The organism is Winogradskya humida (genome assembly GCF_016862215.1).
GTDB lineage: Bacteria > Actinomycetota > Actinomycetes > Mycobacteriales > Micromonosporaceae > Actinoplanes > Actinoplanes humidus.
The window spans coordinates 1-56,108 of sequence record NZ_BOMN01000113.1 but is presented as its reverse complement, the minus strand read 5'-3'; the positions used below and the strand labels follow the sequence as shown (position 1 = coordinate 56,108).

At 66.7% G+C, this 56,108-nt stretch carries 57 protein-coding genes and 1 pseudogene (1 of these 58 running past the window's edge); 20 read left to right on the top strand and 38 right to left on the bottom strand.

From position 1 onward, the window contains the following. The 5 genes and pseudogenes from Ahu01nite_RS52080 to Ahu01nite_RS39230 form a co-directional block, all read right to left on the bottom strand. A pseudogene (locus Ahu01nite_RS52080) lies at positions 1 to 207 on the bottom strand (GP88 family protein); its annotated part reaches 3 nt to the left of the window's first position; the annotation flags it as partial. Between the two features lie 86 nt (positions 208 to 293). Then, the gene (locus tag Ahu01nite_RS39245; protein ID WP_203841822.1) at positions 294 to 839 is read right to left on the bottom strand and encodes a hypothetical protein; all 546 of its coding nucleotides are present in this window, start codon (positions 837 to 839) and stop codon (positions 294 to 296) included. A gap of 244 nt (positions 840 to 1,083) precedes the next feature. Next, positions 1,084 to 1,458: a hypothetical protein gene (locus tag Ahu01nite_RS39240; RefSeq protein WP_203841821.1), complete on the bottom strand. Its 375-nt coding sequence runs from the start codon at positions 1,456 to 1,458 to the stop codon at positions 1,084 to 1,086. 793 nt (positions 1,459 to 2,251) lie between these two features. After that, positions 2,252 to 2,728, bottom strand: coding sequence for a hypothetical protein (locus tag Ahu01nite_RS39235; RefSeq protein WP_203841820.1), 477 nt, complete (start codon positions 2,726 to 2,728; stop codon positions 2,252 to 2,254). Positions 2,729 to 2,847: 119 nt separating this feature from the next. Beyond that, positions 2,848 to 3,762, bottom strand: coding sequence for a DNA-processing protein DprA (locus Ahu01nite_RS39230; protein ID WP_203841819.1), 915 nt, complete (start codon positions 3,760 to 3,762; stop codon positions 2,848 to 2,850). Between the two features lie 686 nt (positions 3,763 to 4,448). On the opposite strand from Ahu01nite_RS39230, the gene Ahu01nite_RS39225 reads away from it, so the two are divergent. Further along, positions 4,449 to 5,693, top strand: coding sequence for an IS110 family transposase (locus tag Ahu01nite_RS39225; RefSeq protein WP_203841818.1), 1,245 nt, complete (start codon positions 4,449 to 4,451; stop codon positions 5,691 to 5,693). Positions 5,694 to 6,130: 437 nt separating this feature from the next. On the opposite strand, the gene Ahu01nite_RS39220 is transcribed toward Ahu01nite_RS39225, so the two are convergent. Continuing rightward, the gene (locus Ahu01nite_RS39220; protein ID WP_203841817.1) at positions 6,131 to 6,526 is read right to left on the bottom strand and encodes a hypothetical protein; all 396 of its coding nucleotides are present in this window, start codon (positions 6,524 to 6,526) and stop codon (positions 6,131 to 6,133) included. Between the two features lie 747 nt (positions 6,527 to 7,273). Between Ahu01nite_RS39220 and Ahu01nite_RS39215 the strand changes: the two genes are divergently transcribed. Further along, positions 7,274 to 8,614: a tetratricopeptide repeat protein gene (locus Ahu01nite_RS39215; protein ID WP_203841816.1), complete on the top strand. Its 1,341-nt coding sequence runs from the start codon at positions 7,274 to 7,276 to the stop codon at positions 8,612 to 8,614. 99 nt (positions 8,615 to 8,713) lie between these two features. Here the strand turns inward: Ahu01nite_RS39215 and Ahu01nite_RS39210 are convergent, their stop codons facing one another. The 7 genes from Ahu01nite_RS39210 to Ahu01nite_RS39180 form a co-directional block, all read right to left on the bottom strand. Further along, positions 8,714 to 9,832 (bottom strand): pentapeptide repeat-containing protein, encoded by a 1,119-nt coding sequence (locus tag Ahu01nite_RS39210; RefSeq protein ID WP_203841815.1) that lies wholly within the window; start codon positions 9,830 to 9,832, stop codon positions 8,714 to 8,716. Between the two features lie 1,377 nt (positions 9,833 to 11,209). Next, entirely contained in the window at positions 11,210 to 12,079 is an 870-nt protein-coding gene (locus Ahu01nite_RS39205) for a DUF3037 domain-containing protein (RefSeq protein WP_203841814.1), read from the bottom strand. 15 nt (positions 12,080 to 12,094) lie between these two features. Continuing rightward, complete coding sequence (locus Ahu01nite_RS39200; RefSeq protein WP_203841813.1) at positions 12,095 to 12,601, bottom strand: hypothetical protein; 507 nt, start codon at positions 12,599 to 12,601, stop codon at positions 12,095 to 12,097. A 717-nt stretch (positions 12,602 to 13,318) separates the two neighbouring features. Continuing rightward, positions 13,319 to 14,134 (bottom strand): hypothetical protein, encoded by an 816-nt coding sequence (locus Ahu01nite_RS39195; RefSeq protein ID WP_203841812.1) that lies wholly within the window; start codon positions 14,132 to 14,134, stop codon positions 13,319 to 13,321. 17 nt (positions 14,135 to 14,151) lie between these two features. Beyond that, complete coding sequence (locus Ahu01nite_RS39190; protein WP_203841811.1) at positions 14,152 to 14,664, bottom strand: hypothetical protein; 513 nt, start codon at positions 14,662 to 14,664, stop codon at positions 14,152 to 14,154. Between the two features lie 7 nt (positions 14,665 to 14,671). Then, the gene (locus tag Ahu01nite_RS39185; RefSeq protein WP_203841810.1) at positions 14,672 to 15,628 is read right to left on the bottom strand and encodes a hypothetical protein; all 957 of its coding nucleotides are present in this window, start codon (positions 15,626 to 15,628) and stop codon (positions 14,672 to 14,674) included. Further along, the gene (locus Ahu01nite_RS39180) at positions 15,625 to 16,002 is read right to left on the bottom strand and encodes a hypothetical protein (RefSeq protein ID WP_203841809.1); all 378 of its coding nucleotides are present in this window, start codon (positions 16,000 to 16,002) and stop codon (positions 15,625 to 15,627) included. The genes Ahu01nite_RS39185 and Ahu01nite_RS39180 overlap by 4 nt, the downstream gene beginning before the upstream one ends. A 407-nt stretch (positions 16,003 to 16,409) precedes the next feature. Between Ahu01nite_RS39180 and Ahu01nite_RS39175 the strand changes: the two genes are divergently transcribed. Both Ahu01nite_RS39175 and Ahu01nite_RS39170 read left to right on the top strand, forming a co-directional pair. Then, on the top strand, positions 16,410 to 16,739 hold the full coding sequence (locus tag Ahu01nite_RS39175) for a PadR family transcriptional regulator (RefSeq protein ID WP_203841808.1): 330 nt from the start codon (positions 16,410 to 16,412) through the stop codon (positions 16,737 to 16,739). After that, complete coding sequence (locus Ahu01nite_RS39170; RefSeq protein ID WP_203841807.1) at positions 16,736 to 17,470, top strand: hypothetical protein; 735 nt, start codon at positions 16,736 to 16,738, stop codon at positions 17,468 to 17,470. The genes Ahu01nite_RS39175 and Ahu01nite_RS39170 overlap by 4 nt, the downstream gene beginning before the upstream one ends. Before the next feature lie 260 nt (positions 17,471 to 17,730). Here the strand turns inward: Ahu01nite_RS39170 and Ahu01nite_RS39165 are convergent, their stop codons facing one another. From Ahu01nite_RS39165 to Ahu01nite_RS39060, 23 genes are all read right to left on the bottom strand, one after another. Next, positions 17,731 to 18,765 carry an NAD-dependent epimerase/dehydratase family protein gene (locus Ahu01nite_RS39165; RefSeq protein ID WP_239159493.1) on the bottom strand — a complete coding sequence of 345 codons (1,035 nt, stop codon included), beginning with the start codon at positions 18,763 to 18,765 and terminating at the stop codon, positions 17,731 to 17,733. Further along, entirely contained in the window at positions 18,762 to 19,688 is a 927-nt protein-coding gene (locus Ahu01nite_RS39160) for an endonuclease/exonuclease/phosphatase family protein (RefSeq protein ID WP_203841806.1), read from the bottom strand. The genes Ahu01nite_RS39165 and Ahu01nite_RS39160 overlap by 4 nt, the downstream gene beginning before the upstream one ends. Further along, positions 19,685 to 19,867, bottom strand: coding sequence for a hypothetical protein (locus tag Ahu01nite_RS39155; RefSeq protein ID WP_203841805.1), 183 nt, complete (start codon positions 19,865 to 19,867; stop codon positions 19,685 to 19,687). The genes Ahu01nite_RS39160 and Ahu01nite_RS39155 overlap by 4 nt, the downstream gene beginning before the upstream one ends. Then, positions 19,864 to 21,876 (bottom strand): hypothetical protein, encoded by a 2,013-nt coding sequence (locus Ahu01nite_RS39150; protein ID WP_203841804.1) that lies wholly within the window; start codon positions 21,874 to 21,876, stop codon positions 19,864 to 19,866. Before Ahu01nite_RS39150 ends, Ahu01nite_RS39155 begins: the two co-directional genes overlap by 4 nt. Continuing rightward, positions 21,876 to 22,124 (bottom strand): helix-turn-helix domain-containing protein, encoded by a 249-nt coding sequence (locus Ahu01nite_RS52075; RefSeq protein ID WP_438874857.1) that lies wholly within the window; start codon positions 22,122 to 22,124, stop codon positions 21,876 to 21,878. The genes Ahu01nite_RS39150 and Ahu01nite_RS52075 overlap by 1 nt, the downstream gene beginning before the upstream one ends. A gap of 233 nt (positions 22,125 to 22,357) precedes the next feature. Further along, complete coding sequence (locus Ahu01nite_RS39145; RefSeq protein WP_203841803.1) at positions 22,358 to 23,104, bottom strand: hypothetical protein; 747 nt, start codon at positions 23,102 to 23,104, stop codon at positions 22,358 to 22,360. A 259-nt stretch (positions 23,105 to 23,363) separates the two neighbouring features. Then, complete coding sequence (locus Ahu01nite_RS39140) at positions 23,364 to 24,257, bottom strand: S1 family peptidase (RefSeq protein ID WP_203841802.1); 894 nt, start codon at positions 24,255 to 24,257, stop codon at positions 23,364 to 23,366. Positions 24,258 to 24,397: 140 nt separating this feature from the next. Further along, positions 24,398 to 26,161, bottom strand: a complete 1,764-nt coding sequence (locus tag Ahu01nite_RS39135; RefSeq protein WP_203841801.1) for a hypothetical protein — start codon at positions 26,159 to 26,161, stop codon at positions 24,398 to 24,400. Beyond that, complete coding sequence (locus Ahu01nite_RS39130; RefSeq protein WP_203841800.1) at positions 26,158 to 26,979, bottom strand: SAM-dependent methyltransferase; 822 nt, start codon at positions 26,977 to 26,979, stop codon at positions 26,158 to 26,160. Before Ahu01nite_RS39130 ends, Ahu01nite_RS39135 begins: the two co-directional genes overlap by 4 nt. 67 nt (positions 26,980 to 27,046) lie before the next feature. Then, on the bottom strand, positions 27,047 to 27,862 hold the full coding sequence (locus Ahu01nite_RS39125; RefSeq protein ID WP_203841799.1) for a hypothetical protein: 816 nt from the start codon (positions 27,860 to 27,862) through the stop codon (positions 27,047 to 27,049). Then, positions 27,859 to 28,095 carry a hypothetical protein gene (locus Ahu01nite_RS39120; protein WP_203841798.1) on the bottom strand — a complete coding sequence of 79 codons (237 nt, stop codon included), beginning with the start codon at positions 28,093 to 28,095 and terminating at the stop codon, positions 27,859 to 27,861. Before Ahu01nite_RS39120 ends, Ahu01nite_RS39125 begins: the two co-directional genes overlap by 4 nt. 173 nt (positions 28,096 to 28,268) lie before the next feature. Then, the gene (locus tag Ahu01nite_RS39115) at positions 28,269 to 28,535 is read right to left on the bottom strand and encodes a hypothetical protein (RefSeq protein ID WP_203841797.1); all 267 of its coding nucleotides are present in this window, start codon (positions 28,533 to 28,535) and stop codon (positions 28,269 to 28,271) included. A gap of 130 nt (positions 28,536 to 28,665) precedes the next feature. After that, positions 28,666 to 29,361 (bottom strand): hypothetical protein, encoded by a 696-nt coding sequence (locus Ahu01nite_RS39110; protein ID WP_203841796.1) that lies wholly within the window; start codon positions 29,359 to 29,361, stop codon positions 28,666 to 28,668. Positions 29,362 to 29,441: 80 nt separating this feature from the next. After that, positions 29,442 to 30,254, bottom strand: coding sequence for a hypothetical protein (locus tag Ahu01nite_RS39105; protein ID WP_203841795.1), 813 nt, complete (start codon positions 30,252 to 30,254; stop codon positions 29,442 to 29,444). A 23-nt stretch (positions 30,255 to 30,277) separates the two neighbouring features. Next, on the bottom strand, positions 30,278 to 31,084 hold the full coding sequence (locus tag Ahu01nite_RS39100) for a hypothetical protein (protein ID WP_203841794.1): 807 nt from the start codon (positions 31,082 to 31,084) through the stop codon (positions 30,278 to 30,280). Beyond that, a complete protein-coding gene (locus Ahu01nite_RS39095; RefSeq protein ID WP_203841793.1) occupies positions 31,081 to 31,707 on the bottom strand; it encodes a hypothetical protein in 627 nt (208 codons plus the stop codon). The genes Ahu01nite_RS39100 and Ahu01nite_RS39095 overlap by 4 nt, the downstream gene beginning before the upstream one ends. Then, positions 31,704 to 33,299 (bottom strand): ATP-binding cassette domain-containing protein, encoded by a 1,596-nt coding sequence (locus Ahu01nite_RS39090; RefSeq protein ID WP_203841792.1) that lies wholly within the window; start codon positions 33,297 to 33,299, stop codon positions 31,704 to 31,706. The genes Ahu01nite_RS39095 and Ahu01nite_RS39090 overlap by 4 nt, the downstream gene beginning before the upstream one ends. Beyond that, entirely contained in the window at positions 33,296 to 34,321 is a 1,026-nt protein-coding gene (locus tag Ahu01nite_RS39085; protein ID WP_203841791.1) for a branched-chain amino acid ABC transporter permease, read from the bottom strand. Before Ahu01nite_RS39085 ends, Ahu01nite_RS39090 begins: the two co-directional genes overlap by 4 nt. After that, the gene (locus tag Ahu01nite_RS39080; protein ID WP_203841790.1) at positions 34,318 to 35,184 is read right to left on the bottom strand and encodes a branched-chain amino acid ABC transporter permease; all 867 of its coding nucleotides are present in this window, start codon (positions 35,182 to 35,184) and stop codon (positions 34,318 to 34,320) included. The genes Ahu01nite_RS39085 and Ahu01nite_RS39080 overlap by 4 nt, the downstream gene beginning before the upstream one ends. A gap of 40 nt (positions 35,185 to 35,224) precedes the next feature. Then, positions 35,225 to 36,040 carry a class I SAM-dependent methyltransferase gene (locus tag Ahu01nite_RS39075; RefSeq protein ID WP_203841789.1) on the bottom strand — a complete coding sequence of 272 codons (816 nt, stop codon included), beginning with the start codon at positions 36,038 to 36,040 and terminating at the stop codon, positions 35,225 to 35,227. A gap of 11 nt (positions 36,041 to 36,051) precedes the next feature. Then, positions 36,052 to 37,317: an ABC transporter substrate-binding protein gene (locus tag Ahu01nite_RS39070; RefSeq protein WP_239159492.1), complete on the bottom strand. Its 1,266-nt coding sequence runs from the start codon at positions 37,315 to 37,317 to the stop codon at positions 36,052 to 36,054. Positions 37,318 to 37,421: 104 nt separating this feature from the next. Beyond that, positions 37,422 to 37,796 carry a roadblock/LC7 domain-containing protein gene (locus tag Ahu01nite_RS39065; RefSeq protein ID WP_203841788.1) on the bottom strand — a complete coding sequence of 125 codons (375 nt, stop codon included), beginning with the start codon at positions 37,794 to 37,796 and terminating at the stop codon, positions 37,422 to 37,424. 71 nt (positions 37,797 to 37,867) lie between these two features. Further along, positions 37,868 to 40,231 (bottom strand): nitrate- and nitrite sensing domain-containing protein, encoded by a 2,364-nt coding sequence (locus Ahu01nite_RS39060; RefSeq protein WP_203841787.1) that lies wholly within the window; start codon positions 40,229 to 40,231, stop codon positions 37,868 to 37,870. 1,060 nt (positions 40,232 to 41,291) lie between these two features. Between Ahu01nite_RS39060 and Ahu01nite_RS39055 the strand changes: the two genes are divergently transcribed. The 11 genes from Ahu01nite_RS39055 to Ahu01nite_RS39005 all read left to right on the top strand — a co-directional run bounded on the left by Ahu01nite_RS39055 (position 41,292) and on the right by Ahu01nite_RS39005 (position 50,377). Then, positions 41,292 to 42,179: a helix-turn-helix domain-containing protein gene (locus tag Ahu01nite_RS39055; protein ID WP_203841786.1), complete on the top strand. Its 888-nt coding sequence runs from the start codon at positions 41,292 to 41,294 to the stop codon at positions 42,177 to 42,179. 3 nt (positions 42,180 to 42,182) lie between these two features. Next, positions 42,183 to 42,440 carry a DUF397 domain-containing protein gene (locus Ahu01nite_RS39050; protein WP_203841785.1) on the top strand — a complete coding sequence of 86 codons (258 nt, stop codon included), beginning with the start codon at positions 42,183 to 42,185 and terminating at the stop codon, positions 42,438 to 42,440. Between the two features lie 401 nt (positions 42,441 to 42,841). After that, entirely contained in the window at positions 42,842 to 43,849 is a 1,008-nt protein-coding gene (locus Ahu01nite_RS39045; protein ID WP_203841784.1) for a radical SAM protein, read from the top strand. Further along, positions 43,836 to 44,618, top strand: coding sequence for a hypothetical protein (locus Ahu01nite_RS39040; RefSeq protein WP_203841783.1), 783 nt, complete (start codon positions 43,836 to 43,838; stop codon positions 44,616 to 44,618). The genes Ahu01nite_RS39045 and Ahu01nite_RS39040 overlap by 14 nt, the downstream gene beginning before the upstream one ends. Before the next feature lie 15 nt (positions 44,619 to 44,633). After that, positions 44,634 to 45,518, top strand: coding sequence for a hypothetical protein (locus Ahu01nite_RS39035; RefSeq protein ID WP_203841782.1), 885 nt, complete (start codon positions 44,634 to 44,636; stop codon positions 45,516 to 45,518). Continuing rightward, positions 45,515 to 46,126, top strand: coding sequence for an AAA family ATPase (locus Ahu01nite_RS39030; protein ID WP_203841781.1), 612 nt, complete (start codon positions 45,515 to 45,517; stop codon positions 46,124 to 46,126). Before Ahu01nite_RS39035 ends, Ahu01nite_RS39030 begins: the two co-directional genes overlap by 4 nt. 11 nt (positions 46,127 to 46,137) lie before the next feature. Then, the gene (locus Ahu01nite_RS39025; RefSeq protein WP_203841780.1) at positions 46,138 to 46,590 is read left to right on the top strand and encodes an NUDIX domain-containing protein; all 453 of its coding nucleotides are present in this window, start codon (positions 46,138 to 46,140) and stop codon (positions 46,588 to 46,590) included. Positions 46,591 to 46,719: 129 nt separating this feature from the next. Further along, a complete protein-coding gene (locus Ahu01nite_RS39020; RefSeq protein ID WP_203841779.1) occupies positions 46,720 to 47,349 on the top strand; it encodes a flavoprotein in 630 nt (209 codons plus the stop codon). A 266-nt stretch (positions 47,350 to 47,615) separates the two neighbouring features. After that, positions 47,616 to 48,362: a hypothetical protein gene (locus tag Ahu01nite_RS39015; protein ID WP_203841778.1), complete on the top strand. Its 747-nt coding sequence runs from the start codon at positions 47,616 to 47,618 to the stop codon at positions 48,360 to 48,362. A 78-nt stretch (positions 48,363 to 48,440) separates the two neighbouring features. Next, positions 48,441 to 49,472, top strand: coding sequence for an asparaginase (locus Ahu01nite_RS39010; RefSeq protein WP_275411813.1), 1,032 nt, complete (start codon positions 48,441 to 48,443; stop codon positions 49,470 to 49,472). Further along, entirely contained in the window at positions 49,469 to 50,377 is a 909-nt protein-coding gene (locus Ahu01nite_RS39005) for a PfkB family carbohydrate kinase (RefSeq protein WP_203841777.1), read from the top strand. Before Ahu01nite_RS39010 ends, Ahu01nite_RS39005 begins: the two co-directional genes overlap by 4 nt. Positions 50,378 to 50,488: 111 nt before the next feature. Here the strand turns inward: Ahu01nite_RS39005 and Ahu01nite_RS39000 are convergent, their stop codons facing one another. Further along, positions 50,489 to 51,022 (bottom strand): NUDIX domain-containing protein, encoded by a 534-nt coding sequence (locus Ahu01nite_RS39000; protein ID WP_203841776.1) that lies wholly within the window; start codon positions 51,020 to 51,022, stop codon positions 50,489 to 50,491. After that, positions 51,016 to 52,383 carry an NsdA family TPR-like regulatory protein gene (locus Ahu01nite_RS38995; protein ID WP_203841775.1) on the bottom strand — a complete coding sequence of 456 codons (1,368 nt, stop codon included), beginning with the start codon at positions 52,381 to 52,383 and terminating at the stop codon, positions 51,016 to 51,018. The genes Ahu01nite_RS39000 and Ahu01nite_RS38995 overlap by 7 nt, the downstream gene beginning before the upstream one ends. A gap of 230 nt (positions 52,384 to 52,613) precedes the next feature. Here Ahu01nite_RS38995 and Ahu01nite_RS38990 point away from each other — a divergent pair, with 230 nt between their 5' ends. The 5 genes from Ahu01nite_RS38990 (at position 52,614) to Ahu01nite_RS38970 (ending at position 56,064) form a co-directional block, all read left to right on the top strand. Next, on the top strand, positions 52,614 to 53,174 hold the full coding sequence (locus Ahu01nite_RS38990; protein WP_203841774.1) for an HD domain-containing protein: 561 nt from the start codon (positions 52,614 to 52,616) through the stop codon (positions 53,172 to 53,174). Between the two features lie 125 nt (positions 53,175 to 53,299). Next, positions 53,300 to 53,962, top strand: a complete 663-nt coding sequence (locus tag Ahu01nite_RS38985; RefSeq protein ID WP_203841773.1) for an HAD family hydrolase — start codon at positions 53,300 to 53,302, stop codon at positions 53,960 to 53,962. 221 nt (positions 53,963 to 54,183) lie between these two features. Next, positions 54,184 to 55,014: an alpha/beta hydrolase gene (locus Ahu01nite_RS38980; RefSeq protein ID WP_203841772.1), complete on the top strand. Its 831-nt coding sequence runs from the start codon at positions 54,184 to 54,186 to the stop codon at positions 55,012 to 55,014. Positions 55,015 to 55,060: 46 nt separating this feature from the next. Beyond that, entirely contained in the window at positions 55,061 to 55,603 is a 543-nt protein-coding gene (locus tag Ahu01nite_RS38975; protein WP_203841771.1) for a flavoprotein, read from the top strand. After that, the gene (locus Ahu01nite_RS38970; RefSeq protein ID WP_203841770.1) at positions 55,600 to 56,064 is read left to right on the top strand and encodes a GNAT family N-acetyltransferase; all 465 of its coding nucleotides are present in this window, start codon (positions 55,600 to 55,602) and stop codon (positions 56,062 to 56,064) included. Before Ahu01nite_RS38975 ends, Ahu01nite_RS38970 begins: the two co-directional genes overlap by 4 nt. Positions 56,065 to 56,108: the final 44 nt, after the last annotated feature.

The window sequence follows — 56,108 nt, the reverse complement described above, 5'->3', positions numbered from 1 at the left end:
GTAGCAGACCTGATGGCAGACCCCCGCCGACGGACAGGTGTTGTAGGTCCGCCCGTCGGGGAGTCGCCCGGCCCAGGCAGGCAAGGTCCACGTCCACACGCCGATTCTTTTGAGCCGGCGGTTGCTCTGGGTCAGGAGCCGGGTGGTCCGAGGCGGTCGCCCGCTGGTAGGCGGGGGAACTGGTGTGTAGCTCGGCCACAGTGTCAGCTGATCAGGTTCTGCGGCGCGGTGCGTGGACGGTGCCTGCGGTGGTGGCTCTCGAGCGTGGGGGACACCTGGGCGCCGTGCAGGGCTCATGGGTTCCGCAGCCAACGGCCGGTGCGCACGTCGATGCGCAGCACACTGTCCGCGTCGCGGTCTCCCCATGCACCCCAGGCGATGCGAGACAGGTAGGGCTCGACGGCGCTGGCAACGATCGCGAAGACCGGATCCTGGCGGTGCAGGACAGTCCCGTCGGCCAGGGTTACCGGTCCCAGCATCCAGCCGGCACTCGGCTCGTCACCGCTTTCCACCTCGTAGGTAATGGCGCCGGCGACCAGGAAGCGAATGACGAGCCCGGTTTCGGCAATTGTCTGCGAGGCGCGAAACGACGACATGATGACGGCACGCACGTCGCTGTCGGTCAACCCGAGGGCGGCATTGGCCTGCGCGGCGATCGTGCGGGCGGCCATGAGGTCATGGCCCCAATACCACGGGGTCGCGTGTGTTCCGTTCCCGCGCATCGGGGTGTGGTCGGGCTCGTCCTCGGTGATGATCGAGGGGACGTATCCATACTCGGTTCGCATGGTCTCATCGACGTAGAAGGCATACCGTTTATCCGTCGGTGGAGTCGTATCCATCAGAAGACCGTCACTTTCTGACCATTCACAGATGGTCGAGACGCAATAAGGGCAGGGGTAACGAATCGACCCAAGCCTGATGGGAGCGGGGCCGGCAGATTCCATAAGAGACAAACGCAGCCGCATGCACTCAGCACCCCGTTGGCGGGTTGACCGCGGCCTTGCCTATGGAGGGGCTATGCCGCAGCGCCGCGCAATGACGTGATCCGGCGTTCGATGGGCCGGCGCCCGGGCCGGAGACGACTCAGCGATCGGGCTCGGCTGCTTCGTCGAACGTGACCGCCTCTACGCAGGACATGCGGCCACCAAAGGTGCTGGCGCAGTAGGGGTATCCGCCGGGTGCACCACACAACTGGCAATCCGTCAGATTCGGTGGGTCGTCGTCACGGTCGTCCGCTTCGATGGCGCCATTGGCGCAGCCCGCCGGGCACCGGCCATCGTTGTTGCTGGCGGTTTCGGCGATGACGGTGTACAAAGACCGGCACCAATCGCCTGCGTCATTGGTGTGGCTGTTGATGCGATACCGGCTGGGTTCATTCTCATGGCGCACGTCGGCGCCGAACTGAGCGATGGCATCTGGGATAGAGGAATCCGCGATGGCGGCGTTGAGGTGCGCCACTTCGTCGTCGGTCAGTGCGCGCCCGGTCCAACCCTCGAGCTGGTTGCGAGTGACGATGACCGACGCCGCACCACCGGCGGCAACATGCGGCCGGTGTTATGCGACAAATCAATGGAATCGGTCGGGGTGGCATCGTCGGCGCTCATGGCACCTCCAGGGACGGTGGTGGCCCGGCGGTGTGCCGTCCGGGCGGGGACGGCACGACCAGGCCCGGCCGAACAGAGGCGGTGTCCAGCCCGCCCGGTGCGCCGCAGTGGTCACTTCGTTCTGCCACTGCTCGGTGGATACCAGCTATCCCAAGTGGAGGCGATACGGGGCGTTCACCGGGACGTGGCTTGACGACGCCACGAGCGGCCGGGACCGTGCCCCGTCCCCAGACCGAACGGCACCCGCACCACGGGCTTCCCGCGTAGTGCGCTTGACGGCACGTCACACGCTGAGGTTGTGGCACCTGAGACGCCCGCTCATCGTGCCCGACAGGTTTCGCTACGTGTTGCTGAGGCCGTACACCGTGCGCTGCGCTCTGAAGCCGGCTGCCGGCCGGTGGCACGCACGTGTACGCGACCAGTTCCGGGCGGAACTCGTTATGCGTGCCACCCCAATCGCTGGCACCGGCGAGTACGCGGCAACAGCAAGACCCGCCCGTAATGTGCCGCGTCTTAGTGGCGGAAGACGACCAGCAGTGGCGGCAATCGACCCAGGACTGAAAACGCAGGGCGGCTCGAGGCGGGTACCCAAGGCGGTGTCCTCGACGGCGATATCGGTGCTGGGTGCCGATGGCCGCGTACCGCCTTTACCCGACTTGTCGGGCGGCGGACAGAAAACTGCGGTACAACGTGTGCGCGGTAGCGACCACGGCGGCCATGACCGCCTGCGGCGTGTGCGGCGCGAGCGGGAACCACTCCGGCGGCACCCTGTCCGAGGCGACTGTCACGGTGTCCATAATCGTGACCAGCACCAGAAAACCACCGTCGCGGGCGGCGACGATCTGTGCCGGGTCGATGCCGGCTGCGTGGGTGGTCGGCTCGATCCGAATGCCGGTGATCGGCCAGGTAGTGCGGAGTAAGCCCACCCCGTCGCTGCACGTGACCAGGGTCTGGACGTCCGTGCCAAAATCGCGGCTGAGTGGGTCCAACCCGGTAAGCAGATCCTGGAAGATCGGGATGTTCTCGCCAGTGGTCGCCTTGCGGGCCAGGCGGGTGATGTCGTCACAGACGACGATCGGTTTGGACGGTGATGCGGCGCTGCACGCCGAGAAGAAGCCGCGCAAAAAGCGACGAGTTGACCCCACCATTGCTCCTCACAAAAGAAGCCAGCGCCCGCGGCGAGCGGGCGCTGGCACAAGACGGCGGCAGAAGAAGTGACACCTCGACGGACAGGCCTGCGATGTCAGCGGCGGACGCGTGGCGCAGACGTGCGCGCTGATACCGGCTTCACGTGGGACTCGGCGATCACGGCGAGCACATCCTCAGCCCGCGTTACCAGCGAGGCTGTCCTGTTCACGATCAGCTGATGACATCCGGCAGACACACCGGAGGTCACCGGCCCGGGCACCGCGGCTACGACCCGGCCGGCCCGCTGAGCAGCGTCGGCGATTGCCATGGCGCTGCTGGAGGTAAACGCTTCTACGATCACCGTGGCGGTGCTCATCGTGGCCAGCAATCGTGAGCACACCTGCAGCCGGGGCTGCGTGAGTCCGAGGCCGGGAGGGAAGGCACTCACGACCGTGCCCCGCTGGATGGCGTGAGTGATCATGGCGTCCACCACGGTGCCGAAGTGATGGTCGGGGCCGGCCGCGGTGACCAGAACCGGTGCCGCCAGTTCGTGTGCCAGAGCGCCGCTGAAGGCATGGGCGTTGATGCCACGGTTGGCCCCCGTGATCAGGGTCCATCCTGCAGCGGCGAGGCCGCGTCCCAGATCAGCTGCCACATGAGCGCCGTAGTCGGTCGATTGGAAGGACCCGGTCACGGTGATGGCGGGCTGGAGCTGGGCAGCAACGTCGGGGTTCCCGCGTACCCACAGGCACGGCAGGTCGTCACAGCCGGTGCCGGAAGGCCACCCCCGGTCACCAGGGATCAGCATCGTCATGCCGGCTTCGGCCGCGCGTTCCCACAGCGAACTACCGAGAGCATGTTGCTGCTCGACGATGTCGTCGACCTCAGGGGCCAGGGGCCCGAGCCGGGGATATACCCAGCTGTTCACCGGAACGCCGTGCTCGATGGCGGTGGCCGCCCATCCGGCCGGCAAAGCACCACCGACGTAGTAAGACAGAGCCGCGCGCACGTAGCGTTTGTCGTCGATCAAGGCAGGACCTCCCACGATGGGGCTCAGTCCCGGCGGCGCGCCGCGATGCGGGTGCCGCCGGGAGGGGACGGCACGATACGACCCGGGCGGGCGCAGCCGGGGTCAAGCCACCCGGCGCCCCGCGCGCAGTGTCTTCGAGCGGCACCCACGCCACCCCGGTGGCTTATCTGGACAGGATTCAGGTGCGGGGTGGTCGCCGGAGGGGCTTGACGACGGCCCTGTCCGGCCGGGACCGTGCCCTGTCCCCACTCCGGACGGCCCCGTCGCGCGTCCGACTGGCCACGACCGCACAGCGACTGCTTGGCCGCCAACAAGAAGGCCGGAGTGATGCTGCTGCTATCGCACACGGGTTTGGACGGCGTACTCGTCATATTCTGAGAGCCGCTGGAGGTGACCGAGATCGAGTAATGAAAGCCCCGGCCGGCCGAGGATGGCGTCTACGCGGGGAATGACATACGGTATTGTCCGAATTATTGTTCCCCGCCTCCGCGGGGGTTATCCCAGCGTGACAACGCATCCACTCGATGGACAGGCCGGCTTGCGGCCACTTGCGAGATGGACATGCGCGTCCCCGCGGCTCGGCGAAGATCCGGGCGGTGCTCGTGCGCCCGATCTCGGGCAGAGTGCCATGGGCCGTGAGGTCGCGGCGCGCTGGATGGCAACCCACCAGCGGAGGAGACAGCAGCGTGCAGCGCCCACCACGGTTCTACTGCGGTATCGACTGGGCCGACCAGGTCAACGACGTGGCGGTCATCGACCGTGACGGCGAGGTCCTCGCCCGCACGAGGATCAGCGCCATTCCGGACGGTGTCCGTGAACTGTTCACGCTGCTGGACGGGTTGCGGGCCAGCCATACGCACGGGCTGCGGCAGGTGCCGGTGGCGATCGAAACGAACCAAGGCCTGCTGGTGCACGCGCTGCGCGCCAAAGGCCAGCCGGTGTACCAGATCCCGCCCAGCGAGGTAGCGCGGCAGCGGCAGCGCACGTCGCGGGCCGCGAAGAAATCCGACCGCAGCGACGCCGCACTGCTCGCTATCATGCTCCGCGACCGGTGGGGCCTGCTGCGGCAACTGCCCGGGGTGAGCCCGGACGCGGCAGCGATCACGGTGCTGACCCACGCGCAGTACCGGGCCCAGCTGCTGCGCGAGCAACTTCAGGCCCAACTGCGGGCGCTGCTGGTACAGGTCCACCCGGTCGCGGCGCACGGGTGGGACGGCCGCGACCACGGGCTACGCCGCCCCGAGGCCCGCGCGGTCCTGGCCGCGGGCCCGACCGCGGCCGCTGCGCAGACGGTCACCGCCTACCGGTGGGAGAAAGTCCTCACCGGGGTTCGGTTGCGGCTGCTCGAGCAGGAGGCGTACCGGCTGCGGGACCTGTTCACCGCACCGGTCCTGCGTCTACCGCCGGCGATCGAGCAGGCGACCGCGGTCGAGGTTCGCGCCCTGCTCGCGGCATTCGACCATGCCTGCGACCGCGCCGACGAACTCACCGCCGTCGTCACCGACGCCTTCGACGCCCATCCGCAGGCGAAGATCTACCTGTCGTTCCCGGGCTGCGGGGCGCTGACCGGGGCGCGGCTGCTCGCCGAGCTCGGTGACGACCCGGCCCGGTTCGCCACCGCGAAAGGGCTGCGCGCCTATGCGGGGCTGGCGCCGCTGACCTGGGCGAGCGGCACCGTGCGGCAGGTCACCCACCGCCGGATCTGCAACCGCCGGTTGAAGCTGGTCTGCCACCGGTGGGCGTTCAGCGCGCTGACCCGCTCGCCGGGCGCCCGCGCACTCTACGACCGGCGCCGTGGTCGCGGAGACACTTACGCGGGGGCGTTGAGGCATGTTGGTGGGCGGCTGCTGTCGGGCTTGCACCGCTGCCTGGTCACCGGCACGTTGTACGACGAGCAGGTCATGTTCGCGCGACCTCATGCGGCGGGTTGAGGCGCGGCTGCCCGGAAGGTGCCCGGCGATGCCTGCAGCAATCCCGAGCCTGGTGAGCTCTGACGTGGGAACGGCACCCGGGCACCTCCCCGACATCCGCACCATCCGACCAGCCGCCGGGCATGACCTCAGCCGTGCCGTACCTCGCGGGTTCTCAGCCTCGGCGAACGCGCTGTTGGTGTTCGTCGCCGATGTTGTGGAGGCCGGAATGTCGTGCACGGGAGCCTTTGCTACCGGCGATCGGATGTCTACTACGGTTCCCCGTTCCTCAGCTCCATGAGGGTGTCCCGGACGGCGCCTTGTTGGCCGGCGCCCCTGCCGCGTCCGCTGGCATGAACTGCGGTCTGCGAGCCGGTGACGAGGGGCGGCAGGACGGGTCGAGCGCCGGAGCTCACGATCGCGACACCCACCTAGTGGTAGTGACCTGGTATCGCCCGCTAGGCGGACGCCGTACCGGCCGCGCCCGGTGTCAGTTTCATGCCCACGTTAGCGAGCGAGCCGATCGCGGTGCCCCACCAGGCAGGGATCCCGTCCACGTACAGGCACGGGGCATGTGCGGACATGTCGTCGCGCATCCGTGCCACCTCGACTCCTGGGATGAGGATCGGCACCGTCGTGCTATCAGAGATCGGCACGTCCCAGCCGAAGCGGCCGTCGCGGTCGGTTGCGGGTGTGCGTACGGGCTCGCCATCGACTCCGGCTACCCGATGGCGGATCGGCACCTGTTCCAGCTCGGCCGCGCGTTCGCGTACAGCGGTGAGGAACGCGGCCAGCGCGGTGGCGGCGAGCTTCTCGCGAGCACCCTCGACGGGCTGGGTTCCAGGGTTGATCATGAGGGTCACCGTAGGCCTCTCGATGATGTCTGTGCAGGCCAGACGCGCCGGTCGAGGATGCCGGCCGGGTGCCGGCGGTGGCTTTTCAGCATGCGGGGGTGTGCGGTTGGTGCTCCGGACGGGCATCCTGCGCAGTGAGTGATCGCCACAGGTTTGGCGGTGCAGGCACGGCCCGCACTGCGGGCTCAGACGGGCCGCCGGTACCGAGGTCGTCAACGGTCTTCTTCGACTGGGTGCTGGGCTTCTCATGCGATGGCGGTGGTGGGGGGATTCTGCGGTCGAGTTCCGGGCCGGTGATCGACGGAGCCTGTGCAGGTGCGGTATTCGTTGATCTTGTGGCAGTGAGGGATTCGGTTGTGTGTGTGTGGTGTTGTCCGCTGCGGTGGGGTGGGGTCGTGATGGTGTGGAGGCGGCCAGCTGGCTTGCCGGCGTGGCGAGTCTGCTCGTGGCGGTGGTGACGTTGCTGGTCACGGTGCCGTCTGGTGGGTCCGGTTCGGCGGTGGGGAGGGTGTTGAGGTTCCGGGGCCGGGCCAGTGGGGACGGGCAGGTGTTCCAGGCGGGCGGCAACATCACGAATGCCGGGAACCGGCCGCCGAAGCGATGAGCTGGCCGGGCCGGCAGAGGTTCGGAGCCCGGGCCAGCGGCCGCAGCACGGTAGTCTAGGCCGGTCGTGACGTCACGATTAACATGGCGTCGGCTGGGCCGGTGGGAGGGTTTGAAGGCCGGCTGTGGAACGTGGCTGGTGCGGTGGCCACGTTCACCGCTCGTGACTTGGAGTTGGCCACAGTCACCACGGCAGTGAGCGACAACACGGGTGTGCCGGTGGTGCTGCACGGGGTGCCGGGGGTGGGTAAGACTCAGCTGGCGCTGGCCTGGGTGTATGGGTATGCGGAATCGGCGCAGGTGGTGTGGCAGATCCGGGCGGCGAATCGGCTGGAGGTCGTGGCTGATCTGGCACAGCTGGCCGATCGTCTCGGGATGGCCGTTGGCGGAGATCTGGAGCAGGCGGCGCGGGCTGCGATGCAGGAGCTCAACGGTCGTGACGACTGGCTGTTGCTGTTCGACGATGCCACCCCGGACAGCGTGGCGGGGTTGGTGCCCGTGCGTGGCGGCCGGGTATTGATGACCTCGCGAAACCCGAACTGGGCTCTGACCGGAGTGCCGTCGGAAGTGGGACTGTTCGCCCCGCACGTTGCCGCGGTGTTCCTCGACCCCAGCGCCGGTGAGGCTGCTGGGCTGCTGGCCAGCGAGCTGGGGTATCTGCCGCTTGCTTTGGAGCAGGCCCGCGCGTACTGCGCGGCACCGGCCGGGAGGCTGGTCGTGTACCTGGCAGATTTTCGGCGTCAGCGGCTGCTGGGACAGGGCATCGACCATACCTTGCATGCTCCGGTCACGGTTACCCTCGCGCTGGCGTTGGACGAGGTGCGAAGGCGAGAGCCGGGTGCGGCGCAGTTGATGATGGTGCTGGCCCAGTTCGCGCCCGCCGCCATCCCCTGGGATCTGGTGGCAGTCGGTGCGATGGTGCAGCCGGTGCCGCTGGACGACGCTGCCATCGACGGCGTCTACGCCGACCAGCTGATCGGGGTGTTACGTGAGCTGGCCCTGGTCACCGCCGACAGGTCGGGTCTGCTGCGCGTGCATCAGCTCGTCGCCGAAGTGCTGCGGGAGCACCCCCTGCCGGTACCCGACAACTACAGCTTGTGGCAGAGCCCGCTGCGCGTGATCGGCGCCGGCCCGCCGCCTCGGTCGTGGATCCAGGAAGGAGCGGAACTCCTGGCTGAAGCACTCCCCGCCGACGTAAAGAATCCGGTGCACTGGGACCGGTGGGCGCTGCTACTTCCCCATGCCGAAACGGTGATCGAGCGCGGTGCCTCGCCCAGCACGACCATCGGCACCCTGCAATACCTGTGCGGGGCCTACCTACTGCGTCGCGGCGAATATTCGTCTGCGCGTCGGTGCAGTACCCGCTCGGTCGAGGGGCGGGGTCGCCTTCTAGGCGAGGAGCACCCGGACACCCTGACCTCGATGAGCAACCTCGCGGCCATCGAGCGAAGAATGGACGATTCAGGCGGCCAGGAAAGTCGTTAGTCGCGCTACCGCAATAGCGCCGGGTGAGCCGGTGCAGATGCACTATCCGGGGCGTACGGTATTGTGGATCTAGCCTGGGGCGGGCTAGCGCCTTTGTCATCAATGCGGAGAGGGCGTCGGCTGTTCTACTCCTTTTGGCAGCTTTGTCGTCTTGTCCATTGAGGCGTCGACTATTTGGATTGATGTGAGGCCGACCACCCTGCTTAGGTCGGCGCCGGTCAGGTCCGCGTAGGTCAGGTCTGCTCCGTCCAGGTCCGCGCCATCTAGGTGTGCGACGTCCAGGCGCATGCCTTGCAGGTTCGCGCCGTCCAGGTGTGCGCCGCTCAGGTCCGCGTCGTGCAGGTCTGCGCCGCTCAGGTCCGCGTCGTGCAGGTTCGCACTGGCCAGGTTCGCGCCGTCCAGGTTCGCGCTGGCCAGGTCCGCGCCGTCCAGGTTCGCGCCGGTCAGGTTCGCGTAGCGCAGGTTCGCACCGGTTAGAGGGGTGCCGGTCAGGTCCGCGTAGCGCAGGTCCGCGCCGGTCAGGTTCGCGCCGTCCAGGTCCGCGTAGCGCAGGTCCGCGCCGTCCAGGTGCACGCTGTCCAGGTCCGTGCCGTCCAGGTTCGCGCCGTCCAGGTTCGCGCCGGTCAGGTTCGCGTAGCGCAGGTCCGCGCCGGTCAGGTCCGCGCCGATCAAATCCGCGCCCCGCAGCTCCGCAGTGTCGAGGCCGAGTAGTGTGCCGGAGAAATCTAGCGTCTGGTTGCCCGGATTGGGTCGGTGGCTGAGAACAGTCACCGCGGCGCGGACGTCGGCTGACGATGGGCGCACTCTTTTCGGCATCTGGTCGGGCCGAGGGGCGTGGGTGCGGACGAAGGCGCACAGCACCTGGACCACTGCTGGTTGGTCCGGCGGGGAGTCGATCATCAGCCGCTGCAGGGCGTAGATACCGCCCAAGCGGATGGAGAGCTTGTCCTGCTTCTTCTCATCTTCTTGGCCGAGTTGATCGATCGCGGCGGTGAACCGATCCGCGACCTGCCCTTGCAAGGCAAGATTCTGCTGTTGAAGGCCGAGCTCCTGTTGTTGACGGTTGGCGCCGTTGGTGTAAAACAGGCCCGCTGCGACCAGCAACACCGACAGGATGCCGCCGATCGTGGTCGCGGTCGTACGCCAATCGGGTCTGTTCGTCCGCTCGGTTGATTTCAGTCTGCTGGCGCGGGTTCGGTGGCGTATGCGGGGCTGCATGGCGGCACTGGGGCGCCGGCGTGGCCGGCTGGGAGGCGCCGGTTCGGGAGTGGTGACCTGTCCTGAGACCCAGCCTCGCTGGGCAGCCGCCCAACGCGTACGGAGACTTACCATTTCTTTATTGCACACGCCCAGTACAACTGCTCGTCACCCAGAAGTGACGCAGTTAGTTGTGTACGGAGCGAATCTGAGGGGCATGGACCTGCGGGGCGTAACACTGAGTGAAGGGCGGTTGAGTGGCAGTGACGTGACCGCCGCGATTCTTGATTGCACTTGCCGCGACCTCGGACGACGCGTGAGTGTTGTGTCAGGTCGATTCCGCAAAGTGAGCCGGTGCAGGGTCGGAATTCGATGTGTGCGCCCGACGCCCGCAGATGTCGACCGCCTTGGCGAGCCCGCCGCGCAGGCACCGCGTTCTGCGACGGCGTTGTAGCTGCAGGCAGGAACTCGATCCGCAGCTTGGCTATTTAGCGACGGTCGATGTCGGCGCCCTTCACTTGGGGAACGCCAAGCTGAGTTGGCACGGCTTGTGGTCGTGTGCTGGGAGGTAGTTGATGTGTCCAGAGCAAATTCTCTTGCTAGGCGCATGTGATGGCCGCTTCGGTTTCTGGCTGTCGGGGCAGCAGGTCGCTCGCCTCCCGTCGTGGCAGTCATTCTGGCGGGCTCAGGTGGCCCCACCCGGGCGGGGCTAACTTTGGCAGTCGTCGCAACACTCCAGCTGAGCAGCTTCGACGCTGAGCTTGGCGATGCGGCCAGAGCACACGCGCCGACCGGCCAATGCCAGTTCGCTAGAGGTGCGGAGCGCGGCAGATCCGGATGCCAGCCGCTACAACTGAGAAGCCACGAACTTCACTCGACCCGGAGTTTCAGAATCGGGAAGTGAGTGCCACTCGGCTTCCTCCTGAACCCGAACCGCAAGCCACAGACACTGAACGCAGCGACGAAGTTCTCGGACCGGTAGTAGCCTCCCGCTTTCATCACGGTGGCCAGCGGCGGTCGCCGACCGCACGGAAAGCGGCGATCCGCATCTCGGGCAACGATGTGAGGGATGCGGCTGCCGGACGTAACCGCCGGACCCATCGCCTATGAGCAGAACTCTAGCCCGCGACTTCGACAGCTGCGCTGACCTTGGGGCAAGGCCGCACCCTGCCGCGTAGCCGAACCGATCTTCCCGTGCGCAACATCGCGGACGATCCGCGGCAGAAGAGGACGTCGGAGAATTGGCGAGGGCTTTACCAGACCAAGAGGGGCGCCCCGACCGCGAAATACGAAGGATTTGCTGCGTTACCGATTGTCGATTCTCGGATCTTAGACGCTTCCTTCAGCGTTGAAGACATACTGGAAGACGCCTACGACGACATTGATTACGCGGACACGCTAATTCCTAAGCAGTTCTGCAGCTCTTTGGCCAACTTTAGCGGCGTCATCAAAGTCTCGGACCTTGATCTGAAGTTCATCGAATACCTGCGATGCTTCCTCAAAGACTTCGACCTGAGTCGGATTGGTCGGCTTGGCGATCACTGCCTCCACCTCCACGCCCGCCTCGATGGTGCTCACTTTGCCATCCGGTGAAATGACCCGAGACTCTTCAGCATTCCGTAAGCGTCCGATTGCATAGGCCCAAGCCTTGATCTGAGTTGAAAGATCCTCAACGGTCGCCCGCTGGAAGGACCATCCTTGCGTCAACTGGACAATCTTCCCGTTGCCGATTGCGAAATCTACTCGAGATGTAACGTGCCGCCCAACATGGACTTCGGCGCGAGACTTCCAGTATGGTGCTTCAATTCGCGCAGCCTCATATGACTCGCGAATTCTGGCTAAAATTGCATACTTGGTAATTGAATCTTTCCGAGATGCTAATTCGGGATCGATTACAAAATTTCCAAAAATCATATCTAGTGCTTGCTCAGAGCCGCTCGCCATTATAGGCAATGGTGCACTAAGTTGAACAATGTTTCGATGATCATGGAATAAGGATTGCAGCCAAGATTCTTCTATGTTTGGAGATTCTCCGCCATCAAGAAGGGCGCGACATTTGTCGATTTCCAGGCCAACCCGCGCCAGGAAGCCGTGTACTACTTCAAGGTCAGAGGCGCTGGCCAAACGCCGGACGCGACCCTCATTGCTGACTTGGCGCATAGCCCAGTCCCCGGTTGCCGGATCACCAACGACGGCTCCAACGTTGATGAACTCGCCGGTGCGCGGATCGGGCACACAACGAACAAGCGAGTACACATAACGTGACATCTCGTCCTCCAGCCGTCATGATGCCCGAAGACGCTCGGCGACCGCCGGCGCCCGATGTTCAAGAAACCATCCGAGGGCCTCGAGGTCATCGTTGCTGACTGGCCACGAAGACGGAATGGTCCGCATGATGGCCGCTAACTGGCTTCGAGTCACCGCCTCCAGCTTCGTCGCTACAAGGGTGACCTGGTCCGAGTCTAGACCGCCACGCGAATCTGGCAATTCATTGGCCAGGTCGGCGGCTGCCTCCAGGTCGGCCAGGCTCCAGCGGCCCTGATCGGTCGGAGGGAAGTACAGCCCGTGGTCATGACTGTAGATCGTATGGTCGTGATCGAGGTCGTAGAGCCACTGTGGGTCCGCGCCGAAGCACCAGTCATAGAGAGCATAGATGCCAGCCTGCCGTCGGCGATTGTCGTCTCTCGTTCGAGACGAAAGACTGGGTCGGCCCCGTTCGTCCGCATTGCGCAGGGCCTGGCTTGCGTGGGCAAGCCCTGGGCTGAGATGCACTCCTGGCTTGATCTCCATATCAAGCCCCTCCGGGATTCGGATCAAGCTCGTTATGCAGACGGGCGCTTCAATCAGGCGTCCAACCTCTGCCACCACTCGTTCGACCGCGATAGACGCGCCCTGTCCTGGCGGGCAAGTATCCAGACATTTGACGAAATATTGTTTACCATCGTCAGCGAGTGCGCGAAAGGGGCTACTCCAGCCCGCGGTCGCAGCTGACGGGGCAACCACTTCTAGGTCGATGAACGCGTCCGAACGGCCTTGGACCAGGCCAGTCCAGTCCGACCGGGCAACCAAGAATACCCTCCTTCCGCGCTGCTATATCACTTAAGGTGACGAAGGATACCGCATCTCAGTAGTCCCGGTTCAAGGTGGCGTGATTACTACACGAAAGAGATCATGATTCTGACGATGCGCGCATCTGCATCACATTGGAATAACAATGCTGCCCAGCCGGGCTGCGGATTAGGCGCGCTCTTCTCGGCAGATCAGTGAATACGATCATGAGGTTTCGGCGAGGAATCGGGTGATCCGCTGGGCAGGGTGTCCCAACCGGGGATCTTGCGCGGACGTTTGTTGAGGTCGGCGGCCGCCGCGGGTAGGTCCTCGACGGTGTGCACGCCCGTCGTCAACCTGCTTGGCATTATTTTGGACAGCACAGGGGGGATGGCCGCACAGGAAGCGCACTTGATCCGGATCTTCGCGACCATGGCGAAGATCGAATCATCCGTCACTTTAGTTGAGAGGGCCCCCGGAGGGGTGGGGGTCGTCTGTGGCCTTGCTGAGGTCGCACAGTGAGGCGACTTCGGTTTTGGCCAGGTCGGCGGTTTTGGGGATTGCTGCAAATGCGGTGATGAAGCTGTTGTCGAAGCGGTCGTCGTCGGTGTCGCAGCCTGAGTCTTGGGGTTCGGCGCCGATGCCGCCGCCGAGCAGGGTGCCGGCGGTGTCGCGCAGGACGTAGGAGGAGCCGCGGGAGACGAGGTCGGTGCAGTTGGCCGATGTGGTGCGGTAGGTGATGGTGCCGATGCCTTGCGAGTCGCTGCTCGTCTTGTCGGGAACCAGCGTGGCGGTGATGGGCGCGAGGCCGTTGTTGCCGTCGCCGACGGGGAGCCATTGGGAGACCGCGAAGTTGATGGTGGCGTCCGAGGTGGTGGTGCCGTTGATGGCCAGGGTGGTGCCGACCGGGATTTTAGCTTTGGGGAGCAGGATCGGTACTTCGATGATCTGGTACCGGTGGAAGGTGTCCTGCACGGTGCTGGTGCCGTCCGCGCCGAGGGCGTCGAAGGTGACGCGGGTGTGGTAGGCGACTTTGTCGGTGGTGTTTTCGAGGATCGCGCCGATGGTGACGGTGCTGAAGTTGGTGGCGTGCAGTGTGGTGTGGCCTTGTTCCGCGAGGCGTATGCCGGTGGTGTCACCTGCTGCTACCGGATCCGATGGTGGGGTGAGCAGGCGGCAGGACGCTGGCGAGGGGGTGTCGTCCCTGGTGCAGGCTCCGACGGTGCCCGTTATGGTGAGGGCCGCGATGGCGACCAGCCAGATCCTGCCTCGCACCTGGGGAGTCCTCTCGGTCAGTGGTCGTTACCGTAGTACTTGTTGGACAGTGCGGCGATCTTCGCGAACTGGTCTTGGACGAGCTCGGTGGCTGCTTGGGCGACGGCTGCGGTGAACTGGCGTTCGTCCAGTGCCCGGACCGTACCGGGTGCGATGTCGACCTGCCACTGTCGCATTCCGACGGCTTTGACGGCGATGCGTCCGTCGGGGGAGTAGCCGCGGGCGATGATTTCGTCGCGTTCGGTGCGCCAGTCGATGTCGCGGGCGCTGATCGGGGTGTCTTCGCCGGTGATCTGCTGGCCGGTGTGGTCGCTGAAGGTGCGCCAGTATTCGCGCGTCCGGGCGACCCAGAGCAGGCTGGCCAGGTGGGTGAGGCGCCGTTCGAGGTCGGATTCGGTGCACAGCTCGTAGAAGCCCTGCGGGAAGTGCAGGGTCAGCCGGTCCCGGTCGGTCAGGTCGGCGGTGATCGACCCGTCCGGGGTGGATGCCCGTACGCGCATGGCCTGGATCCGGTCGGCGAGTTCACCCATCAGCGGTTCACCCTTCCGCGGTGCCGAGCCCGGTGGGCCCGTTGCCGGTGACGGTTGCCGCGGTGGCATCCGCCAGCGCCGGCCGCCGGGGAGTGAAGGCCTCTGCGTTGCCCTGGAGGTAGCCGTGGGAGCTGGTCATCGCGTCGGCGATCACGCGTTCTTTGGTGGTGATGTCGGAGGCGAGTTCTTCGAGGCCTTTGCGGATCTGTTCGACGATGTCGTGGGCGTTCTTGCCGTCGAACTTCACCGGTTTTGGATCGTCGCCAGTGAAGGACGCCCCGGACGAGGCTGCCTCCCCGACGATGGTCAGGCCCAGGGCGAGCGAGGCGCCGGCTGACGGCCCTGCGGCGGCGATCGCGAAGATCGACCCGACGACGGTCAGCAGGCACGATGTTTCTTTGGGGTTGCAGTCGAGCAGCACGTCGAGGGAGTCCTGCGCGGCGTGTGCCAGCTCGTCGACGCTTTTGCGGGCCTCGCGCCACAGGGCACGCTCGGCTTCCATGGCCCCTTTGAGGGTGAGTACCAGGGAGAACTGGTTGGCGGTCACCCCGGTGAACCGGTCCATGAAGTTGGTCCGGAAGTTGGCGGCGGCGGGCCCTCGCCAGTCCTCGATCAGGGTGCCGACCCGGGCGAAGCCGCCCAGGGACGGGTTGACGGACACCGCGTCGGTGTTGACCTTGTCCTGGCCGGTGCCCTCGTTCAACGTGCTGGCCGCGCTGGCCAGCACCGTGATCGCGGGGGAGAAGACGTCCGGGTCCGGCATGTCCAGGAACGGGGTGAACATTTCCGCGACGCCCGCGAAGCGTCCCACGGTTCCGTCGACGGCGAGCTGTACCTCATGATCACTGCCCCCGCCGTACCATTTGCCGTCGTCTTTCTTGTTGAAGCCGCGCTGTTTGAGGTCCATCTCGATGGCGGACGTCTCGATCTTCGCGGCGTGCTCGGCCAGCTGTTCGTAGCTCACTGCGGTGTCCCGTCCTGCGGGTGCGCGGCTTCCACGGCGGGTTGCAGCTCCTGAAACTTTTTCGCCGCGACGTCGTCGGTCTGGGCGTACTCGTCGGCGGCCAGCACCATGGCGTCGCCGGTCAGTTCCAGATTCTCCGCCGTGGTCCGGAGGATCTCGAAGACCGCGTCGCGGAAGTCATCGAACGCGGGTTTCGCGGGGCCGTAGGGGCCGCCGAGCTTGCCGTCGCGATAGAAATTGTGGCCGACACTGTCGGTGAGCAGGAGATTGCCGGCGGCGAGCCGGAACTGCTGTGCGACGGGTTTGAGCTGGTACTGGCCTGCTTCCCACAGGTCGACCAGGTCAGCGCCCAGTTCGTCGCCACTATGCGGCATTGTCGTCCCCCCGAACATCGGCATATCGAGACCGATCAGCCGCCCACGATAGCTCAGCTACGCACATGCCATGGTCCCGCGACCGTGTTGATCTGCCCAAACGCGCGCCCACGGTGGTCGCAAGCACCTGCCAGTCCCAGGGCCCGTCAACTGACGGGTTCGTTCTGAAGTCTGGCGTCTGCTGATCGTCGGGGTAGAGCGACGAGAGCCTGCAGTGAACGACTGCAGACATAGGTCAACGGCGGTCGGTCGGCCGATCACCGCATTCCCCGACCCCGGGGCGGGACCAGGCGCCAGGCTTGCCGGGACGCGGTGATCGGCGTGGTCTTGACGGTGCTGAAGCGGGACCCGCGTCCGTCTCCGACCCTTATTGATACTAGGTCTATTAGATCTAGTATCTTCTGGCCATGGTTGACCGACCAGAACGCATCACACAGCCACTCCTCGATGTCATCCGAGCCTTGCTGGCGGATCAGGACCTCGAGCTGCACGGCTACGCGATCGTCAAAGAGACACGACGTACAGGCCCCACCGTCTACAAGATCTTGGAGCGGCTCTCCGCGATGGGATGGCTGGAAGCGCGTTGGGAGGACCGTGCCGACGAGCCGAACCGCCCACGGCGCCGGTTCTACCGTCTCACCACCGACGGGCGCGTGGAAGCGGCCGCTCTGCTGGCGCAGCGCCGTCCCGTGCGGCCCTCGGCGTCACCGCGCCCGGCGTTGGGACACGGGCAGTGACCGAGTTGTTCGTAGCTATTGCCGGCTTTGTCACGGCTGTGGCCGTCAACGAATTCAGCGACCTCAGCCCGTGGCTGGCGGAACGTGTCATTCGTGGCGCGGCCCGGTTGTGGGCCTATCACGATCCGGAACTTGCCGAGGTGTACCGCGAGGAGTGGGCAGCCCTTGTACACGAGCGGCCGGGCAAAGTGACCAAACTGCTGTCCGCGATGCCGTTCCTGGTCGTCGCTGTCATCAACTTCCCGCGGCTGACACTGCGCACACTGCGCAGCAAACCCCGATCCCAGCAGCAAGTTCCCCGTAAGACGACACTGTCGGCTGTCGAGCGGCAGCGCGAGGAACTGGTACGCCGCTACCTCGACCAATGCCGACCTTTCGTGAGGCACTTACCGTTCACCGCCTGCGCAATCCTTCTCAGTAGAACGCAGGGGCTTGGCCCCGAGGAACTTCAAGACGCCGGCGCCCTTATCGGTTGGTTGGCCATCCTCGTGTCTTTCAGCAGCCTCAGCAGACTCACCCGCGAATTGCGACGAGACCTTCTGGGTCGTCCCGGACCGCCGACCTCACGGGCCGTGCCCATGCTGACGCGAATCATCGTCGAACGGCTTCTCGCGCTGCTCGCGCGGATACGCCAACGTCTGGGCAGGTTCTTTCGAGCATTCCAGCTTCGAGTCGCCCTGGCACTGCAGTCCCGCCTCGGCGGCGCAGTGCTAAGCGATATGTGGCTCTGACCTTTACAGCAATGCCCCACCCAATAGGTGACGGGCGCCGCGTGGCCGGCATGGGCCGTCTGACGGAACAGTATTGAGCGCCTGCCTGGCCTGACCGGGCGGGCGCTGCCCTACGGTGAGTAGCCTGAAATTTGGTGCTGCAGCTGCAGCTGCAGCTCGAGTCGTCGCCGGCGCCGGGCACCCGGGAGTAGTGCCGCGTCGTCGCCCCGCTGGTGTCCTCTCGTACGCCGCCGCTTCGTGTTCGTTGACGAGATCGGTGGTCAGTGCGGCGAGTCCGGCGCTGACTGATCCTGGTCGGTCGTGGGTGGTGGACCGTAGGTGCGCAGCAGGTCTGCAGGAAGCTTCTGTAGCCATTGCGCATGCCGGGTCATCCCGGTTTGCAAATCGATGCGCGGCTGAAAGCCGAGCAGTACACGGGCGAGACTGAGATCCGCGGCGGTGGCCGGAACATCACCTGCCTGCGCGGCACCGGCCGTTAACGGCACCGGATTCCCAGTCACCGTCCGGGCCATGGCGATGATATCGCTTACGGAGATGCTGGAGCCGCCGCCGACGTTGATCACCGTCGCGGGGACCTCGATGTCGGCCGCCGCGATGGTGGCGGCCACGACATCACCGACATAGGTGAAGTCTCGCCGTTGTGTGCCGTCACCGAAGATCACGAACGGTTCGCCTGCCAGCGCTGCTGCCAAAATCCTGCTGATTGCCATGTCCGGGCGCTGCCTCGGCCCGTACACCGTGAAGTACCGCAACGCGGTCACCGACAGCCGGCTTGCGGGTCGCTTCGCGTAGGCCAGGCAGAGCTGCTCTCCCGCGAGTTTGGTAATCCCGTACGGAGAGATCGGCTGGGCCGGGTCGTTCTCCCCGGATGGTGCCTCGGCCGGCCCGTACACGCTCGATGCGGAGGCGTAGACGACTTTGCTCACCCCTTCCTGAACGCAGGCGTCCAGCAGCCGTTGCGTGGCCATGACGTTGGCCGTGACGTACCGTTCGAACTCCGCCCACGAGGCCCGCACTGCGGGGATTGCTGACAGGTGGAACACGCACGCGGCGTCTCGCACCAGAAGATTCAGGGATACGAAGCTCAGGTCGCCACTGAACAGCGAGAACCGTGGGTGTCCCGTGACGTCGCGGAGATTCAGGCGGGCGATTGCATCTGTCTCCGGGGTCCGGCGGTCGATACCCACGACCTCCAACCCGTTGTCGAGAAGACCCTGAACCAGGTGAGAGCCGATGAAGCCGGCCGCGCCCGTAACCACCACCATCGTCGGTCGGTGTGGGAAGCTGCTGGTCATGACTGGGGGTTTCTTTTCCCTGTGACGGGCAGTGCAGAGACATGCTCGTGAAAGTCGAGGACCGCGGGGAGATGATCGGAGGCTCTGCGCGTCGTGGCGTTATCGACGGTGGCGAGTTCTCGGACGGAGTCGCGCAGATTCACGGTGAGATGGAACCGGTCCTTGCGCAGGCCTTGGGCCCAGTCCCCGGGCCAGTGCCCGGTCGTCGCCTGTGGTGTGGCCTGTAGGAACTCTGCAGCGTCGCACAGACCTGCTTGCTGGAGTTGTTCGGCAGCGTCTCGGGCCGGCCTGACGCGCAGGACCCCGTTGGTGTACTCCGAGTCGGTTTCGTAGACGAAGTTGTCGTTCCGGGAGTTGGTGTGGGTCCAGTCGGGGTCAAGGTAGTCGCCGTGGAGATCACGCGCTGCGGAAGTGTCGTTGAAGTCTCCGCCGAGCACTACCGCGTCGATACCGGAAGCTCGGGTCAGGCACATCGCGGCGCTCAACGCGTCGTCGACGCGCTGGTGTTTCGCGGCGGGGTGCGCGTGGTAGCTGGCGAACCCGACGCTGATGCCGTCGATCTCGACGGTCAAGCACGCGAGCCGCCTCTGAAACCCTCGCAGACCGGGCTGGCGGAAACCAGTCGGACGCACAGTGGGATTCCAGAGCACCCCGACAGCGAACTTCCCGTCGCCTGCGGCGAAGGCAGGTATCCCGTGGAAGCGGCAGTGCAAGCCGGTGTCGGCGGCGAGCGCGTCGAGGGTGAGGGCATGGTCCCCGGCGATCTCCTGCACCAGGAGAATTTCCGGCTTGATCTCATTGATCGCCTCGATGACGTCGCCACGCCGGTCGGCGGCTGCCTCTTTGGCTGATCCAAACTCAAACAGGTTGTAAGTAGCCAACAGCATGCTGGGCGTATTCCTCTCGGGACAGCAGGGGGTCATGAAGGGTCCGGCCCGGCCGGGGCCGCATCGGTGGCGGTAGGACGGTCACGCTGCACGGCCGTGGGCCGCTCGGCAGCCATCTCCACGGGCGGCACCATGGGTGTCGACGGGTGACCGGCGTCCAGTCGGGCCAGCGTCGGATCGGCTTGATGGTGCATGCGGGCATAGCGGTCGATCACTTTTCGTGTGGTGTGGGATTGGTTTGCGAGGCGGTTCCGCGTGAGTGGCGAGCTCGGCGTGGCACTGCTGTCTGAGACGGCTGGTGGGCCGAGGGTTGACGGCGAGTCCGTTCGCGATGGTCGGGCAGAGTTACCGCCACTGGCTCGGGTGGCGGGCTATAAGGGCGGTCGGTTGGATCGGGTTGATGCTTGTTCGGGCTGCGGCCGGGCGGTCGGCCCTGCGGGAAGGGAACAGTGTTGGGGTGCGGGTGTGAGTTGGGCGGCGGTCGCCGTCGAGCGCTGGTTGTCCGGTCGTGGTGTGCGGGCGGATCGTTGAGGGGGTCGGCGCCCCAGTAGTAGCGGTGGGTGGGCTTCTCAGGCCAGCCGTCGGTGTATTGCTGGTGGGTGATCTCGCCGATGAGCGGGGGCCGGTCGTGGCCGGTGGTAACGGTGGCGATCAGGTCGTCGGCGGTGAAGTAGTCCCAGGGGCCGTTCTCGGTATAGAGGGCGAGGTCGTGTCCGATGTGGTCGGTGAGCATGCGGAATACCGCGGCGGTAGCGGTGATGTCATCGTGGGCGGGGTGCTCGCCGATGTGGATGGCCGGGGTCGCGCCGGTGACGGCGCCGAGGTCCAGCACGAGCCGACAGGCAACGCACACCAGATCGATGTCGTTGACGAAGAGGACCGCGGGGTCGTGCGGTGGCTGTGGTGTCGCCCCGGGGTAGCTGGTGGTGGGGCGCTGGTCGGGGTCGTGCTGCAGGTAGGCGTCGAGGGTGATCATGGTGGAGCCGTCGTCGGCGGGTGCGGTGCGGCCGATGAAGTCGGTGGGCGTGACCTGGTATTTACGCATGGCGGGTGAGGTGTCGCCGAGTACACGCAGTTCGTGGCCGGCGTGGTCGCTGAACAGTTGCCAGACCGCGCGGCTTACCGCCGGGTCCTGCCAGGCGGGCTGGCCGGTGTCGGTGAACGGTGCCAGGTGCGGCGTGTCATGGCTCTGGGTGGTTCCGGGTGGTGCAGTGGTGCCGAGGTGCAGGGCGAGCCGGCAGGTGTCACAGATCAGGAAGAGTGCCGTGCCCTGGGTGTTGTTGGCTGCAGTGAGGCGCCGGTGGTGAATGGTTTCCTGGTTGTCGAGTCCGTAGAACAGTTCGATCACCGGGACCCAGGGTGCGGCGACTCCCGTGCCCCCGGCGTTGGTCGTGGCCGGGGTGGGGCTGGTGTGCCGGTCGGGGTGCTCGCCGTGCAGGTGGGCGGAGACCCGGTGCCGGTCGTATGTGCGGGTCGCGCGCCGCCGGGTGCAGTAAGTTTGGTGGTGGTCGCGGATGCGGTCGATGACGGTGAGGGCGTAGCCGGCGAACACGTCGCGGCCCAGGGATCCACAGGGGTGCAGCGTCGCAGCGTGGGTGTCGAGGATCCGGGCGGCGAGGTCGTTGTGGCCGCAGGCGGTGGCGGCGGCGACCGCGATGATGACGGCCGTGAACGTCGTCGCCGCCGTGGAGGGGTAGATCTGCAGGGGTGTGCTCACGGTGCGGTGAAGTTCGGTGATCGCGAGGTCGCAGTGTCCGCGTTCGTGCAGGGCAAGGTATACCTCGAGATGGTTGGCCAGGTCGTCGCTGTCGGCGAGAGCAAACCTGCGGTTGCGCAGGCGGTTCGTGACGGCCCAGCCCAGGGTTAGCGGACTGTCGGGGGTCAGCGGCAGGATCCGGGCCTGGACGGCGGCGTCCGCGAGGGTCGCACGCCGGGTTTGTGGATGGTCGTCGCCGTGAAGCCGGCGGGCTGCTGTTACGGCGTACTGCGCCCATCCGGTTAAGGCCGGATGGTGGTCCTTGGCGTCGGTGATCCAGGACAGGACCGTATCGATGGTGTGCTCGTCGGCCGGGGTGGTGCCGGGGTCGCGTCCGGCCAGGCCGGGCGGTAGTACCGCCCGCTCGACGTCGCTGTTCGGTGAGGTGGCGGCCACCTCCGGGGTTGTCGGCTGTGTGTCGGTGGGCGACAGCCCGGATGGCCGGGGGTGCGGGGGTTTCGGTTCCATCAGCGTTGCTGATTCGGCAGGGGCGGCGTGGACGCGGTCGTCGGGTACGCTCCGCCGCGCCGGCGTCGCGTGATGCTGTTTTTCTCCATGGCACGGTGGATCGAGCCGTAGGAGCAGCCGAAGACCACAGCTATCTGCCGGATGGGCTGCCTCTCGCCGTTGTAGAGGTGGCGAATCTTTCTGATTCCTTGCGGTGTTCGCCACGCGGGGATGTGGGACGCAGGGGTGGTGCGTGCGGTAGATGGCATTTGCGGTGACTCCACGTGTTGTCGGGGCGTGATTTGGTGGGCGTTGGCCGGGTGCGTTCGCCGCCGTGGGCCGGCTATCAGGGACTGCGAGGGGTTTGGTGATGTGCCAGGACGGTCGCGGAGGGCTCGATAGCCGGACGCGTAGTGCCGAGGCAACTGCATCTGTGGGTGTTGGTTTACGACTGCGTTGGGCGTTCAGGCGTAGCGTCGCGCCTATGTCTGTGCTGGACAGGTCAGGTGCGGATGACACTGGCCCGGCGGGTCTCGACGCTGTTGCTGCGGGCTCCGTTTGATTGCTGGGCGATACTCGCCGGTCCGGGTGCTGCCGCCTCGACGTGGCCGGAGGTGGTGAGAATCCGCAGTAGTCCTTGGATGACCGGCTCGTTGGAGTTGGTGACGTCCACGTCGCCGCGAAAGATTTCGACGGGGCGTTCAAGGGGTGAGAAGACTTGTTCGTCGAGGGTGGCCCAGTGCAGCAGGAGGTGCAGGTTCTGGCGGATTGTCAGGCCGTCGTCGAAGGTGGCGATGATGACCCAGCGGCTGCGGCAGTTCTCGGCGCCGATGCTGAGTAGTGTGCGTTGCTTGGCCCTGACGTTCTTGCGGATGGATCGCATGATCGTGAGGACTTTCGCGGGCACGATCTTCAGGTCCGTCACCGCGGTGGTGGGTGCGTCGGCGTCGAGCAGGGGGTACTCGTCGTGTCGGCTGTTCGGGTCGCGTAGCAGCCCCATGACGCTGTTGTACGGCAGTTCTCCGTGGGGGATGCGCGTACCGTCGATGGTCACGTTGCTGCTGTGCGCGCGCCACCTGCTCCGGCGATAGCCGCGGTAGACGATGTCGAGGCGCACGGTGCCGTTGTCGCAGGTGAGCAGGCACCGGCGTGGGCCGAGCAGCCTGGCGGTGACCTGGTGTCCGCTGTCTCGTTCGAGCTGGATGGCGATGGCGCGAAGTGGCCCGGGAAGCGAGCCGGTCTCGGTCATGGGTGCAGATCTCCTGAACTAATTATGTGCGGCTGGCGGTCCCGGGCCTTGGCGAGCAGGGCGCGGCTGGTCCGGGGCCTGTCAGCTGACGGGTGGGGCGGCGTGGGCTGCTCGCCAGGCCCGGCTGGTACCTGCCGACCGGGGTGGGGGCAGCCGGTGGAAGGCGCGATGGCTGCCCAAATCGCTGTTTGGGGTGCCCGTTGGCGGTGTCAGGTGCGGTGTGCTGGTGCGAGGGCATCAGCACACCGCTTCCGAGGGGCTAGCTGGCGAGAGACCAGAACCGTGCGGCCCTGTCAGGATCGACATGCCGGGGGTGCTGCGGGGTGCGTGTGCCGGTCAGGGCCTGTCCGATCCAGTCTGAGTAGTAGACGAAGTCCGTGTAGACGGCCGCGCCGGTGCAGGTGGTTTCGTCGGTGACCCGGCTGGCACCGCCGAGGACCACCCATGTGCTGCCGCGGCGGGCGAGGGCTGGGCCTCCGGAGTCACCGGAGCAGACCTGGGCGCCGTCTGCGGCCGGGGCGATGCAGAGCTCGCCGGCGGTGATGCCGGCCGCCGCACACGCGCTGGGGGTGGTCAGCCGGGTGTCGAGTTGCTGCAACACCGCCGGTGGTTCGGTGGCGCCTACGGTGGTTTTGCCCCAGCCGAGCAGCCGGACCCGCTGACGGTTGCGGACCCAGTCGGCGAGCGGGATCGCCCGGACGTGCAGGGTTGCGGGGATCGTCACGTTGACCACGGCGACGTCGGCGAACGGGTCGCTGCCGGTGCCCCAGTCCCAGGCCGGGTGAACCTGCACGCTGGTGGCCTGCAGGGTGGTGAGCTGGTCCAGGTGGGTGGAGCCTGCCTGAACCTGCACGGTGGAGGCCGGCATAGCGGCGCCGGTGGTGAAGTCACTGACGCAGTGCGCGGCGGTGGCCACACCGATCCGGCCGCGGTCGGTGACGAAGGTGCCGGTGCAACGGGCGATCCCACGCCCGGCGTAGGAGGTCAACAACCGTGCCGCGAACGGATAGTTTTCGGTGGCGTCGCCCCCGCCGATGATCATGATTTCGGGGTCGTCGCCGGCCGCCATAGCAGGCTGAGGGCTGACGACTGCGGCGGTGGTCAGGGCCAGGGTGGTGGATGCCATCACGGCTAGCCAGGTACGTACGGTCACGTGCGTCCTTACGGGTGGAAGGGGTGGGTTGCGGGCACACCGGTGGCGTGCCCGGATGCCCCGATGCCGTCGGCATCGGGTTGTCGGTGTGGCGAAGGGGCAGGGCTGCCGCCACGCCGCTCGCCGCGGCGGGGAGCGTCTTACGGTGGCGGTCCGCGGTGTGTGCCGGGGTCGGGCGGCGGTTCGAGCGGGTCGCTGCCGTGGTAGTAACGGCGGGTCGGGGCAGTCGGCCAGCCGTCGATGTATTGCTGGTGGGTGATGTCGCCCAGCAGTGGGGGATTGTCGTGGCCGGTCTCGATGGCGGTGTGCCACTCACCGGATTGGATGTAGTGGTCCCAGCCGCTGGCGTCGGTGAAGATCAGCAGGTCGTGGCCGGCGTGGTCGGTGAGCATTCGGAACACCGCGGTCGTCGCGGCCGGTAGCTGTTCGGCGTGGTGTGCGCCGATGGTGATGGCGGCGCCGGGGTGTCCGCTGGTGTGGCCGAGGACCAGCTCGAGGCGGCAGCCGAGGCAGACGAGGCTGACGTCCGAGTCGGCAGGGTCCGATGGTGGTGCTGGGGTGGCGCCGTCGAAACGTGCGACGGTTGGCTGGCTGGGCCAGCCGGTGAGGTAGGCGTCGATCGCGATACCGGGGTCAGGGTCGATGCCCGATGGGCCGATCAGGTCGGTGGGGGTTGCCACATATTTGCGCCAGGCAGGTGAGGCTTGGGTGATGACGCGCAGTTCGTGGCCGCAGTGGTCGCTGAGCAGCCGCCATACCGCGCGGGTGACGTCGTCGTGTTGCCAGGCGGGCCGGCCGGCGGCGAGGACCGTGGCCGCCAGCCGGTCGGGCTGGTGGGCGCGGACGACGGTGGCGCCCAGACGTAGCCCTAACCGGCAGGTGTCGCAGAGCAGCCATACGTTGCTGCTGGACGGTGTGGCGTGCAGGTCACGGTGTTGGCGCTGGTTGTCGGCGTGGGCGCCGAGCCGGAACAGGACCCCGTCCAGGGAGAAACGTGGCGCTGCGCCTACCGGGACGGACTTTCGCGGATCCGCCGGGGAAACCATGTCGGGTGGGGCGGGGCTGAGATGCCGGTTGGGGGGTTCGCCGTGTATCAGGGCGGAGAACCGGTGCCGGTCGTGAGGTGCGCTGCCTCGGTGCGTGCAGACCTGCTGGTGGTGCTCGCGGATCAGATCGGTGAGTTGCAGTGTGAGGCCGGCGAACAAGGCCCGGCCTGCGGTGCCCGGTTCGTCGAGGTGTGCTGCGTGGGTGTCGAGCAGGGTTGCGGCGAGGTCGTCACGACCGCAGGCGCTCGCCAGTGCGACGGCCACGACCACTGTTGTCAGCAGCGCCACCCGGCGCTCACCGGCTTGTTCGGCGGGTAGGGGTGTGTATCGCAGTCCGCCGTTGGCGATGTGGCAGAACCCGCGGGTGTGCAGGGCGAGGTAAGCGTTGAGGTGGTACATCGTGGTGTCGCGGGAGGCCGGGGTGCGGCCGGTGTCGCCGATGCGGTGAGCGAGGGTGTACGCCGTCGGGCTGAACGCGTCGGTGTGCGGCAGGATCGCCGCGCGGACGCCGGCGTCGGCGAGCACGGCCCGTTCACGCTGCGGATGCCCGGCAGGGTGCAGGCGGCAGCTTGCGGCCAGGGCGTACTGCGCCCACCTGTTCAGGGCGGGGCCGGTGTGGTGAGTGTCGGTGATCCATTGCAGGACGGTCTCGATGATCCGCTCGTCGTCGGGTGTGGTCGACGGGTCCCGTTCTGCCAGCTCCGCGGGGAGGCCGACACGGTCGTCATCGGCGACGGCGGGCAGGCCGTGGCACTCCGCGGCCGTGACGGGCCCGGGGCCGTCCGTGTCGTGTCGGCCGGTCGCCGCTGCAGGGCGCGGGCTGTTGGTGCCGGCTGTTGGTTCGTGCGGGGCGCTCACGAGTGGTGCTCTCGAGTCGCGGGGACGGGCTTTCGCCCGATCGCGCCGTAGACCGGTGCCTGATCGGGTGGCGGTGGTTTGTCGTCGGCGCCGGGTCGCCATGCGGTGATGGGGACGATCCCGGGTGTGACGAGGTCGAGGCCGGTGAAGAATTCGCTGAACTCGCCACGGTCACGGAAAACGAAGTCGTGTGTGGACAGCCAGAGGCGGGTCGCTTCGTCAAGGAAGTCGCCGGTGGCGTGGGAGACGACCAGGTAACTACCTGGCGCCACCTGGCTGAGCAGTTCCTGGACCACGGCGTAGGCCTGCTCGCCGTCGGGGATGAAGTGCAGCACCGCGACGAGCATCACCGCCACCGGTTGTGTCATGTCCAGCGTGTCACGCAGCGCCTGATGATCCAGGATCTGTTGTGGGTTGTTCAGGTCCGCATCGATGTATGCGGTGCGGCCTTGCGGGTCGCTGGTGAGCAGGGCGCGGGCATGGGTCAGGACCAGAGGGTCGTTGTCGACGTAGACGATGCGGCTGTCCGGTGCGATCCGCTGGGCGACCTCATGGGTGTTGTCGGCGGTGGGCAGCCCGGTGCCGATATCGATGAACTGCCGGATACCCGCCTCGAGGGCCAGGTACTGCACCGCGCGCTGCAGGAAAAGACGGTTTCCCAGGGCGGCGGTGCGGACAGGCGGGTATTTACGCTCGATCTCGTCGGCGGATTCCCGGTCGGGCGCGAAGTTGTCCTTGCCGCCCAGCCAGTAGTTGTAGCGGCGGGCGGGGTGGGGTCTAGTCGTGTCGATGCCATAGTCAGGCGCATTGTCGGTCATGAGAGTCTCGCGGTGCGATACAACGGAATATCAGCGACGGGTGCGGTCGGGGGCGCCGGTGGTGGTGTCATGCTGGGCTCGTCGCGGTGAGCAGCAGGTCCCACAACTCGTCTCGCCGGTCAGCCCACGGCAGCACCGGGCCGGTGGCCGCCGCGAGGTTCCGCAGACCGGGATGCGAGTCCGGTGGCCGTAGGCGCAGGCAGATGGGGGTGTGCGCGTCGACGAGCGCGTCGATGGCGTGCAGGGCGTCGTCGGCGAACGCGTACCGGGCCGGGCTGTCGGGCGGGTCCAGGTGGCCGGCGTGGTCGGCGATTACGGTGTGGGCTTCGTCGTCGCGGCCGCACGCGGACAGCATGGCGGCGAGGGGCACGATCATTTCAGCACCCAATGCCGGGTGTGACGATCCCAGTTCGCTGCTCGCCCAGGCTGTCAGGGCGCGGGTGGCGGCCCGGATGGCTTCCCCGCATTGCTGGTGTCCGTGCAGGGTCCGCGCCGTTTTCATGCCTGTCAAAGCGGTGTGTACCGCGGCTGCCGGGAAGAGTTCGCCGATCTGCCGGTTGTTGTCGTCTGCGCGGGTTGCGTCAGTGCCACCACCGATGTCGTTGCTCGCGGTGGAGGACAGCACGGTACGTCGGGTCTGGCCGGGTGGCCGCACGATGTGCCGTACGCGGATGGCGTAGCGGGCCCAGGATGGGCTGGCACCTATTTCGCTGAGCAGCAGGGCGGCCTCGTACAAGGCTTCGTCTGCGGGGGCGTGCTCCGGGTCGATGTGCTGCAGGTGGTGGTGCAGCAGGGCGGCGGCGTCGTTGGGTTGCCCGGCGGCGAGCAGTTGCCGGGCGTGGACCACGGTCATCGGGAAGTCGTCGCGCTCGCGAGGGTTCATCGGTGCCCCCCTCGCCGTCGCTGCCGTTCGGCCGGGTTCTGGTGCCGCAACGCCGCCATGGTGGCCCTGCTGCTGATGGCGTGCCGGATCGTCAGGCGATGCGCGGGGGAGCGGCGGGCGGGCTCGGGAAGCGGTTCGTGGCGGCGGTACCAGTTGGTGAACCGGGCGCCGACCAGTTTCGGGTCGGCATCGGTCAGGTCGGTGACGGCCTGGTCGCGTAGGCCCGCCATCATGATGCCCAGGTCACGGCGGTGCCCGCAGTAGACGGCGCGAAGGTGTTGTTGCGCTGTCTGGCAGGGCCACGGTGTGCCGCAGGCCCGGCAGTCCCACGTGGGGCGTGCGGGGGCATGCCCGCTCCACCCGACGCCGGGTGTGCGGTGTGGGGGCGTGGATCGGCAGGCGCGGGTCACGGCAGGTCACCGTGGCTGATGTACGGGCGGCAGACGCAGACGTGTTGGTGGTCCTCGGGTGCGTCGACGATGAGACCGGCCCCGACAGGTGTATCCGATGCTGTGCTGCTGCGCCGCTGGGGCAGGGTCTCGGCGTCCGCGAGCAGCGCGTCGCGTTCGCCGGTCCGGTCGCAGGCGGCGAGCATGCCGGCGTACAGGCGCAGCGCCGTCGCGCCTGCGGGGCCGAAGGCGGTGAGATGCCCGTCGTTGTGGACAAGGTTCATGACCGGTACTCCTTTCGAGCGTCAGCTGCACGCGACGGTGGAAGTGCGCGAGGGAGGGCGGTAGGACAGGGTTCGCGTGGGGTGTCCCTCGGCGGTAGCCGGCGCAGGCCGCACCGACTGTTGGCGGGTGTCATGGCCGGTCCTGTCTGCCGGGGGCAGGCGACGGGAAGACGATCGGCGTGACGGACTGGGCGCCCCACTGTGGATGGGTGCACACGGCGTGGTGCGTCATCAGCACGTCGCGGATCTCGGCGGTGACGTTGGCCTCGTCGACGGCACGGTCCATGCTTCCCGGCGGTGCCAGCAGTGATTCGTGACGGTGCAACATGGTGGACGCGGCGAGGGTGTCGCCGCAGCCGGCAAGCAGTACCGCGTACTGCAGCAGTGCTCCGCGGCCGTAAACGGTACGGTCATCGCCGGCCAGGCCGGTCGCGTAGGCCAGGCAGTCGGCGAGCTCTGCCAGTGCCTTGCCGCAACGCCCGTCGGCGTGCAGCAGGCTGGAGCGTTCCCGCTGCCAGATCAGCGCATCGGAGCGCTCCCCGCGGGTGTGATGTGCCTCGATGAGGTGCCCGCACGCGGTGATCGCCTCGCTGCGCAGACCCTGGCGTCCGGCGATCGCCACCAGCGCCGCGGCGGCGTGCAGTGTCACCGGATCCGTGGCGCTCCGTGCGATGCAGCTGTTGCGTTCGGCGAACCGGGCGTACGCGAGCTGCTCGTGCGGGACGTCCGCCATGCCTTCGGCGTACAGCACGGCAGCCTGGATGACCCGCCGATCGACGCAGGCCGTAGCGAGGTCGAACGGGGCGAGGGCTGTTCGCAAGGTCATGGCCGCGACCTGGGGAAAGCCCTGGGCATGGATTTCCTCGGCTCGCTGCAAGGCCACCTCAAGAGCCTCGTTGTGGGTGTTCACCGGCGGTCGCCGCCGCCCGAGGACCGGTGGTGACCGGCGTGCAGGTCGGGGCCCGTCACCCGCATCGCCTCATGCACAGCGTTCATCCAGTCGACGAAGGGCAACACCGTGTGGTCCTCGCGCTGACAGGCTCCGGCGCATGGCCTGGGGTGGGCTTCGGTGATCCTGTGAATCGTGTCGGCGATCAGTGCTTCGCCGACGTCAGGGTCGGTGCCGTTCGCGGGTGCCAGCAGGTCACGGTGCTGGCGCAGCAGTGCGCGCGCGGCGGTGGTGTCACCGCATCCGGCCAGGATCGCCGCGTGCCAACTCAGCACCGCACGCATGGCCGCGTCACGCTCGGGCTGCGGCAAGCCGCCGGCGAGGTTCGTGCAGGCGACGATTTCGTCCAGGGCATGCTCACATTGGCCGTCGGAGAACAACATGACAGCTCGTTTGGTGCGCCAGACAAGAGCATCGCTGTGGTCGCGGCGTCGAGTGTGTACCTCGATGAGACGTTGGCAGACGGTGGCGGCATCGCCGAACAGTTTTTGCTGTTCGGCGACGCCGGCGAGCATGTGCATGGCCACTCGGGTGAGCTCGCTGTCGGGCCCCAGGGTGCGGTGGCTGCTGCGTTCGGCGAACAGGGCGTAGCTCAGCTGGCTGTCGGGGTCGTCGACAGCGGACGCGGCGTACAGAGCGGCGGCTCGGATGACCGCAGGATCCCCCGTTAATGTGGCGGGATCGTAGGGAGCTAATACAGCACGCAACATGGTGGCGGCCTCGGGCAGACGGTGGTCGCGGTACAGCTGCAGGGCCTCGTGCAGCACCACGGTCAGAGAACTTTGGGAGGCGTTCATCGGAGATCACCGGTAAGAAGCAGCCGCCACCAGCGATCGCGGCGCTCGTGCCATGGGCGGGCAGCTGCACCGGTAGTCGCGGGTGCGCCGAGCTCGGCAAGCGACGGCGGTAGCTGCCCGCGCGCGCAGATGTCGTCATGCGTCGTGCAGGCCCGGGTGAGGACGCGGATGCCGTAGACGGCGAACTCGCCGCGTTCAGCGGTGCCCGGTTCGGCCAGGAGTAGTTCCTCGGCGAGCAGGCGGGCCTCGGCGTCGTCATCGCGGCGGCAGGCACACAGCATGGCGACCAGCCACACCAGCAGAGTCGCCCCACCATTCGCCTCTTCGGCGCTGTGGAACTGGCTACGCCAGAGATTCAGCGCTCGGGTGGCGGTGCGGATGGCTTCGCCGCAGCGGCCCAGGGCGTGCAAGGTTTGCGCGTCGCTCAGCACTTGCATCGGCGGGTTCGTGTCCGAGACGGCAGCGTGGTCGGGCGAACGGCGCCGGCCCGGCTCGGGTGCCAGGTCGCCTGAATGGCCCATGCTGCAGGGTTCGCCGTGGCGTGGTGACAGCGGCCGTGGTCGTGGCCGTGGCATGTTGCGGCCGGCGCGGATGCTGTAGTGCAGCCATCGCAGGTCCCCGGTCAAGGCGCAGTGCAGCGTGGCGGCTTCCAGCAGAACCCGATCGTCGGGCGCCAGCTGCGGATCCAATTTGCTCAGATGCAGATCCAGCAGGGCGACAGCGCCGTCGCGGTCTCCGTTGGCTGATAGTTGGCGGGCCACCGGGATCGATTCGGCCAGGGCCTGCTGCTCGTCGGGGGTCATCGGCGGGCTCGGCTGCGGGCGGGCGCCTGGTAGGCGCAGATCTGCTGATGTTCGCCCGCGTCGGCGACCGGTGGGAGGACCGCGAGCATGTCTGGCTGCCCAGCGAGCTGGGGTGGGTTGATCTGCGCGGTTCCGGGGCGGGGGTGACAGGCGTCGAGCATCAGCCGGTACAGCTGCAGAACCGTGGCCACCGTCGGCGCGTCGTCGTCAGTTGTCTCGGTGGCGGTCTGCCAGGCGATGGTGATGAGGTCGAGGGCTTCGATACAGCGGCCTTGGCGGTGCAGACAGGTGGCGTGGGCCAAGCGGGCTTGCAGGGCCGGGCCTGCCTGGCCCACGGTGTGGTGCCGGGTGATGAGCTGACCCCAGAGCTCGGCGGCCTGCTGATGGTGGCCGGCGTCGTCCAGCACGATGGCGCGGGTACGCGTCGCGGACAGCGCTGCGGCTGCGGTCGGGGTGCAGGCATGCTGAGCGAGTTGGCACGCCCGCCGTGAGATCAGGTCCCTGACGTCGTGTGGATAGTCGCGGTCGGCTGCCGCCTCGGCGGCGATGCTCACCAGATCGGAGATGTGTATGCCACCGGCCGGGGTGCGTGGCTGCGCGAGGGTGCGCGAGGTGCCGTTCACGAGGGGCTGCCTGTGGTGGTGACGCCGAGCAAGTCGTTGAGGCGGGTCCGTGTGGCAGGTTCGTGGAGGGTGCGGGCGGTGGTGGTGAACGCGATTCGGCCGTGGTCAAGGACGCTGACCTGGTCAGCGACGGCCAGGGCGAGGTGCTGGTTCTGTTCGGCGAGCAGGATCGCAACGCTCTGATCGGCGATGCGGGTGATCGCGTGGGTGAGCTGGTCGACGACAGCGGTGGCGAGTCCTTCGGTGGGTTCGTCGAGCAGCAGCAGCCGGGGGCTGGTGAGCAGTGCGCGGGCGAGGGCGGCCATCTGCTGTTCGCCGCCGGACAGCTGTGCCGGGTAACGGCCGAGTTTGTCGCGCAGGGCGGGCAGCAGATCCAGCGCGTCGTCGGTTGTCCACCGGACATCACCGGGAGGCCGCCCGTGGCGGCGGGCGTGGCGGGCGGCCAACGCCAAGTGCTCGCGGATGGTCAGACTCGCGAACAGGTGCCGGCCTTGTGGAACCAGAGCGACACCGTGCCGGGCGGTCCGGGTGGGGTTCCCGGGTGGCAGGTCGATGCCGTCGAGCCGGATCTGTGTGCCGGGCAGTGCCGGGTGGGTGGCGGCGATGGTGTTGATCAGGGTGGATTTTCCGGCGCCGTTACGGCCCAAGATCGTGTGGATCGCCCCGCTGGTGACCGTCAGGTCGATGTCGTGGAGAACCGGGGCACCGTGGTAGCCGGCGCGTAGCCTCTCGACCTGCAGCACCACCGGCGGCTGCGGTGCCGGCTCCGACGAGGTGCGGAGTTCGGGGTTGCTCGGCCACGACGGGGATGCCAGGACGTCAAGGTCCACGGCGTGGGAGGTGGGCCGCTGTTGCGGGGTGGGGATGAGGTAGACGTCGTTGACCTGGGGGTTGGTGCGAATGTTGTGCGGTGTGCCGGTGGCGATGTGGCGTCCGGCGGCCAGGACCGTGATGGTGTCGGCGAGCGCGAAGACCAGGGGCAGGTGGTGGTCGACGACGATGACGGCGATGTCGTCCGGCAGTGCGCGGATCAGCTGGGCCAGGTTGCGGATCTCGTGTGGGTCGAGGCCGGCGGAGGGTTCGTCGAGCAGTAGCAGCCGGGGTTCGGCGGCGAGGACCATGGCGATCTCGAGGAGCCGTCGCTGGCCGTAGGACAGCTGCTCGGTCGGCTTCGTGGCGTGCGCTTCGAGCCCGACGTTGTTCAGGGCGGTGGTGACCTGGGCGCGGCGGGTGTCGCGGGCCCGGCGACGCCCGCCGCTGGGCGGGGTGGCGGGAAGGTGCACGGCGAGGGCGACGTTGTCGGCGACCGTGAGAGTGTCGACGACACCGGGGTGCTGGAAAGTCCGGCCGATACCCCGGTTGGCACGGGACGCTGGCGTCAGGCCGGCGATCGGCTGCTGATCGAACACGACGCGTCCGGTCGCGAGCGGGGCGGTCCCGGCGATGGCGTTGAGGACGGTGGATTTCCCGGCCCCGTTGGGGCCGATGATCGCCCTGCGTTCGCCGGCGGCGATGTGCAGGGTGAGCGGGTGCAGGGCGGTCACGGCGCCGTACCGGCAGCAGATCTCGTCGAGGTGCAGCAGCGTGTTCATGCGGTCGGCTCCGATCGGCGCGCCCAGTGGCGGTGCAGCCGTAGGACGGTGGGGCGCAGGTAGGGCACGGTGAGGCAGAGCAGTCCGAGGTACAGCGGTCCGGTGCCGTTGCTGCCGGTGGCGTCGCGCAGGGCGATGATGGCGATGGCGGCGGTCAGGGCTCCGGTCATGGTGGGGGTGCCGGTGAGGCAGGTGCCCAGGGCGGCGGCGGCGAATCCGGCGGCGGCGGTGCCGAAGCCGAGGTCGGCGGGCCCGGCGTGCTGGTTGACGACGATAAGCAGTGCACCGCCGGCCCCGGCTATCGCGGCGGCGGCGGTGTAGCCGAGGCCGAGCCCGATCGTGGGGTGGTGGCCGAGGGCTGCCATGCGGGGTTCGTGGCCGGCGTGCCCGCGCAGGACCAGGACCAGCCGGGAGCGCATCAGCCAGCCGATGCCCGCACCGCAGGCGGCGAGGACGGCGAGGGCGTACCAGTACTGGTAGGCGGCCTCGGTCAGCGGGTGGCCGGGCCAGAGGGTGACGGGTGGGGTGTCGACACCTTCGTCGCCGCCGGTCACCGATGTCCAGTGCAGGGCGACGGCGGCGGCCAGGCCTTGGATCATGATGGTGACCATGAGGAACGTGGTGCCGCGGGTGCGCAGCACCACCGGCGCCACCGCCGCGCCGGCCAGGGCAGCGGCGAGGGTCGCGCCCGATAGCTGGAGCAGACCGTCGGTGAGGCCCGCATCGGCGAGGTGGGCGGCGGTGTAGGCGCCGACGGCGAGGAACGCGGTCTGCCCGAACGAGGGCAGGGCGGCGACCGCGAGGAGCTGGGTGCTCATGGCGAGCAGGGCCAGGATGATCGCGGTGGCGGCGAGGGTCACCACGTAGCGGCCGGTGATGGCGGGCAGGACCACCGCCAGTCCGGCGGCGGCCACCGCGACGCCCTGGCGCGGGCGCCGCCACCGGTTCGCCGAGGCACGCTGGAGCAGGGGCGGGCGGGCGGCGTTGATGGCGTCGGGCGTGATGGCGGTGACGGTGCTCATGCTGCGCTCACCGCCTGACGGTGGCCACGCACGACCAGCACGGCGATGACGATCAGGAACAGGGAGAACGAGGCGAGCGCGGGGACGGTGGCGACGCCGATGTTCTCGACCATCCCGACGAGCAGCGCGGAAGTAAGCAGGGCCCGGATGTTGGTGCCGGCGCCGCCGAGGATGACCACGATTAGCGACAGGGTGAGCACGTGGCTGTCGACGCCGGGGCCGGGACCGATCACCGGCGCGCCGAGCACCCCGGCGGTCACGGCCAGCATGGTCCCGGTGGCCAGGGCGATGGTGCGGATCCGGGCAACGGACAGGCCTTGGGCGGCGGCCATCAGCGGGTCGTCGACGGCGGCGCGGAGCCGGATCCCGGCCATGCTGCGCCGCACGATCAGATACATGCCGGCGGCGAGCGGAATGGCGAGGACGATGAAGGTCAGGTCGTAGACCGGGTAGCCGTGTCCGGCGAACGACAGATGCCCGTCCAGAATGGCAGGCCGCGGTGGGGACAAGGTGTTGCCACCGGTGAGGCGTGTGAACGCCCAGGAGGCAATGAAGCCGATACCGAGGGTGACGGCGGCCTGTTCGGTATGCCCGGCCAGCGGTTTCAGCAGCACGCTGAGCCCGGCACCGGCGATGGCGGCGGCCGCGATCCCGGCGAGTACGGCGACGGCGAGCCCGGTCAGGGTGCCGTCGGCGAGCCAGCACGCGAGGTAGGCGCCGGCCAGGTAGGAGGCGCCGTGGGCCAGGTTCATGACGTTCATGACGCCGACGATCAGCGCCAGCCCGTCGGCAACGACGAACAGCAACAGCCCGTAGGCGACACCGCCGAGCGCGGTCACCGCCCAGGGAACCAGGTCGGACACCACAGCGCACTCCTTTCCATGGCAGGGGTTGTGGCGAGAATCAGGCGGCGGGTCGGAAACCGACGGTGGTGTGCATCGGCCAGGACCGGGCCATCACGTCCGGGTTGTTCATCGCTTCACGCAGCTGATCGAGCTGGGCATCGGTCATACCGGCGGCGCGCAGTAGGTCCTGTTTCTGGCGGCTGTTGGAGGCGTGCAGCAGCATCCCTGGTTCGCCGCCGCGCCACAGCTGGTTGAACGTGACGCTGGTGATGTCGACGAGCCCCGCGCTGGCCATGACGTCGGGGACGCGCCGAGCCCAGGTCGAGTCCATGCCGGAGCCCTGCTCCAGGCTGCGGACGAAGGCGTGCTGGAACGTCAGGAACAGCTGCCGGATGTCGTCGGGGCCGGCGGCGAACATGTCCTCGAGGTGGTCGGTCGCCCAGTCGGAGACGACCAGCGCCCCGCCAGGTTTGAGTGCGGCGGCCTGGCGTTGCACAACCTCCTCGCGCCGGGCGACGTGCATGAGCAGCAGCCGCTCGTGGATCACGTCGAAACTGTCCGGTTCGAGTTTCAGGGCGGCCACGTCGCCGGTGCGGACGGTGATCCGGGGGTGGGCCGGTACATGTCGCGGGTCGGTGTCGATCACCAGGACATGTCCGTCCGGGCCGACCTGCTCGGCGAGCCACAGCGCTACGGTGCCTCGACCGGCGCCTAGATCGGCGCAGCGGGCACCGATCGGCAGACCAAGGCCTTCCAGGACGCCGAAGGTGTGCTGGTCGAGGATTCCCGCGAGCAGGTCAACCTGGTCAGCGGCGTCGGGGGTGCTGTTGTCGAAGCCGTACGCCGACCCGGTATTCGTGGTTTCGGTGGTCATCGTGGGGATCCTCACTTCGCGGCAGGCGGGGCCGAGACGGCGATGTTGGTGGTCAAGTTGCGAATGACCACGTTGGACAGCACGCGGCCGTCCTTACGGACCTCGCGCAGGAAGTACTGCTGTTCGGGGGCGTGCTGGGCATTGAAATGCCACGTGCCGCGGGGGCTGTTGATCTGGGTGATCGTCCCGATCGCGGCGTTGATCGTCTCGCCGGTCGGGTGCGGGCCGGCCTTGGCGATGGCCTGGTCCAACAGGGCTGCGGCGTCCCAGGCGGTGACGTTGTACAGGTTCGGGATCGTGGGGTACTTCGCTTGGAACGTCTGGACGAAGTCGGCGTTGTCCTGGCCGGGCACGGTTGCGGCGTAGTTCAGGACCGTCTGGATGCCGGTGGCGGCGTCACCTTCCTGATCAGGGTTGAGCTGGGAGCCTTCGGTGAGGAACCCGGCGCCGTAGAGCGGAATGTCAGACAGTCCGGCGTCACGGTAGGCGTGGACGAACTTGGTCGCGGGACCACCGGCGTAGAAGGTGTATACGGCTTTGGCGCCGCTGGCCCTGATCTTGTTGAGGTAGGGCTTGAAGTCCGGGGTGACCGGGTACGGCGTGGTGGCGAAGGCCGCGTCCGGGTTGGGGTTGTCGCCTTCGGCGTTGGCGAGTTTCCCGCCGACCTTACGGAACGCGTCGATGAAACCGCCCATCTGGTCGTAGCCGCCGGTGTAGGCGGGACCGATCGCATATACCGGGCCCTTGACGGTCTGTGCCAGATAGGGGGCGATTGCGGCACCGGTCTCGCGTGACAGCCACGAGGTGTGCCAGATGTAGGACACGTCCTTGATCGTGGAGGGCCGGCCACCGGTGCCGATAAACGGGATTTTCAACGTGGTGGCCTTCGGCGCGATCTTGACGGTCGGCACGGCGCTGGCGGTGCCGACCAGCACGTCCACGCGGTCAGAGTCGAGCAGTTTGCGGGCCGCGGCCAGGGCGGTGTCGTCGGTGTCGCCTTCGTCGGCGGTCTTGACGACGACGGGGTGCCCGCCGAGTTTGTTGCCGTGCGTTGTCAGGTACAGGTTGAAGCCGTTGGCCATGTCGGTACCCAGCGGCGTGTAGTTGCCGCTCTGGGCCCAGATCGCGCCGATGGTGATGGTGCTGTCGGCGTTCGGTGTGTCGTCGAGGCTGGAACCGCCGCAGCCGGAAAGTGCCAGCAGCGGTACGACGGTCAGGGCGGCGCCCATGCGTTTCAGCCGGGCGACGGGGATTCGCAGCGTGGGGTGCGATGTCACGGTTCTCCTTGAAACTTCGGTGAGGGGTGGGTGGTGTTCCGGCCGCCCGCCGTGCGGGACCGTGCTGCGCCGGGGTCGAGCCCGGGGGAGCGCCCGCTGCGTGTTCAGAGCGCGGTGCGGGCGGTCGGGCTGATGTGGTCGACGATGGTTTGCCCGAGCTTGACCAGGGCGTTGTTGACCTCGCCGAGGTTGGCGTCGGGATGGGCCAGGGTCATGAGTACGGCGTTGTCGAACGGGCCGACGATGACGACGAAGCCGACCTCGAGCCGGATCGCGACATCAACAATCTCCGGAGCCTCGAACTCGCGGGCCATGCCCATCGCCATCGAGGAGAACCCGGAACACAGCGCGGACAGCCGGTCACCCATGTCGGTGTGCACCGAGCGGCTGCGGATGATGACCAGCCCATCGCGGGCGATGGCCAGCGTGCGCACGGCGAACCGGTTAGCCCGTTCGAAGTCGTCGAGCAGGAATGCCAAATCGGGTCGCTGACGGAGAGAGCCAAGTTGGGCAACAGACACGACACAGCCAATCTGCAGGGAGTGGATGATCACTTCGCGGTGATGAAGGAGGCTGAGCTCTGCCCGAAAGACGCCCATTGCGCCTGGACCTTGGGGGAGGCGCGAACTTGCGCGGGCACGGCAGGAGCGCTGCGCTCGCGGTCGCGTTGCTGCGGGACGCGAGGCATGCGGACCGGCAGGCCACTCTGCGTGGTGGTGACGGCGGGAGCGACGACCGCCGGGCTGGGCTGCCACTGCAGGCTCACGGCAGCGAGGACCTGCTGCGAGCTCGCCGCGGGGTCGAACAGCGGATTACGTCCCGCGACGGCCTGGTAGATCGGCTCCGGCTCATGCGCGACTACGTCTTGCGGGGCTGCGGGAATGGCCGGGGCGACGGTCTGTAGCTCGCGTGTGGCATCGGCGGCCCGGACCAACACTGGCGGCGGCTGCGGCGGAGTCGAGACCAGTGCCGGCATGCGCATCGTTGCAGCGGGATCGGCGGTGGTAGGCCGACGCCGAGCCGCCGGGGGCGGATCGAGGCGCGGAAGCGGCTCCAGGCGGAACCAGCGATCGGGGACCACGATCTCGACCTGCGTACCGTCAGTTGTCACCGAATGCAGCTGCACCGTGATACCGCGGCGTGCGGCGATCAGGCCGATGCCGGCGAACCCATGATGAACCGCGGTGTAGGTGTCGAAGTGGAACGTCTCGACCCGATCCTGAAGGTCAATCTGGCGGTCGGCCTTCAACCCGACGCCCCGGTCGCGCACCTGCAGGAACAGCTGATTCCTGCTCGCATGCGCGGACACGAACACCGGCTGGTCAGGGTGGGAGAAGCTCAGCGCGTTGGTGAGTAGTTCCACCAGAATGTGGATGAGTTCCTCGACCAGATCCCCGTCGATGAGGATCTGCATGTCCACGTCGCGGTCCTGGACCCGCTCATAGCCATCGACCCGGCCTAATGCCGCCTTCACCACGTCGGTGACCCGCACCGGATCTTCACGGGCCTTGCCGACCCGCCCACCCGCGAACAGCTGCAACGTGCTGGCCGGACGTCGCAGCCCTGTTACCAGGTGATCGAGGTGGAATAGCTGCGCCAGCTTCTCGGGGTCTTCCTCACCGCGTTCCAACCCGTCCAGCGCGTCAGTGAGTTTGTCGATCTTGCCATGCAGTTCAAAGGACAACGAGGTGAACGCCACGTTCACGATGCCCCGGAACTGGGCCTGGCGGGCCGCGATCCGCGCGGAGAGCTGAAGGACTTGGCTGAATAGGCGGGCCACCGCGCCGATCTCGTCGTCACCGTGTACCGGCAACGGCCGCGATGCGTCCGCGATTAGCTCGTCGAGTTCCCGGATCTGCGCGTTCGGTTCGCTGAGTCGGGTCTCCATCGCCGGGAGCCGGACTGTGGCGATGGTGGTCATCTCCGCGACCAGATCCCCGAGCGGACCGGTCATCGATCGCGAGACCCGCCAGCCGAAAGCGAGTACTACTGCCAGCCCGGCCAGGACCAGCCCGGCGATCAGGGCCGCATTGCGCTGCTGCCGGCGGTGAGCGTCCGCGACCGCCTGTACCACTTCCTCACCGAAGCGGGCCTCCACCGCATGCAGTTGCTGCGTGCGGGCGTTCATCGCGTTCACCCACCCGACAGCCGACGTGCCCAGCGCGAGCCGGGTGTCCGGATCGGTGCGCACGACAATGTTGTGCAACCGTTCGCCGGCCACAATCTGCTTCCCGCCAGGCTGGGAGGTCAGTAGCGACTGCCATGCGGGGGGTGCGAGTTGCCGGAACGCGTCCCGGCTGTCGGTGAAACCGGCATCGGCGGCGATCACCTGCTGTTGCTCTGCGGGCGTCAAAGTTCGCGCGGCGATCGCCGGTTCCACCGTCACCTGCAACGTCGCCAAGGCCTCGATCCCCTGCGACAGCACCGACACCGCCCGCAGCCGGTCCGCGGTGTCGGCATCGACGTCCGCCTGGCTGAGGGCCTGCCCGTAACGCAGCAGTCCCTGCGCTAAAGCCGTGTATCGGAACGTCACCAGGCTGCCTGACGCGTCACGACCGCTGCGTACCTGCTCGCGTAGCAACGGCAGTGCCTCGAGCTGCTGATTCAACCGGCTCAGCGGCTCCGCCACACCGGTAGTGACATCCCGATCCCCCTGGGCCCGCGCGAAGACGGCCGCAGCATGATCAGTGACCTCGCACTGGGCCCGGTAGGACTCGATCACGGCAGCCGTGCTGTCCTGCGTGAACACCAGCGCGGCAGCAGCCCGTTCCCGCTGCAGCTGCTCAGTCAGCCGATTGCCTGCAAGACCCACCTCGACCAGTTGCTGCGCCAGACCGATATCCGCCGCCGCCGACAAGACGGTCACCGCAGTCACCGCCGCGAACGCCACGGTCAACGCCAACGGCAGCGCCACCAACTGCACCAACTTCGTGCGAATCCGCCGGTCCGCCAAACGCAGCCAACGTCTCCCGGCCCGAGCCGGCTCAGCACCCGCCGCCGCTGTCATGCCAGGACCGCAGGCGCCGGAGTGACATCATGCGTCGCGACTCGCGCCAGATGGCCCAGCCTGCCGCTCATGGGGCCCTCTTTGCCATCCACCGTGGCGTCCCACGCCGTCACCGCGGAATACGCTGAAGTCAGCAACCCGCATGACTGCGCATCGTGCAACGCCGTCATCCGCTGGTGGAACGGCAATCGGTTTGCCGTCAAGAGCCGCGCTGCAGTCCGAGCCGATGTGCATCGGCAGCTTGCATTCGGCGCGCAGCGGCGGTTCGCGCATCGGGCCTCGTCAGACGACAAGCACAGACGGCCTGTCGGCATCTGTCGAGCCGCCGTCCACGCCCGACCACGGATCGGGGGACGAAGGGAACGGATACTCGCTGAATAAGGAGAGGACATGAATGAGGGGTCTCTCGGTGCGAGGTGGAGGGGAAGGACATGGTGGGTGTGGTGTGCCGGCCCGGCAGCCGGCACACCACCAAGGGCCCGCACGCCAAGGAGGGGAGGCTGATCGGCTTGCGGTGTCGGGTGCATCGGCTTCTCCTCCTTCGGTCTCCGTCGCGGTGACGAGACGTTGCCGGTATCGGCGTGCGGGAAGTCAAAATCGGTGTGGATTACTCTCCGAGGCGGGCGGCACTTTGAAGCACGCCCGCCCCGGAGCAGCTATAGAACGCAGAACGGCATTGCCCGTGTAAACCGACTTCGGCGGGAAGTGTGTTCTTGCCGACCAGCGAGTGCTTGTGTGCCTCCACGATCACGCATCCCGTGCGAGGTGGGAAGGTCAGAAACAGGGGAATCGAGGGGGAATTTAAAAGGGAATTTAGGGGGGAAGTGTGCCCCTTGACCTGCGGAGATTCCGGTAAATGCCTGGTCAGGAAAAGATCACCCTCTCAGAGGAGGGCTACGCCATTGCCGTCAGAGTCTGCTAAGAATCTGGGTAGATACACGCCAGGTTGGTCATCGGAGGTGTGGTCGTGGCGGTCAGTCCCTACGTGCGCAGGCTGCGACTCGCCGAAGAAATGCTCGACGTCCGCCAGCAAGCCGGTTACAAAACGGAGGATCTTTCACGCGAAACCGAAGTTCAGCGGCAGAAGATAAGTCACATCGAAACCGCTAAGAACCGAGTCGATCCCCGGGTGATCCACCGCATCCTGACGCACCTCAACGTCCGGCCCGACCGGCTGAACAAGGTGATGGAGCTCGCGGAACAAGCGGCCACTCCGGGCTGGTGGGAGCGTTACGACGACGAGATGGGTCCGCGTCAGGCCCGAACTGCCGACCTTGAGCAGGGTGCCATCAAGATCTTTCAGTATCAGCCGTGTCTCGTGCCGGGCCTCCTGCAAACGCGGAGGTTCGCTGCGGTACGAGCCGAGGCGGATCGGCCCGCGAGTTCTCGCCGCTTCTCGAAAGCTCGCATGCTGGAGGCTCGGCAACAGCGGCAAGCGATCCTTGATAGTCCGCGTGCGACTCCGTTGGAAGTCATCATTGATGAGGGCGTGCTGCTACGTCGTTCGGCGCCCCCGGACGTCATGCACGAGCAGCTGGAACACCTTATAGGGGCGGCACTGAACATTCGCTCGGTTTCCGTTAGGGTCTTGCCGTTCTCGGCGGGACTCAACGAGCATGCTCAAGTGCGCACGGCCTTCTCGCGATACACCTTTGCTGACCCCGAAGACCCTGTCGTCGCCGTGGTAGATACGAATGTCGTCGACCTGCTCTTCCATGACCATGAAGAAGACGGGAGAGAAAAGGTGACCGTTTACACCGGTCTCGCGGACGACCTGCGACAGGCGGCACTGAGCCCGGCCGAATCCATTGATTGCCTTACCGCAGCGGCTGAGGCTTTTCTGAGTAGGAGATGAAACATGAGCGATGCACCTGATCCGCAGACCGCTAATGTCGACGATGAACTCACGGTCGCGGCGCGACACCCGCAGGTCGGGCGGTGGTTCAAGTCCAGTGACTCCGGTGGTGACTCCGACTGCGTCGAGGTTCGTTACCGCGAGGACGGCGGCGTCGAGGTTCGGCACTCGAAGGATCGCTCTGGCCCGACGCTGACCTTCACCGCCTCGGAGTTCAAGGCCTTCGTCGGCGGCGCCAAGAAGGGCGAATTCGACAGCTAGCCGACGCGAAGCACCGGCTCACGTCGTGCAGGCGCTGACCGTGGTCCCGCTGTCAGCGCCCGCACGCCGAGACGGCATCAATGTCCCGTCCCACCACTCGCCGCAGGCGATGGTCGGCAGACGTCGCAAGAGAAGAACCTCGTGGCAATGCGTTCGAGGTTTCATCCGTCACCACGGCCCGAGGGAGCGGTCCCCGGGTCGGCCCCGGGTCCAAGCTCTGGCACCAGCCGCTGTCGTCAGCGTGCGGCCGAACGCTGACTCGCTCGCTACGGCTGACGGGACCCCCGGTGCCCGTGTCTGCGACTGGGTAGCGCTCTGCGAGATCCCGGCTCCGGTTCCGCCATTCACCGGTCGACCGGAACCCAAACCGATTCGCCCTCACCCCTCGAGGAGACCCGATCATGACCATGCTGGGTATGCCCGCCGTTCCCGCCGCCACGCCGCCGCAGGCCCCAGGTGCAGTCGCCTTTACGGCCGGACACCACTTCACCGTCGTCGATGGCGCAGACGTCACCGCGCTGGCCGATGCCGCTACTGCGCCGCTGTCGGTGATCCTGCAGGTGACGAAGCGGTGCAACTTCGACTGCTCGTTCTGTTCGGAGACGCTGCAGCTTCCCGACCCGACGCTGGGGGAGCTGGACTCGATTCGGGGGAATCTGGCCGGCGTCGGCCGGGTGTTCCTGTCTGGCGGCGAGCCGCTGATGCGCCGCGACTTCGGTGACATCGTGGACATGTACACCGGCGACTTCATTCTCGGTATCCCGACGAACGCCACCCGCGGTTTGCAGCACGCGAAGGCGATGGTCGGCAAGGTCGCATTCGTCAATGTCGGGCTGGAGGGGCCTCGGGCCACCACCAACCGGGTGCGGGGTGACTATGACCTGGTCATGGCCGGTGTCCGGGCGTTCATGGACGTAGGGCTGCCGCTGTCGCTGTCGGCAGTGGTGTACCGCTCGACGCTGCCTGCCCTGCCGTACACGTACCAGATCGCTGATGTGATCGGCGCGGGCAAGCTGAAGATGATTCTGCCGTTGCGCAAGGGCAACGCCTTGGATCTGGAGGTGAGCGAGTTCATCAGCCTGCAGGAGGCCGGCCAGTGTTTCGACCGGCTCACCGAGGCGCGGGCGGTGAACGACTGGCGGCCGGCGCTGCGGATGACGGCGTGGACGCCGCAGACCGAAGGTCACATGATCTTGGTGGAGGTGAATGGTAAGGCCAGCGCGTGGCCGGTCTACGACAAGCCGGACCTGCTGGAACCCCTCGGGAATCTGCTCCACGAACCGGTCTCGGAAATTTGGGCGCGGTACCGGTTCAAGCGCAACCACTTCGCTAAGTACCTTGGGCAGAGCATCCGCACCGTGGCCAACGCTGGCCTTCCCGCTGGAGCGGGGGGTCATGCCCGTGCATGACTTCACCAACCTCGGATGGCCGGAGACGCCGTTCGGGGCTGACCAGCGGCCGTTTGGCCAGCACGTCGACATGCTGGCCGCCTGTACGTTCGACTGGACTCCAGGTCAGGACGGGCCACCTCGTCCGGTGGCGGTCTCGCTGGTGTACCTGCGGATCCGGCGGCGCGGCAGCAGCTATCAGGTCAGCGACGACACGTTGTCGATCGGCTTTTACACGACCGTCATCGATGACGCCGCCGAGGTGCCCCGATTGCTGACCGTGGCCGACCGGGCCCTGACTCGGGCCCGCCGCCACGCCGCGATCGTGGCCGGCCACCAGTTAGGCGCCGACCTCGCGAGAATCAACGCTCTGGCGGAGGTGCCGTTGCGTGGGGTTGACGGTATGCGGGCCGCATGGAACGACCAGGAGAAACAACGGGGTCTGGCGGTCATCGTCGACACCGGAACCGAGGCCGGCATGACCGGCGCTGACCTTGGCACGCCCCTGGAACCGACACCCATGCAGATCCCGGAATGCCGCCACTGTGCGGGCGAGGTGGCCCGGCGGGCGCTGGCCCGGTGCCTGGCCGTCGGCCTGACCGCCGCTTTGCACACCAGCCGTTACACATGGGAGGGCACGTTTCGCGTCCCCGATGCGATCGAGCGGGCCGGTTGGGATGTGCTGTCCAGCCCCGGAGAGGACGGCTGCCCGGCCGCTACCGGCCGCGATCTGGGCGAGAGGCAGCTGATCGGCACGATGCCGCACCCGGTTGCCGGCCCCGCCAGGTAGGCGGCGTTAGGGTCGGTGGCCGCCGCCTCGACAAACAGCCCCGGGATCGGGGCGGCGGCCACCGAAGTCCCGGCATCTGCGCACCGCGAAGACTCCCCGAGGAGGACAACCGTGCACGTGATCACTGATCTTGACGGCCCGGGACAGATTCCCACGCGCCCTTCCGGCTGCCGGCTGATCGCCTCGGTGGACGTGGAGTGGAGCAAGAACTACCAGATCAAGGACGGTAACCGGGCGTTCTGCTACTCGATAGTGTGGATCGCTGTCCCTGTGTCCGACACGGCGGTCCGGGTCGACGGGGGACTGCCGTTCTGGTCCACGAGCCTGTACCTGGATCGTGATGACGAACGCCCAGATCTGATTGAGGCCGCCGCCGCCGATATCGGCGCCGCCTGCGAGAACGCGGATCTGATCGTCGGTCATCAACTGTGCAGCGACCTCGCCGTGCTGAGCGCGAACGCCGGCCCGGCGGTGCCCGCCGCGCTGACGGCCGCACGGCAGGCATGGCGCGATCGGCGCAGCGACTCGGGCAGCCAGCGCGTGATCGACACCCGGTACGACGCCGGACACGTCCTTGCTCAGACCTCGCGGCGGCTGGTCGACGTGTGCGGAGAGCTGAACCTCGATGTCACGCAACCCGAGCTGGCCCGCGCATCGATGACCGCCCTGCACCGCGACTGGCTGCACCGCAGCGACGTGCAGGCCCGCGAACGGGTGACGGTACTCAATCTGCGGCACAGCCTGTCCACCGCCTACGTCGCACTGCGCGCCGTCGGCTACCTGTCCTGGCGGGCGCCGCTGAACGTAAACGCGAATCTGGCCACCCAGTGGGCAGGCCGGGTCGGCTGGCTGGAGCATCCGACCTTCCGGGACCTGCTCGGCGAAGGAGCGAGCAAGTGAGCGTGCGCGGATGCGTGCTCGTGGGCATCGAGGGCACCCACGCTGCCGGCAAGACCACCCTCGTGCACGCGCTGACCTCGCACTACCGGGAACAAGGTGTGCTGGTCGACTGCACCGGCGAGCCGGCCCGCACCAGCGCGTTCATCGAGGAGATCGTGCTGCACGGCAAGGGTGGCTTCGACCTGCCCACCGAGGTCGACCTGTACGCGGCGCAACTGTCTGCGACGCTGCGTGCGGCCCGGCATCAGCAGCTGCTGATCTGCGACAAGACCGTGGTGAACGTCCTCGCTTACGCCCGGATGGTCCTTGCCGCGCCGACTGGCAGCCACGAGGAAGCAGTGCTCGACGCGATGGCGGTGTTCTGCCAGGCCTGGGCGCCGGCGACCTACGACGCGGTGTTCTACCTGGGGGACACCTTCGACCAGCCGGCCGACCCGCTGCGGGCGAAGGTCAGGCATCTGCAGGCCGAGACCGCCGACGCTGTCAAGGCGGCCTGCGCCGGGGTCGGCCTGGACCTGATCGACGTCCCCGCCGGGCTGGACACGGCCGGGCGGGTGGCATGGATCGCCCGGCGGGTCGACCCGCTGCTGCGGGAGGTGACCGGCTAGCCTCGGCGGTCGTGACGAACCCGGCACCGCTGCACCCCGTGGACGTGCTTCTCCTGCTCACCGACGGCGACCAGGTGCTGCTCGCGCTGCGTGACGGCACCGGCTACGCCGACGGCCAATGGAACCTGCCCAGCGGGAAACTCGAACACGGTGAAGACGCCCTCAGCGCCGTCATTCGGGAGACCCGCGAAGAGATCGGTCTGCACCTCGACCCGCAGGAGCCGCGCATGGTCGCGACCGTGCACCACCGCAACAACGCGGGGAAGTCCCGCGTCGGCCTGGTCTTCACCGCGGCCTACGACGCGGCCCGGCACGGTGAGCCAGTCAACGCCGAGCCCCACAAGTGCGCCAAGATCGAGTGGGCGCCCGTCGAGCTGCTGCCGTCGAACACCTACCCGTTCACGTCCGCCTGCGTCCGTGCCTTTCAAGAGGGTCAGCCCTTCGCTCTGAGTGGATGGCAATAGCCGCAATCGACATTGCTGGGCCCGGGACCGCCCGCTTGCCGGGACGCGGATTGCGCGTGGGGGCGGCGATACTGTCCGGGCGGGATCCGCTCGATCCGGAGTCAGCGGGTCCGAGGAGTGAGGAACCACATGCGACCTGTTGGTCGGCCGGTGCTCTATGTCGTTGCGTGCGGTGGACGTCCCGCCGCCGACCTGCCCGCGTTCGTCGCCCGGATGCAAGCCGTCGGGTGGCTGGTGTGCGTGGTCGCGACGCCGGCCGCCCTGAAGTTTCTAGACCGCGAGGCGCTCACCGCCCTGACCGGTCATGTCGTTCGGTACGACTACAAGCAGCCCGACGAACCGGACGTGCTGCCCCGGCCCGATGCGTTCGTTGTCGCGCCGGCGACGTTCAACACGATCAACAAGATGGCGTACGGGGCGAGCGACACGCTCGCGCTGGGCATGCTGAACGAAGCCATCGGCATGGGCCTGCCGATCATCGCCGTTCCCACCGCCAACGCCGCTCTCGTGCGGCACCCGGCGTTTCTGTCCAGCATCGCGTCGCTGCGGTCCTGGGGAGTGCGGGTGATGTACGACCCGCAACGATGGCCGCTGCCCACCCCGAACATGGGGCCACCGTCCACCCGATTGTTCCCGTGGCACGACCTTGCCGACAGTGCCATAGCATTGCTCAGGGATGTGGGCATCGACGCAACGTCTCCCGACGAATCCAAGACTCTCGATGGTGGACCCTCCGTACCCGGCGGCCGGCAGCCATGACATGCCATCACGAAGTTGCCTTTGGCCGAGGCCTCGGCGCGATGGGGGCGGTGAGCTGATGGCCTCTGCAGCCGAACGGCAGGCACTGCGGGAGGCTATCGCGCTGTCGACGCATGGATTGGGAACGACCAGCCCGAACCCGCCTGTCGGCTGTGTCATCCTCGACGAGTTCGTCACCGTGCGAGATCATCGGCACGCCCTGGCTGAGCATCAGGGTGGCCAGGAAGTTACACCGCCGTGGATGCCGTGCCGGCGCCGGCTTCCACATGCGCAAGGGCGAACCGCACGCTGAGGCCCACGCCGTCGCCGCCGCGGGGCCACTCGCGGCGGGCGGGACGGCCGTCGTCACGCTAGAGCCGTGCAATCACATCGGCGTGACGCCGGCGTGCCGGCAACTGCTGCTGGGCGCCGGTATCGTCCGGGTCGTCATCGCGTTGCGGGATCCGACGTCGCGCGGGGACGGCGGGATCGCTGTCCTGCGAGCAGCCGGGGTCGACGTCGAGGTCGGCGTGCTCGCCGAGGAAGCCCGCCTGGTGCTGGGGCCGTGGCTGGTGGCCACCGAACGCGGGCGGCCGTGGGTGACCTGGCACTACGGTCTGGCGGACCGCGAAGCATCGCCGGCGGCGTCCGTCGATGATCTTCGACGTGCGGCAGACGTTGTGGTTTCACCGGACGGAGCTGTCGAGGAGGGCGTGCCCGGCGGCCATGGGCCGGACCGGCTGCACTATCGGAGGGGCGTTCGCTCCGGCGCGGGCGTCGACGTTCTGGAGGAACTGTTCCTTGGCGGCTGCCGCCGCGTGCTCGTGCTCGGCGACACCGTCTTCGTCCGCGACCTTCTTTCCGCGGGGGCGATCGATGAGGTAGCGATCGACGTGCCGCATCCCACCACGACCAGTACCCGCTGCAGCAGTGACCAGGCAACGCTGCCGTCCGGATTCGTCATCACCGTGGTCCGGCCTGGCAAAGACGGAGTTCGCCTTGTCGGCCGGCCGGCGGCGACCCCGCCCGGGTGAATCCCCAGGCGCGCCTCAGACCAATCAACCCGTCGCCGGTCTCGTCATCGGTCGGCAGGCACAGCAGAAGGAGCTTCCGTGTCCCGTAGGCAGGTCGCCCAGGTACCGGGCGTCGCGGTCGTTGGGCTTGGCGGGACGATAGCGATGGCCCAGGCCGGCAACGGCGGCGTCATCCCAAGCCTATCCGCCGAAGACTTGGTCGCCGCCGTCCCCGGGCTCGCTGGCCTGGGCGTCGACCTGGCCGTGAGCAGCTTCCGAAGCCAGCCGGGCACGTCCCTGACGGTCGAAGACATCATCGAGCTCGCCGATGTTCTCCACCAGCAGTTCACCGATGGTGCTGTTGGCGCCGTGATCACCCAGGGAACCGACACGATCGAAGAGACAGCATACCTGCTGGACCTGCTCAACGCCACCGAAGCGCCGATCGTCGTCACCGGGGCCATGCGCAACCCGACGCTCGCTGGAGCGGACGGTCCGGCCAACCTACTCGCCGCCGTCACCGTTGCCGCCAGCCCGCACGCTCGAGGGTTGGGCTGCCTCGTCGTGCTCGCCGATGAGATCCACGCCGCCGCGCGCGTCCGCAAAAGCCACACCATGAGCCCCTCGACGTTCATCTCCCCGAACGGCGGCCCGCTCGGATACGTGGTCGAGGGATACGTACGCCTCGTCAACCGGCCCGCGCACCGCTACCGCCCACCCGCACCGAACCGCGATCAGCCGGTGCCGCGTGTCGGGCTCTACACCGCGACCCTCGGCGACGACGGCGGCCTCCTACCCGCGTTGGCCAGCCACCTCGACGGCCTCGTCATCGCCGCGTTCGGCGCCGGCCACGTCCCCCAGCAATGGGTCGCCAATATCGAAGAGATCGCGGGCCGGATTCCCGTCGTGTTTGCTTCCCGGACCGGCTCCGGGTTCACCGCCACCGATACCTACGGTTTTCCCGGCTCCGAAAGCGATCTGATCGCCCGAGGCCTCATCCCGGCCGGGATCCTCGACCCCTACAAAGCGCGCCTGCTTCTGCAAATCCTCCTGACCACGACGGACAGCCGTGAATCCTTGAGGACCGCACTCGCCGCGGCAACCGACGACCTAGGTACGAAAACACGATGACCACACGGGCCAGGGATCGTGTTGCCGTCATTGGTCGAGCCAACATCGATCTCACCATTCGCCTCCAGCATCTGCCATCAGCCGGACGCACCGCCTTTGGCTCCGCTCTCAACTCCACTGCCGGCGGTAAGGCGCTCAACCAAGCCGTCGCCGTCGGAAGGCTCGGCGGACGACCTCAGCTGATCGCCAACGCGGGCGCCGACCAATGGGGGGAACGGCTTCGCACTGCCGTCATGGACGCCGGCGTGGACACCGAACATTTCACGCTCGTAGACGGCGCCTCGACGGCAGCAGCCGTCATCCAGGTCACGCCGAACGGCGAGTCCTACGTCTCGCTCGCACTGTCGCCCGCGACAGAGCTCACGGCTACGTCGATCTCCCAGGCACTGACACAGCATTTGCCCGACGTGATCGTCGCTCAGCTTGACCTCCAGCCCGAAGCTGCGCGAGCGGCGCTACAGACAGTGCGTCCGCGCCTGTTGATCGGCAACCTTCTGCCTCATCCCGACTTCGACCGGCAGCTGCTGGCAGAACTCGACGTCTTCGTGGTCAACGAGCATGAGGCGGCCGCTGTGCTGGGTGCCGCCGACATCGATGCGGAAGATGCAGCAGCGGAACTCCGACAACTCGGACCGGACATCGTCATCGTGACCGCCGGCGCCAAAGGGGCGTTCTACCACGGCCGGGGGACCGCGGGGAAAATTCCCGCCATCCCCGTGACAGTGGTCGACACCAGCGGCGCCGGAGACGCATTTCTTGGCGCATTTGCGCTCGACTTCTCCGGCGGTCAAGACGTGGCGAAGGCGGCCAGAGCGGGCGTACATGTCGCCAGTATCGCAGTCCAGCAACACGGAGCATTGCTTTTGCCTGGCCGTGTGCCGGCGCCAGAAGTCGCGTTAGCATGAACGGATCAGAACGTGATGCATGTGTTGAATCGTCTATACAGGGGCGCCTCTAACCCGCGAGTGCGATGGTATGTGGGGGCGTGGGCGCCGTATTTGGGTTGAGCTCCGCGCTCACCTGAAACCTGCCTGGTGGCCGTCTACAAGATAGAGGGCACTCTTCGATTCCTGAGCGTCCAAGGCTGCTGCCACGCGTCGCCACACGTAGGGCCGTAGCCGCTCTGCTGCTTGAGTGCGATCGCAGAACTGGTAGTCGGAGATTTCTTTGTCCCGGAACTGGATTTTTGAAATCTGTTCGCTCGTGAGGGAAGCACTGTCGAAAACCATGGAGAGTAGGTCGTCCCAGGGATCATGCGGCGAAACCCAGTCCACGACGAGAAGGGGCCCAACGCGTAGGTCGACCCCGAGTTCTTCCTTCAGCTCTCGACGTGCTGCGACATGGGGCGGCTCGTTGGCCTCCACCATCCCGCCAGGGACATCCCAGTCCGGTTTATAGCTAGGATTGACGAGAAGAATCTTTCCCGCCGCGTCGCGGATGATGACATCTGCACTTACGCGCTTCCTGGCTTGCTTTGCATTACCCTCTGCGAGATATTCGCGCCAGGCTTTCGGATCCCGCTCGTAGAGTGGGGAGTCGGGTGTCACCATTTTGCCGCATAGCCAATCACTGGTTGTTCTTCTCGTCCTTTAGGCCATCTATACAGCCATGCGCGTTGCCGCAACGCCTCATCGAGTAGAGCGACTAGATCGGCGACCTTCTTGCTCGCCTTGTAGGGGTCAAGATTTACCCTCAGCTCCCGCAGTTGCTGGGTGACGAGGTTGGAACTCAGGTGCTCTGTTGCTTCAAGTACCTGCTCTGCGACCTCGCAAGCCTCTTCGGGGTAGCCTCTCCTGATTAGAATAGCAATGAGAATCAGTTGCCCGAAAGCGCGACTGCGTGCCTGACTCTCTTGCCTCAATGCCACTACTGTTTCGGCATGCTTTTGTGCTCTGGTCACGTCGCCTAGGATACGGAAGCATCTCGCAGCTTCGCCTGCAAGCGAGCCGATATCAAATGGGCCTGTCCAGGGTGAAGGATCTGCTTCAGGGGCCGCTCGAAGCGCATTGTCCGCGTCTTCGATTAAGCGAACGCACTCATTTTTGTCACCCAGCGCGGCGTAGCTGCGCGCCTGCACCGAAAATAGCCTTGCTTCCAGGTCGGGCTGGCGCGGGACCCGAAATAACAACGCGTGCCCCTGCTGTGCGTACCGGATTGCATCGGGTATGCGGCCGAGATGGTTGGCGAGGTGGCTGATGCTGCCGTAAATATGGACGCCTAGCTGCACATCTTTACTGACTTTCGCGAGATCGAGTGATCGTGCAAAGTGTCGCAGAGCGACCTCATCACGTCCGGCGTCATGAGCCATCCAGCCGGCCATCTCTGTCATGGTGGCAGCTGCGAGAAATATGTCGCTATCGCGGTCCGGATCGGCATTGCGCACCTTCGGCGCAACTTCCGTGCGGAGGTATCGGAGCACGGTATCGTAGAGGAAGCTACCGCCAACTTTTTTGTCAGCGGCCCGAAAGGAGTGCATTGCTGACAGAAAAATTTCGCTGTCTTTCAGGTCGACTTCGTTTTCTGTTTCCGAGAGCCAATCCACCGTCCAGGCGCCTGAGTCCTCACTAAGAACGTTAGCGCCATGCTCCTCCGGCTGATCGTCAAGGACGTGTGGGCGATCGACCGCTGCCCTGCGTGAGTCGAAGAAGCCAATCTCGGATTCCGTTGCAGCCTGCAGGGCTCTTCGGAAGGCGGCACGTCTTGCTGGTCGAGGAAACGTGACGATTCCGCGTTCTATCTTCCCGATCTCGTTCGCCGTCACAAAATTTGCTTCGGGTAGAAGTGCATTAACGGCTTCGGCCAGGGATTCCTGAGTTCCATACAGGCGGACGCGCGCGTTGCGGAAGAGGGCGTTGGGCTCACGTCCGGGTTGGGCGTCCGGATTGATCTCGCTGCTGTTGCGACTCGGCATCCACCCTCCTCACTCGCGCTCCCAGGCCAGCTGAGGGTCGGTGCCGGCCATTCTTCCACAGGGGTCGGACTCCGGTACACGGTCGGCGTGCACTGTCTAATGAAGTCTCGTGGCTCGTTGGCCCGAGTCCTGGATACGCTCGCGTCCAGCAACGGCCTCGCTCGTACCGAGCGTGAGCAGGTGGTCGGACTTCACCACGCGGTGCGTATGCCGATCGGAGAGGATCGAACATGTCAGAGGGCGCTGAAGGACTCGCAGGATTCGGTTTCGAACTGGGCCTGCTCAAACGCGTGCGGCGCTCCGGCTGGTGGCACGTGGGCGTCAAGGACCCCGAATCGGTCGCTGAGCACACCATGCGCACTGCCCAGCTGGCGGCGCTCATCGCGGTGGAAGAGGGAGCCGATCCGGCGCGAGCCGCGTTCCTGGCGCTCTGGCACGACAGCCAAGAGACCCGCACGGGCGACCTCCCCCACACGGCTACCCCGTACATGACCAAACCCGATCCCCGACGGATCACCGCAGATCAAACGCAAGGGCTTCCCGGACGCTCGCGCGATATGGTCCGCGAAGCCGTAGACGAGTACGAAACCGGCGTGAGTATCGAGGCCCGGTGTGCGAAGGACGCAGACAAGGTGGAAATGCTGCTACAGGCGATCGAATACCGCGATGCTGGAGTAGCCCGTACGGGCGGATGGGTGGATTCGGCCAGAAAAGACCTTCACACGGAAACTGGTCGTCGAGTCGCTGAAGCGGCAGTTCAGATTTCCCCGTTATCCTGGCGGGATCGTTAGCGAGTAGGAATCCAGCCACCTTTCTGGACCTAGAGTCGCGCGATGCGTCGAGCCGCCGGCGCAATCGTCGCATCAGGAAACAGCCTGGCCCGCAGTTGCTATCGAGATGAGAAGAGCGCAGGCACGTGATCAAATCCGTGGTCTTCGATGTCGGAGAGACGCTGCTTGACGACACTCGGGAGTTCAACGCCTGGGCGGACTGGATTGGTGTACCGCGGCACACGCTTTCGGCTCTGATCGGCATCGTCGTCGCGCAGGGTCGCAACAACGCTGAAGCTTTCCAGTACGTCAAACCGGGCTTCGACCTCGTTGTCGAGCGCCAGCGCCGTGAACAGGCCGGCGTCGGCGAGCAGATTGAGGACCACGATCTCTACCCTGACGTCCGTCAAGCCCTGTCCGAGCTGCGCCGGCGGGGCGTGTGGGTCGGCGTCGCTGGTAACCAGACCGTACGGGCTGGTCAGCTTTTGCGAGGACTGGATCTGCCAGTTGATGATCTGGCTACCTCGAGCGAATGGCGTGTAGCCAAGCCCGAGGCTGGTTTTTTCGAGCGGGTAGTTGAGTTCGCCCGAGGCGACGCGCACGAGATTGCTTACGTCGGTGATCATCGCGACTACGACGTGAAGGCCGCTCGCGAGGCCGGCCTGCACCCGGTGCTGATCAAGCGCGGACCTTGGGGCAGGCTGTGGGCCGACGATCCGACCGTGAGCGAGAGCGCAAGGTGGGTGATCGAATCGCTGGTGGAGCTCCCCGACCTTGTCAGGCCGCCGCTCAGCTACGTGCCGACCTAGGGGGCGGAGCCCACTGCGGACCCGGCCCTTGACACTCACTCAGTCCTCTGGGGCTTGTGGAGGGCGGTAGGTGCAGCTCAGGCAGTTGAGGGCCGACCCACCACAGCACTGTGGAAATCGATACCGGAATTCTGCGGCAGGCAGCGTCTTCTTGCTTCGCCTGTCGTCCGCCTATGGCGGTAGCCTACTGGCCTTGCTCCCAGTGCGGCCGGAGGACCCGAATGGGCAACGACGACGGAACCAGTACAACGACGTCAACCAGCTTTCGAAGTGCCGATGGACTGCTCCTGCGTGGCTCCTTCGAAGTACCCACGACAGCCCCTACGTCCAGCGTTGTTCTGGTCCACGGCGGCGGTGCCACCCGGGAGGAAGGCGGCTTCTTCACCCGACTAGCGCACGGCCTTGCTAAACGGCGTGTCGCGTCGCTGCGGTTTGACCTGCGGGGCCACGGAGAGAGCGCGGGCCAGCAAGAGGATCTCACTCTGTCAGGTGTGGTGAATGACATCCACGCGGCGGTTGCCGAGGTACGCCGGCTCGCCGGCGACGTCCCGGTGAACATTTTGGGTGCCAGCTTCGGCGGGGGCATCTGTGCCTACTTCACTGCGCAGTACCCCGATGACGTCGCGAAACTGGTCCTGATCAACCCGCTTATCAACTACAAGAAACGGTTCGTCGACGACAAACCATACTGGTCACACGACCAGATCAACGACGACGCCGGGCGCGAGCTCAGTCGAAACGGCTTCCTGCCTCACTCGCCCACCTTCAAGCTGGGCCGGCCCCTGCTGAACGAAGTCTTCTATCTGCGCCCGGACCAGGCGCTCGAACAGATCTTCGCGCCCACGTTGGTGTTGCACGGCACCGGCGACACGTTCATCCCGGTGCAAAGCTCCCGCGAATATATCGCGAAGATCCCCGCCTCCAGCCGGCTGATTGAGATTGATGGGGCGCAGCACGGCATCGCTGTCCCCGATGATCCGGGATATGCGGATCCTCAGACCCAGGCGTGGCAGGCGGCCGCTATCCAGGACATCGCTGACTGGCTCGTATGACCGCAGCGCTGCGAAGCCGAAACGCTGAAGTTCGGGCGCTCGCCGGATGACGACACCGAGCAATGGCCGAAGCTTGTGCATCGTTGTCTGCGGCGCCGGACCGGCGCCAAACATCGGCAACCTGATGGCATTGGCTGCTGAGCGCGGCTGGATCGTGAACCTCGTAGCCACACCATCAGCACTTGGCTTCCTTGACGTGGCAGCCCTCGAAGGCACGAGCGGCGTCGAGGTACGTAGTGGTTACGGCCAGAGGGCCAGTGGCCCGCGGCCCAGCGCATCCGACGCGCTGATTGTGGCACCAGCCACCTACAACACCATCAATAAGCTCGCGGCCGGTATCAACGACAACTATGCGCTCAGCGTTGCGTCCGAAGCCATCGGCCGCGGCACATCAACGGCCATCCTGCCCTTCGTGAACTCTGCCCTGGCGGCCCGGCACCCGTTCGTTCGTGCCGTCAAGTCCCTGCGCGACGAGGGCGTAGACGTGCTGATCGGGGACGGACGGTGGGAGCCGCATCCTCCAGGAGCCGGAGGCCAGATGATCGCCGGCTTCCCGTGGGTCGCAGCTCTAGAATCCATCTCCCCATGATCAGAGTCGCCGGCCCATCGGTCGCAGACATCGAGGAGATCGCCGCATTGGCTGCTGAAGCCGACGTTTTCTACGGCGACGTGCGCAATGATCCGCTGGAAGAGCGGCGGAGTCAGATCCACGAAGCGTTGTTCTCTGAGGATTACTTCGCGCACATGCTGCTTGCATGGGATGGTGACAATCTTGTCGGGTTCGCCACCTATTCATTTCTGTGGCCCGCTGCGGGACTAACGCGTTCGTTGTTCCTAAAGGAACTGTTTGTTTCCGCATCGGCGCGCCGCCGTCGGGTGGGTACTCTACTCATGCAGACGGTGTTCGAAGTCGCGAAACGCAGCAAGTGTAGCCGTGTTGAGTGGCAGACCGAGGCGGACAATGGGATAGCCCGTAGCTTCTACGCGAGGTTCGGCGGAGGAGAGCTCAACGGCAAGGTGCTTTACCGAATGAGCCTACCTCCCGGGTGACAGGTCTTCCCGGAGCGGCTTTCCTGCTGCGCTAACGGAAGCCC

Bases quoted from the DNA above. Each gene is read 5' to 3' on its own strand.
- Ahu01nite_RS39190 (WP_203841811.1), bottom strand. From the start codon at position 14,664: ATGGGTGAACTCGCCGACCGGATCCAGGCCATGCGCGTACGGGCATCC.
- Ahu01nite_RS39125 (WP_203841799.1), bottom strand. From the start codon at position 27,862: ATGAACCCTCGCGAGCGCGACGACTTCCCGATGACCGTGGTCCACGCC.
- Ahu01nite_RS39000 (WP_203841776.1), bottom strand. From the start codon at position 51,022: ATGGTGACACCCGACTCCCCACTCTACGAGCGGGATCCGAAAGCCTGG.
- Ahu01nite_RS39205 (WP_203841814.1), bottom strand. From the start codon at position 12,079: ATGTCACGTTATGTGTACTCGCTTGTTCGTTGTGTGCCCGATCCGCGC.
- Ahu01nite_RS39075 (WP_203841789.1), bottom strand. From the start codon at position 36,040: ATGACCACCGAAACCACGAATACCGGGTCGGCGTACGGCTTCGACAAC.
- Ahu01nite_RS39220 (WP_203841817.1), bottom strand. From the start codon at position 6,526: ATGATCAACCCTGGAACCCAGCCCGTCGAGGGTGCTCGCGAGAAGCTC.
- Ahu01nite_RS39175 (WP_203841808.1), top strand. From the start codon at position 16,410: ATGGTTGACCGACCAGAACGCATCACACAGCCACTCCTCGATGTCATC.
- Ahu01nite_RS38970 (WP_203841770.1), top strand. From the start codon at position 55,600: ATGATCAGAGTCGCCGGCCCATCGGTCGCAGACATCGAGGAGATCGCC.
- Ahu01nite_RS39160 (WP_203841806.1), bottom strand. From the start codon at position 19,688: ATGACCCCCTGCTGTCCCGAGAGGAATACGCCCAGCATGCTGTTGGCT.
- Ahu01nite_RS39145 (WP_203841803.1), bottom strand. From the start codon at position 23,104: ATGACCGAGACCGGCTCGCTTCCCGGGCCACTTCGCGCCATCGCCATC.
- Ahu01nite_RS39020 (WP_203841779.1), top strand. From the start codon at position 46,720: ATGCGACCTGTTGGTCGGCCGGTGCTCTATGTCGTTGCGTGCGGTGGA.
- Ahu01nite_RS39005 (WP_203841777.1), top strand. From the start codon at position 49,469: ATGACCACACGGGCCAGGGATCGTGTTGCCGTCATTGGTCGAGCCAAC.
- Ahu01nite_RS39150 (WP_203841804.1), bottom strand. From the start codon at position 21,876: ATGGAACCGAAACCCCCGCACCCCCGGCCATCCGGGCTGTCGCCCACC.
- Ahu01nite_RS39110 (WP_203841796.1), bottom strand. From the start codon at position 29,361: ATGACCTTGCGAACAGCCCTCGCCCCGTTCGACCTCGCTACGGCCTGC.
- Ahu01nite_RS39130 (WP_203841800.1), bottom strand. From the start codon at position 26,979: ATGACCGACAATGCGCCTGACTATGGCATCGACACGACTAGACCCCAC.
- Ahu01nite_RS39050 (WP_203841785.1), top strand. From the start codon at position 42,183: ATGAGCGATGCACCTGATCCGCAGACCGCTAATGTCGACGATGAACTC.
- Ahu01nite_RS39165 (WP_239159493.1), bottom strand. From the start codon at position 18,765: ATGACCAGCAGCTTCCCACACCGACCGACGATGGTGGTGGTTACGGGC.
- Ahu01nite_RS38995 (WP_203841775.1), bottom strand. From the start codon at position 52,383: ATGCCGAGTCGCAACAGCAGCGAGATCAATCCGGACGCCCAACCCGGA.
- Ahu01nite_RS39045 (WP_203841784.1), top strand. From the start codon at position 42,842: ATGACCATGCTGGGTATGCCCGCCGTTCCCGCCGCCACGCCGCCGCAG.
- Ahu01nite_RS39090 (WP_203841792.1), bottom strand. From the start codon at position 33,299: ATGAACACGCTGCTGCACCTCGACGAGATCTGCTGCCGGTACGGCGCC.
- Ahu01nite_RS39245 (WP_203841822.1), bottom strand. From the start codon at position 839: ATGGATACGACTCCACCGACGGATAAACGGTATGCCTTCTACGTCGAT.
- Ahu01nite_RS39040 (WP_203841783.1), top strand. From the start codon at position 43,836: ATGCCCGTGCATGACTTCACCAACCTCGGATGGCCGGAGACGCCGTTC.
- Ahu01nite_RS39015 (WP_203841778.1), top strand. From the start codon at position 47,616: ATGCGCAAGGGCGAACCGCACGCTGAGGCCCACGCCGTCGCCGCCGCG.
- Ahu01nite_RS38975 (WP_203841771.1), top strand. From the start codon at position 55,061: ATGACGACACCGAGCAATGGCCGAAGCTTGTGCATCGTTGTCTGCGGC.
- Ahu01nite_RS39115 (WP_203841797.1), bottom strand. From the start codon at position 28,535: ATGAACCTTGTCCACAACGACGGGCATCTCACCGCCTTCGGCCCCGCA.
- Ahu01nite_RS38990 (WP_203841774.1), top strand. From the start codon at position 52,614: ATGTCAGAGGGCGCTGAAGGACTCGCAGGATTCGGTTTCGAACTGGGC.
- Ahu01nite_RS39200 (WP_203841813.1), bottom strand. From the start codon at position 12,601: ATGGAGATCAAGCCAGGAGTGCATCTCAGCCCAGGGCTTGCCCACGCA.
- Ahu01nite_RS39210 (WP_203841815.1), bottom strand. From the start codon at position 9,832: ATGCAGCCCCGCATACGCCACCGAACCCGCGCCAGCAGACTGAAATCA.
- Ahu01nite_RS39120 (WP_203841798.1), bottom strand. From the start codon at position 28,095: ATGATGGCGGGCCTACGCGACCAGGCCGTCACCGACCTGACCGATGCC.
- Ahu01nite_RS52075 (WP_438874857.1), bottom strand. From the start codon at position 22,124: ATGCCATCTACCGCACGCACCACCCCTGCGTCCCACATCCCCGCGTGG.
- Ahu01nite_RS39085 (WP_203841791.1), bottom strand. From the start codon at position 34,321: ATGAGCACCGTCACCGCCATCACGCCCGACGCCATCAACGCCGCCCGC.
- Ahu01nite_RS39180 (WP_203841809.1), bottom strand. From the start codon at position 16,002: ATGCCGCATAGTGGCGACGAACTGGGCGCTGACCTGGTCGACCTGTGG.
- Ahu01nite_RS38980 (WP_203841772.1), top strand. From the start codon at position 54,184: ATGGGCAACGACGACGGAACCAGTACAACGACGTCAACCAGCTTTCGA.
- Ahu01nite_RS39100 (WP_203841794.1), bottom strand. From the start codon at position 31,084: ATGACCCCCGACGAGCAGCAGGCCCTGGCCGAATCGATCCCGGTGGCC.